The following is a 57671-nucleotide window of genomic DNA, read 5'->3' on the forward strand; positions in this document are numbered from 1 at the left end:
ACCACATTCATAGCGAAAGGAGAGAATGGATAACTTAAATATTATCAATTTGTGTCTTGACAAAGGGGTGCATTACATTTCACTTGTGATTTAGACAGAAATTTAAAACGATACTGAACTTTTTTCTTGTTTGATCCGTATTAAAAGATGAGAGGAGGAAAATACATGACGTTGAAGCTAGAGCAAGTGACGAAAAAATTTGGCGATTTCACCGCTGTGGATAAGCTGTCTTTATCCATTCCGGAAAAAGAAATGTTTGGTTTTTTAGGGGCAAACGGTGCCGGAAAAACGACAACATTTCGCATGATTTTAGGGCTGCTGGCACCAACTGAAGGAACCATTACATGGAATGGAGAAAAAATTGATTATAGCACGAGCCCGTATATCGGATATTTGCCCGAAGAGCGGGGATTGTACCCGAAATTAAAGGTAAAGGATCAGATTGTCTATTTAGCCAGATTAAGAGGGATGAACAAAAAAGATGCGCTGAAGGAGCTGGCAAATTGGCTCGAACGGTTTAAAGTGCCGGAGTACGCTGAAAAAAAAGTCGAAGAGCTGTCGAAAGGAAACCAGCAAAAAATTCAATTTATTGCTGCTGTCATACATAAACCGAAGCTGCTCATCTTGGATGAACCGTTTAGCGGATTGGATCCGGTCAATGTTGAGCAATTGAAAGAGGCTGTCATTGATTTGAAAAATGCCGGTACATCCATTGTGTTTTCCAGCCATCGGATGGAGCACGTTGAGGAATTATGTGAACATTTATGCATATTACATAGGGGAAGCCCTGTAGCTCATGGGTCGCTCAAAGAAATTAAACGTTCCTTTGGCAAAAAAAATCTCGTGATTCATGCGGATTTTGATCTCAATTTCTTGAAGGATTTCCCAGGTGTCGTAAAAGCCAAGACAACAGTTGAAGGGATTCAATTGCAAATTGAAAGAGAAGAGACCGCACAACAATTGTTACAGGAGATTGTCGATAAAGGATTTATTCGCAAATTCCAAATAGAAGAGCCTTCATTACATGATATTTTTATAGAGAAAGTGGGTGCGGCCTATGCATAACTTTTGGACTGTTTTGTTCCACACTTATTTTACCAAACTAAGATCGAAGCAATTTATCATTTCCACGGTTATTACATTGCTTATTATTCTAGTTTTGGGAAACATATCAAAAATTATTGATTTTTTTAATTCTGGTGAAAATCAAGAACGCCTTGCAGTCATTGATCAATCAAATTCTTTATTTGAACCGTTTAAAAAGCAATTAAAAGAAGTTAATCCGGACATTCAATTGCAAAAAACTAATGCTTCCGAAGAAGAGCTGAAAAAGAATGTATTAAATGATGAGATCAAAGGGTATCTCGTTTTATCTTTAAATGATGAAAACCGGCCGATGGCGGTATATAAAGCAGCGTCTCTTGCAGACTCAACCGTTCCAAACGATTTGCAATATGCCCTCCAACAAGTGAGCATGGTATGGACAGCAGGTCAATTGAAATTGACGCAAGAGGAACTGATGAAGCTGAATGCGCCAGTATCTTTTGAAATGGAAGCGTTGAATGCCAACGCAAAAACGGTGGAAGAATTGAATCAAGCGAGAGGTCTCGTATATGTACTTTTATTTGTAATATATTTTGCAGTGATCATGTATGCAAATATGATTGCGATGGAGGTAGCAGTAGAAAAATCTTCTAGAGTGATGGAAATTTTAATTTCCAGTGTTCCTCCTATTACACAAATGTTTGCGAAAATTTTAGGTGTTGCTCTATTGAGTTTAACGCAGCTTGCCTTATGGCTTATTGTCGGCTACGTTTCCATTAAACAGAATTTAGAATCGATGGATGGAGGATTTTTCTCTTTCTTTGGATTCCAAAACACGTCGTTGTCGACCATTCTATATGCAGTCATTTTCTTTATTTTAGGCTATTTATTATATGCGACGATGGCTGCCTTTCTAGGCTCGCTGGTCAGTCGTATAGAAGATGTTCAGCAGTTGATCACTCCGATGATTTTAACGGTTGTGGCGGGCTTTATGCTAGCGATATTTGGTTTGAGCAATCCGGAAGCTTCCTATGTTACGATCACATCATACATTCCGCCGTTTACCCCGATGCTGATGTTTTTGCGGGTTGGAATGCTGGATCTTCCAATTTGGGAGCCGCTTTTAGGAATCGGTTTATTAATAGCATCCATTGCTATATTAGCTGTCTTCGGGGCAAGAGTTTACAAAGGCGGCGTATTGATGTACGGAAAATCCAATGCGCTTAAAGATATTAAAAAAGCTTTGCAGCTATCGAAAAATAAATAAAGAAGACATTACGCAAAATGGTTTTCTTTTGATTTTGAGCAGATAATAATAAACGTAGCAAGCAGCCCGATTCCTATATACTAGGAGTTTGGCTGCTTAATTTTTTGGAAGCTTTGATAATGATGAAAATGAGTCAATTTCTGCGCAGTATTTTTTCTCAACTACCGAAGTTGGGGGATCTCCCTTTTGCATTTTCGATTATTCCTGCAAATATTCGCTTCTTGACGATGTGATTTTTAATAGTAAAGAGAAAATCCCCAGTCAATCAAGACATTTATTGTAATTGAAAGCGGTTTAAAATTTTTTGCAGATGGATGACGGCATCGGAAAGAATAACTGATTCTTTTGCAAGTTCATGAATCCCTTCAATATGTTCCTCCAATGCTGCCGTTGTTTCGTTGACTGTGTTGGTGAAATCATGTGCGATTAAGTTTACATTTTCGATTAAACCTTTTAAATTGTTGCCGTTTTCACGAATGTTTATGACGTTTTCTCGATTATGCTTTAACAGAGAATGAATGTCTGAAAACATTCGCTTAAATGTCTGCATGCTTTCTTTTGTTCCAGATATAGACAAGGAAGCTTGATCAACACTTTCTTCATTTTTTTTGACGGCAGTAACGGCATGAGCTAAATCATTTCTCGTTTCTTCCAACGAAGATAAAATTTTAGCCGCAAAAGAATTTGTATCATCTGCCAGTTTGCTCACTTCTGCAGCTACAATCGCAAAGCCTTTTCCAGATTCACCTGCTCTCGCTGCTTCAATGGAAGCATTTAATGCTAAAAGGTTCGTTTGCTTGGCAATGGCTGTGATCGCAGATGCCATATCCATCGCATGATCCGCTTTTTCGGATACCAATTGGATGAGAGATGTTGCCTGTTTTGTGTCATTTTCAATGTTCCGCATAAGCTGTTCTGTTTTTTCAATCATTTGTTGTCCTTCATCAGCTGAGCGCATCGTTGATTGGGCGTATTGAACAACACGGGCAATTTCCGATTCCATATTGGATACTTCTTCAATCATGGAATTTGCCAGCTCGCGAACTTTTTCAAACGAATCGGTTTGCTGTTTAGAACCTTCGCGGAAAACTTCCATTGTGGCTGCCACTTCATCAAAAATTTCAGATAAACGATGTGCTTCTTTTTTTTGATCTTGACTAACCTTTTTGACCGTTTTTACGGCATTGGAAAACTCCCCTAAAATCGAGCGGATTCCAAAAATGATTTTGTTTATTTCATAACCTATTTGATGAAATTCATTTCGTTTGCCGACAATATCTACCTCAACATGAAGATTGCCTGATGATACCGTCCGTGTTACATTATACCATTGTCTGAGATTGGCAATGAACGATCTATAAACGAAGAAACTGGTGAATGAACTGGCGCCGATGGAAATCAAAAATAATAGAAAGGCTTGGTGGATTGACAGCTGCATCAACAAAGCAGTGATGAGACAAAGGAAACTTGGCAAAAAAGAAAGCAGCGCAAAATTGATTTGCAAGTATGGCTGATGGATTAATCTTCCTAAACGGATATTATAACGTTTCCCTGTGCAGTCTGTAACGAGCGGGCAGCTGGCATCAACTAGGATTTCTCCAGTATCGCGGATATACAGTTGCAAAAGCGGCTCATTTGTTGTTGCAGCTTTTTGACCCACTTCGTCCGAAAACACTCTTCCTTCCCGAAGGCGGTTCGTATGCAGCGGAGAAAAACCTGTCTCATCAACGATTAGAAAATATTCGTCTTGTTTCAGCCTTTCATCGAACAATACTCGAATTTTGTCGAGTTGATCGGTTAGCGGAAGTTGAGAATCTAGTTCTTTTTTCACTAGCTCACTTACATGTATGACTTTTTTTAGCGCCTGTTGGGCAATTTTTCTCTTCATTAAGCGGCTCATTTTACTCCCCTTACTCCCCCCTTACTACAAATGTATACTCAATTGACAGAATTTTCAATAATAATTTTTTAGAGAGAGATCATTTAATTTTCTAGTAAAAAAGGAACAAATGTTCTTATTTTTATAGATTAAATATTTTGTATTTGATATAATGAACATGCAATAGAACGGTAAACTCAAGGGTGGTTGGCATTGACCCCGTTCGGAAAGGGGGTGATGCCGATGACAGTGTTTGAAGCATTAATGTTTGCCATTAGTTTTACAACACTGATTCTTTCGATGCTGTCAAATCCACAAAAAAAATAATCCACCCTTGAGTAGCTAGCAATGGTGGATTATTTCTGCCTGCTGCCGATCCCCTTGAAGGGAACCGTCTGTTGCAAGACCAAAGGTGTTGCCGCACCTTTGGTCTGCTTATTGATCGTTGCTTTTTGCTTTCATTATACATCATCATCCTCCTTCTTGCAAAAGTGAATCACATCGTCGTATTCTTCATATTTTGCTTTCTTTTTTTCTTTTGATTCCCTTTTACATTATTCTGATTGTAAAGTTCTTAAAAAATAAAAATGAAGACAGCATACCATTGTTCAATTTGTATTATGGATAAAAAACAAAAATAAAAAAACATCATTTGATTTACTTAAAGTAAACAAAAACAAAAATGGAGGTTTTTACATGGCAAAAAATTTGTGGGATGCAAAAAAAGCAGAACAATTATCAGAAGGTTTGCCGCAATTGGTTTATCGCTCCAATTTAATAGGATCAGATCGTTCCGTTTGCAACTGGGGCGGTGGAAATACTTCAATGAAAACTATTGAAACCGATTTCCGAGGCCGTGAAATTGAAGTGATGTGGGTAAAAGGAAGCGGCTCTGACTTGGCGACAATGAAAGCCCACCATTTTACAGGATTGCGATTGGATGATATTCGTCCTTTAATCGAACGTGAGGAAATGTCTGATGAAGAAATGGTTGCATATCTTTCCCATTGCATGATTGATCATAAGCATCCTCGTCCATCAATTGAAACATTGCTACATGCATTTCTTCCATTTAAACATGTCGATCACACGCATCCAGATGCCATTATCAGCATTTGCTGTGCAGATAACGGCAAAAAAATTGCAGAGGAAATTTACGGCAATCGGTTTGTATGGGTGCCTTACGTGCGACCGGGATTTACGCTTTCCAAGATGATAGCTGAAGGTGTGAAAAACAACCCCAATGCGGAATTAGTGTTGATGGAAAAACATGGTTTGGTTACTTGGGGTGATACGGCAGAAGCATGTTATGCCAAAACGATCGCTATTATTAATGAAGCTGAAAACTATATTAAAGAATGTATTGATGAAGAAAAAGCGTTTGGAGGGCAACAATATACTTCACTCCCTAAAGAAGAAAGAAAAAACATATTAGGAGAAGTTCTTCCGATCATCCGCGGTGCTGTAAGCGATAAACGAAATATGATTTTGACATGGGACGATGGAGAGGATGTCCTTCAATTTGTCAACAGTCGCCATGCGAAAGAACTTTCGCAAGTCGGAGCTGCTTGTCCAGACCACCTTGTGCATACGAAAAGGGTTCCGTTATATATTGATTGGGATCCGCAAAAAGAAAATCAAGCATCATTAATTGAAAAATTAAAAGCTGGCATTGCTGGATATAAAGAAGAATATAAATCGTATTTTGAACGGAACAAAAATGAAGGGGACAAAATGTTTGAAGCTGCTCCTAGAGTGATCTTAATCCCCGGAATTGGTATGGTGAATACTGGAAAAAACGAAAAAATGTCTAGAATCAGCGGAGCTCTTTATCATCGCGCGATCGCCGTAATGAAAGGAACAGATGCGCTCGGGAAGTTCGTCTCATTAAATGAAAATGAGTCCTATAATGTAGAATATTGGCCGCTTGAGCTTTACAAATTGACGCTTGCTCCGCCAGAAGCGGAATTTTCGCGCAAAGTGGCTTTTGTAACAGGCGGCGCTGGCGGAATCGGAAGTGCGGCATGCAAACGTTTAGCAAGAGAAGGCGCACATGTTGTGATTGCAGATTTGAACTTCGAAGGAGCGCAGCAAAAAGCTGATGAAATTAATGAAACATATGGCGAAAAACGTGCCATTGCCGTCAAAATGGATGTTACCAAAGAAGATGAAGTCCAAGCTGCATTTAAAGAAGCGGCTCTTGCCTTTGGCGGCGTGGATATCATTGTCAACAATGCCGGTTTGGCTACATCAAGCCCGCTTGATGAAACTACATTACAGGAATGGAATCTCAATATGAGCGTACTCGGCACAGGTTACTTCTTAGTAGCGCGCGAAGCATTTAAACAAATGAAAGCACAAGGAATTGGCGGAAATATGGTATTCGTCGGTTCGAAAAACTCTGTTTATGTCAAGGAAGGTGATCAATCATTGAAAACTGTAGACGGTATTCATTCCATCATTGAAAATAACGATCATTTGCAATTGCTGATCGGTTCGGGAATCTATCAATTTGTTTTTCCGAAAAAATAAATCCGGCCAATAAACTTTTTTCAATTTAACAAGGCGTCTATATAGTTTATAGTGTTGCATTCGGGCATTTGCATTTATCAATGATTAGAAAAAAGTGGATCAATTGATGGCAGATCAAAACATTGGAAAACCATAATTTTCACCTATTTTGTAATAACCCCTTGAGTTTTGACTTTCAATAACAAGGTTGGGTAATGAGTTTAACAAGTTCATTCCACTGCTCCCAAGTGCTGAGTACCCGCACTTTTAACATGGTTATGGGAACATCCACCTGTCATATGTTGTTAATCACAAAAGAAGAGTTTGTCGAAGGAATGAGCGGTGTAGTAGAAGATGGAATTATCCCTAGCTATTTACGGATATGAGGCAGACCAGGCTGCTGTTGGAGATATTTTTGCATGGTTTGTAAAAGAGCTTGTGTCGGGTTATGTTGAAAGAGAAGCGAAGGCCAATAATCTATCAATTCATCGATATTTGGAACAAAAAGCAATGTTTAATAGACGGGGATGAAAACTGACATTTAATGACTATTATGTTCTCATTGTTTCCATCGAAAAATGGGATTCAATGCGTGAATATTTTGTGAACAGTATTACTTGGAATCATGCTTATACGTCAATTTCACCCCTAATAATGTTTTTTGGCGAAATTTTCTTTATTCTACAGATTCTAGTATCGTAACTATTTTCGTTTTTTATTTTACTTCAATCATGACGGCATCCCCCTGTCCGCCCCCAGAACAGATTGCGGCAATCCCAATACCTCCTCCACGGCGGCGCAATTCATATGCTAGTGTTAAAAGAATACGTGCACCGCTTGCTCCGATCGGGTGGCCGAGAGCAACAGCTCCGCCATTTACATTCACTTTTTCTGGATCGATGCCGGCAATTTTCATACTAACGAGTGCCACTACTGCGAATGCTTCATTAATTTCAAACAAGTCGATATCATCGACTGATTTTCCCGTTTTCTTCAATAGCTCATGAATGACAAGACCTGGTGTTATTGGAAATTTTTCTGCTTCGACTGCAACTTCCGCATGACCAATAATGGTTGCAAGAACGCTTTTTCCTTCTCTTTTTGCACGTTTATCACTCATCAGTACAAGCGCTGCAGCTCCATCGTTAACTCCAGGTGCGTTACCGGCTGTAATCGTTCCATCTTTATCAAATACAGGAGGCAATTTTGCAAGAGCCTCTTTCGTTGTGTCTTTGCGCGGTGCCTCATCGATATCGACAACTTTCGGGCTGCCTTTACGCTGTGGGACTTCAACTGCAACAATCTCTTCTGCCATCTTTCCTTCTTCGATTGCTGCGATTGCTCTTCTATGACTTCTTACTGTCCAATTGTCCTGTTCTTCCCGCGATATTTCATACTCTTTCGCAATTTTGTTTCCGTACGTTCCCATATGAACACCGGCAAAACTGCAAGACAGACCGTCATGAATCATTAAATCAACCATTTGTGTATTCCCCATTCGCAGCCCCCATCTTGCTTTAGACAATGCATATGGTACGTTTGACATTGACTCCATACCGCCTGCCAAAATGATTTCTTCATCGCCTGCTCGAATCATTTGATCAGCCATTGTTACACTGCGAAGGCCGGATGCACATACTTTATTCACTGTTTCTGTTTTAATGTTCCATGGAATGCCGGCTTCACGAGCTGCTTGACGCGACGGAATCTGCCCCTGGCCAGCCTGCAGAACATTTCCGAAAATGACTTCATTTACTTCTTCAGGTTTTACATCTGCTCGTTTTAATGCCTCTTTCATCGAAATGCCGCCAAGCTGTGAAGCTGTTAATGCAGCAAGCGCCCCGCCAAATTTTCCTATGGGCGTACGTGCACCCTCTAAAATAACTGTTTTTGCCACTCAATTCACCTCCGAGAGTTTAGGGGAAACAGCGAATTTTGCTTCTGTTTTCTCTATCACTTCATCTACTGAAACACCATCCATTGTTTCAACAAGCACCATCCCTTGATCAGTAAAGTCAAACACTGCTAAATCGGTAATCAGTCGATGGACAACCCCTTTACCGGTAAGAGGAAGTGTGCATTTCTTCTTCACTTTCGATTCTCCGCGTTTGTTCAAATGTTCCATAATCACGATAACACGTTTCGCACCGTTTACAAGATCCATTGCTCCGCCCATCCCTTTGACCATTTTCCCTGGAATCATCCAATTGGCCAAATCGCCATTTTCTGATACTTCCATCCCTCCTAAAATAGCAAGATCAATATGACCGCCACGAACCATTGCAAATGATTCGGCACTGTCAAAAAACGAAGCGCCGAGCACTGTCGTAATCGTTTCTTTACCAGCATTGATCAAATCGGGATCTTCTTCCCCTTCAACCGGATAAGGTCCGATGCCTAGCAAGCCATTTTCTGAATGTAATAAGACGTTAAATTCGGACGGAATCTCATTGGCTATAAGTGTTGGCATTCCGATCCCAAGATTGACAATCATTCCTTTATCAATTTCTTTTACTGCACGTTTGACAATCTTTAATCGTCTATTGGTCATCCAGATCACTCCTCTTATTTTGTAACCACTGTTCTGCGCTCAATGCGTTTTTCATAACCCGTTCCGACAAGTAACCGATGAACATATATACATGGTGTATGAATTTCGTCCGGATCGAGTTCACCGGGTTCAACGATTTGTTCTACTTCCGCAATGGTGATTTTACCCGCCATGGCGGCAAGCGGATTAAAATTTCGGGCTGTTTTCCGATACACAAGATTTCCTAAAGTGTCAGCTTTCCACGCTTTTACAAAAGCAAAATCTGCAACGATGGCTTTCTCCAGCAGATAAGTTTTTCCGTTGAACTCTCTTGTTTCTTTTCCTTCTGCGATCGGCGTTCCGACCCCTGTTGCGGTATAAAAAGCCGGAATTCCAGCCCCTCCTGCTCTCATCCGTTCTGCAAGAGTGCCTTGCGGTGTGAGTTCTACTTCTAAATCACCGTTTAAATATTGCTGTTCAAAAGTTTTGTTTTCTCCGACATAGGAAGCAATTATTTTTTTGATTTGTTTGTTTTTCAGAAGTAGACCAAGTCCCCAATCATCAACACCGCAATTGTTGCTGTAAATAGTCAAATTCTTTGTCCCTTTTTCACGTAGAGCTTGAATTGTTTTTTCTGGAATACCACACAACCCAAATCCACCTACAACTATTGATGCTCCATCTTGTATGTCTGAAACCGCTTCCGAAAAGGAATACATGATCTTGTTCATGAAACATCTCCTCCTTTCTGTATCTTATGTAAGAGTTTACATTCCGGATATCTATTAGTAAAATAGATAAAAAGAATACAATTTATTCCAATAAAGAATAAACATAGGAGGGATACTGTGGAATTTCGTGATATTCAATCTTTCATCGATGTTGCAAATCATAACTGCTTTACAAAAGCTGCAGAATATTCCTATTTATCACAGCCTTCATTGAGTAAAGCCGTCAAAAAACTGGAAGACGAGTTACACGTTGAACTCATCGAACGGTCAACTCGTCATCTCCGTTTGACAGATGCAGGGCGAATTGTATATGCCCAAGGAAAAAAATTGATTGCAACGTTGGAAGAAATGAAAATGTTGTTGGATGAACTTTCTAATCTCGCGACAGGGGAGATAAAAATGGGGGTTCCACCTCTCATTGGAACTTTGTTTTTTCCTTCTATTGCTAGGATGTTTCATCAAGACTATCCGAATGTTAAACTTGAACTTGTAGAGCTTGGTGCAAAGGTCATCGAACAATTAGTGGAAGAAGGAGAAATTGACGTTGGTATAGTTGTACTCCCTGTAGATGAATCCGTATTTCATATCCATCCGTTCATTACAGAAGAATTTGTCTTGTTTATTCACAGCGATCACCCATTGGCACAAAAATCAACTGTTTCAGTACATGAATTAAAAGATGAACCTTTCATATTGTTTACAAAAAATTTCAAACTCCACGATTATATTATCAACACATGTAAAAATGCTGGATTTACCCCGATCGTTTCATATGAAAGCTCACAGTGGGATTTAATTCTTGAACTTGTTTCATCAAAACTTGGAATTGCTTTATTGCCTAAAATGATATTTAATAAACAGAACAGTCGACATATTACTATTGTTCCGCTTCAAGATCCGCCTCTTCTTTGGAGACTTGGCATTATAACGAAAAAAGGCAGATACCACTCCTTTGCTTTGAGAAAATTGCTGCAAATGCTCAAAGAAAATCCGTTATGACTTTTCAAAAGAAAATTCGTCCGATGAACAACTTAAAAGTTGTTAACTGTCTTCTATTAAAAATCAACTGTTTTTTTTAACAAATAATTTTTCTGAATATTCAGACCTTAATATATTTTTTCTATTAATACCGATTCCCATCTAAACTAGGAGATAATGAAGAATAAATTTGCTTAGTATTTATAGTTCTTTAAATTGGAGTATGTTTCAGCACATTACCCGTCATACCATTGGAGGATGCATTTCTAAACATTTAAATTTTTTGGGCTGTATTGTTGAAAGGGGTATAGCGAAACAGTTGTAGCGTTTCGCTACAATTCACTTTTTGTCTCTAAAGAAATCATCTTGATTTTTCAATTGTTTGATAATTTTTAATATTGGCACATATTTTGCTAAATAAAAAAGTGAAAACGAAATATATTTTGGATGAAAGAAAGGAGAGAAAAGGATGGAAACAGTTGCAACTCGGAACGCGCAAATACTTGCAATCGATGCAGGGGGAACGATGACAGACACCTTCATTATTGACGACAATGGTGAATTTGTCGTCGGAAAGGCGCAATCCACACCAGAAGATGAATCAATTGGCCTTCTCAATTCTGCAAGAGATGCACTGACTTACTGGAACACGACAGTTGAAGAAGAATTTCCTAAATTACTTGCAGGTGTCTACTCCGGAACCGCGATGCTAAATCGTCTCGTGTCAAGGAAAGGACGGCGGGTCGGTCTGATCGTTAATAAAGGGATGGAGGATTTTCATCGAAGGGCCGGGCGATTCAGGCTTACCTAGGCTATTCCTATTCAGACCGTTTACACTTGAATACTCATCGTTACGATCCTCCACTTGTACCGAGAGAGTTGACAAGAGGCGTAACCGAAAGAGTTGATTTATTTGGAAACGTTGTCATTCCGCTTTATGAACATGAAGTGGAACCTGCAATAATGGATCTTCTAGAACAAGATGTCGAAGCAATTGTCATCAGTTTGCTTCATTCCTACAAGTATCCTCAACATGAGCGGAAAATTAGGGATATTGCAAAAGAAGTGATGAAGAAAGCTGGAAAAGAAGTGCCTGTGTTTGCCTCGGTTGATTATTATCCCGTTCGAAAAGAGTCTCATCGAACAAATACAACCATTATTGAAGCATATGCAGCAGACCCGTCTCGGGAGACATTGTCCAAAATCGATAACATGCTAAGAAATCACGGGGCTAAATTTGATCTTCGGGTCATGGCCAGCCACGGTGGAACGATTAGTACACGCGCAAATGAACTGGCAAGAACGCTCGTTTCAGGTCCAATCGGTGGAGTAGTTGGCGCAAAATATCTTGGTGAACAACTCGGTATTCGAAATATTGCATGCTCGGATATCGGCGGGACAAGTTTTGATATGGCGCTTATTACTCAAGGAGATTTGAGTATTAATACAAGCCCGGATATGGCAAGGCTAGTTCTATCGTTGCCGCTTGTTTCTATGGATACTGTTGGAGCAGGAGCCGGCAGCTTTGTAAGAGTCGACCCGAACTTCAAATCATTGACACTTGGACCGGACAGCGCAGGTTCAAGAGTCGGGGTCTGTTATCCAGAAGGCGGCATCGAAACGGTAACAGTAACAGACTGCCATGTTGTCCTTGGATTAATCAATCCGAATAATTTCCTTGGCGGTGAGGTCAAGCTTTATCCGGAGAGAGCTTATAAGGCGCTTAAGAAACAGATTGCCGATCCGCTTGGATTATCCGTTGAAGACGCAGCATATGGTGTTATCGACCTGCTAGAGTCACAACTGCGCAACTACCTTGAATCCATGATTCTTGGAAAAGGGTATTCACCATCCCAATATGTATGCTTCTCTTATGGGGGCGGCGGCCCGCTTCATACTGCCGGCTACACTAAAGGTCTTGGATTTGAAGATGTTCTGGTACCGGCATGGGCAGCTGGATTTTCAGCTTTTGGCTGCGGTGCGGCAGATTTTGAATACCGCTATGATAAAACACTCGATATCAATGTAAACAACGATGATCAAGACGACAGTAAATTGAAGGCCGGTAAAGAATTGCAAGATGCTTGGGATGAGCTAATAGAAAAAGTGGCCGCTGAATTTGAGAAAAATAACTTTATAAGAGAAGATGTAAATTTCCGTCTTTATTTCCGCATGCAGTACCAAGGTCAGCTAAACGACCTTGAAATTGAATCGCCGATTAAAAGGTTTCATAATGTTAGCGACTGGGAGGCGCTTGTAAAAGCATTTGAAGACACCTACACGAGAATTTACGCAAAAGCGGCCAAATCGCCTGAACTCGGTTACAGCATAACAGGAGCAATCGTACGCGGTATTGTTGAAGTGGCAAAGCCGAAAATTCCTGAGGAGCCCTTATCTGGAGAAACTCCGCCGTCAGAAGCGTTTCTTGGACAGCGTGATGTGTACTGGAAAGGAGAATGGATCAAAGCAAACATTTGGGAAATGGAAAAATTGAAGCCAGGCAACAAAATCGGAGCATTTTCAATTTTAGAATCTCCAGCCACAACGTTTGTGATTCCGCCTGGTTTTGAAACATATCTCGATGAGCATCGCATTTTCCACTTAAAAGAACTTTAAGGAAAAAGGAGGGTATATTTTCATGACGATTACTGAAAAAACGATACAAAATCGGAAAAATATTGGTTGGCACGGAAAAACACTTAAACAAATGCGCAAAGAAATTGATGAAATCAGCCGTGAGACAGGACATTACGCAGGTTTAAAAACATTGCCATTAAAAGAGGCATATCCAATCCGCTATGAAAAGATCTTTTCAAAATTGCGGGGAGGGGTTGTGCATGCGAGGGAAACGGCCAAAAGAGTGGCGGCCTCGCCGATTGTAGAGCAAGAAGGAGAATTATGCTTCACTTTATACACTCCTGAAGGAGATTCGATTGTAACTTCTACGGGAATTATCATTCACGTCGGGACGATGGGCGCGGCAATTAAATACATGATTAAAAACGATTATGAATTGAATCCGGGAATTGAAGACGGAGATATTTTCTGTAACAATGATTGCCAGATCGGAAATGTCCATCCATGTGACGTTCATACCATTGTCCCAATCTTTTACGAGGGTGAACTGATTGGTTGGGTTGGCGGAGTTACCCACGTAATCGATGTAGGAGCAACAGCGCCCGGAAGTATGACCGTTGGACCGGTTAGTCGTTATGATGACGGATATCAAGTGGCCTGCCGTAAAATTGGTAAAAACGATACGCTCTTAAAAGATTGGCTCATTGAAAGCCAGCGTTCTGTCCGAACAACAAAGTACTGGCTTCTTGACGAAAGGACTCGCGTTGCCGGCTGTCATATGATTAGAGATCTTGTCCTTGATATTATCAAGGAGGAAGGTGTCGATACTTATAAACAATTTATCCGCGAAGTCATTGAGGATGGACGGCGCGGTTTTGTCAATCAAGTAAAAACGTTGCTGATTCCGGGCAAATACCGCCAAGTTTCATTTGTGGACGTACCCTATAAAAACCTAGATGTTCCTCCTTACGCTCGTGTGAACACGATAATGCATGCACCGACAGAACTGACTGTTCACAAAGATGGCAAATTCCAAATCGACTTTGAAGGCGTTAACAGATGGGGTTGGCATAGCTACAATGCTACACCTGTTTCGATTACGAGCGGAATATGGGTCATGATGTCGCAAACGCTCATCCCGAACGATCGGGTTAATGACGGAGCTTATTATGCGAGCCGGTTCGACTTGCCATACGGTTCATGGCTAAATCCGGACGATATTCGGACTGCTCACAGCTATGCATGGCACTTCCTTGTGTCTGCGTGGAGTCCGTTATGGCGTGCACTTAGCCGCAACTACTTTGCCCGAGGGTATTTAGAAGAAGTTAATGCCGGAAATGCCAACACTTCTAACTGGCTGCAAGGTGGCGGGTATAACCAATTTAACGAAAATCATGCCGTTAACAGCTTCGAGTCAGCAGCCGAAGGTGTCGGAGCGAGTGCGGTAAGAGACGGTATTAACCATGCGGCAGCCATCTGGAACCCTGAAGGCGATATGGGGGATATGGAAATTTGGGAGCTCGCAGAACCGCTTCTTTATTTGGGGAAGCATAAAACCAAATACAGCAGGGTATGGAAAATACCGGGGAGGCAGCGGCTACGAGACTTTACGGATGGTATATGGTGCAAAAGACTGGACAATGTTCTTTATGGGAAATGGCTATATGTCAAGTGACTGCGGTTTAATGGGAGGCTATCCAGCAGCTTCAGGCTATCGTTTTGAAGCACATGGAACTAACTTGAAAGAACGGATCGAAAAAAGGCTGCCAATCCCAACTGGGGGAGATAGCGATCCGGATAATCCGGTCTATGAAAGTTTAATGCAAGCAAACGAAATTATCCGTGACAAGCAATCCATTACAACTGAAACCATTTTTGAGAATTACGATCTTTATTTAAATTACCTTCGTGGGGGTCCTGGTTTTGGGGATCCGCTTGAGCGCAAGCCGAAAATGATTGAGGATGATTTAAATGAAGGACTGCTGCTACCGCGTTATGCTGAAAGCGTATACGGTGCAATTGTGAGCAAAAATGAAAAAGGCAAGTATATCGTTGATGAAAAAGCGACAGAAAAACGGCGCAAAAAAATGAGAAAAGAGCGGCTTAAGCGCGGGGTTCCGGTCAAGGAATGGATGAAACAAGAGAGAAAAAAAATTCTCAACAAAGAAGCGGCTGTGCAGGTCCGCCATATGTATGCCAGCAGTTTTGCTTTAAGTGAAAAATTTTTGAATGAGTTTAAACAATTTTGGAATCTACCGAAAGAATGGTATTTATCAGAAGAAGAATTAGGGGTGCCGACATTCGGTGCCAAAATAAATCTTCAGAAAAAATCGGGGTGAGAACATGGCACAATATGATCGCAAGACGATTCAAGAGTTGATTGACGGAACGATTGATTTTTACAAATTAAAAGAAATGCTTTCAAATTTCAAGGATTCTGACCGATTTGACAAGTATATCAGCATACTGCAGGAAAGAGTTCCATGGGATGATCCTATTTTGTTGCCGGCCGGACTTCACCTTTACATCGTTCAGAAACCAAATGGCAAACGAATCGTAAAGTGTGATTGCGGACATGAATTTTGTGAGGCAAGTGACAACTGGAAACTTCATGCGCTTGTACACGTTCGTGATACAGAGGAAAAAATGGTGGAGCTATATCCGAAACTGCTTGCCCCAGATCCGGAGTGGCAGGTTATACGTGAATACTATTGCCCAAATTGTGCAAGTCAACTGGAGGTAGAAGCTGTAACACCTTGGTATCCAATCTTAAAAGATTTTGAACCAGATATTGATGCATTTTACAATGAATGGCTAAAGCGCCCAATATCTCAAGTGAAATAAAACATTCAAACGGGAGGCCGTTTCTAATTAAGGATTGACACCATTTTACTACATGTGGATAACCTGGTGTTCATAAGCACAAAGGTTATCCACTTTTTATTCATAACATCTTGCAGTGTTATTGATAAAAACGATAGTAAATTGTCGCATTATTTCAGAGATAATGTTCCATAAAATAAGAAGATTATTTTTCTTCATGTTTTTAAGGATAAGCCGTTCGGATCCCATTGCCGGACTTTCCAAATCATCGACCGCCTTGTTCTCATGCATCCTTACTCGAAAAAGAGCGTTAAACGGACATCATTTATGTGGAATTGATTCAGAAGCTCTAACAAACTTGATCTTGGTACTTGATATATTCAAGTAAATGGGTTAATAATTGAGGTAACACTTGTCACTTCCTTGCTTAGGTATTTGGTATGTGATCCCTCACTATTAGCCTAAATCAACGGGGGTGGGAAGTTTTTTGCATATAAAACCCCCTATCAAGGTATTTTATAGCCTTTTTTTGATTTTTCAAAAAAGTCTTAATAAGACGTTCAAGAGGAGGGGGGAGTACATGGGGAAAGACATGAGTAATCCTTATATATCGATCTTCTCTACGCATAATTTACCAGATAAAAAAAGAGATTTGGAAGTTTTATGGGAAATGTTTGTGGCAAGTTCGTGGGAAGATAAAATAGCGGGTAAAATACGAAAAAATGTTTTAGATTCTTGGAGTCGCTGTCAAGAAACCGGCGTTGATCCGAGGCAATTGCAAACGAAGGCAGCTTTAACAGAATACGATTTAAATCATCTATTAAAAGAATCTGAGCTATATCAAGTTGCAAGACCGATTATTGAAAATTTATTTTATAAGATGAAAGGAACCGGTTATCTTGTAACATTGGCCGATGAAAACGGTCGTATTATTTATTTGAGAGGCGAACCACATGTTTTGCGGGCAGCGGAAAAAATGAATTTCGCAGTTGGTATGGACTGGAGCGAAAATGCCGCAGGCACAAATGCGATTGGAACGTGTATCGTCACCCAAAATCCCATTCAAATTTTTTCTGCAGAACACTTTTGTCAAGGATGCCATCCATGGACATGTTCTTCAGCTCCTATCACTCATCCCTTCACACATGAGATAATCGGTGCCATCGATTTTACAGGATTTTGGGAAAATGCCCAACCTCATACACTAGGTTTAGCAGTATCCATTGCACAAGTTATTGAAAAACAGCTGGCACACGTCTATATGAAAGTGAATAGCTATTTAACAGATTATTTTTTTCAAAATGCAAATAAATGGAGAAACGATCACGTTCTTGTACTTAACCATGCCTTTTTTGTTGTGAAAAGCAGTGAAAAATTAATGGAATTTTTTAATCTGAAACATGCAGAAGACTTGAGGCTGAATTCTGATTTTCTCCCTCTAATCAATGAAATTAAAAAAATGACCGATTTTATTGACCAGAACTACTGTTCTAGCGATTTGATGGTCCGAGATTTTAAAGTTCTCGCAATAGAGAGGATTCATTTTAAGGGGAAAGTTGCTGGATATATGGTAGTGTTGAAGGATAACAAAAAGGCGTTCCGTACCACTGCTCGACACATTCTCAATGATAAACCATGGAATGATGTTATCGGAATATCAGATTTATTCTTAACAGCACTAAACAAATGTTATAAAGCTGCTCCTTCAAATGTTCCGATTCTTCTGTTGGGAGAAAGCGGCACAGGAAAAGAGAAAATCGCAAAATCAATACATAAATCCAGTCATAGATGTGATAAACCTTTTTTGGCAATAAACTGTGGCGCAATTCCAAAAGAATTGATTGGAAGTGAACTGTTCGGGTATGAAAGTGGAACTTTTACCGGAGGTTCGAAAGAAGGAAAGAAAGGAAAATTTGAGGAAGCAAACGGGGGTACCTTGTTTTTAGATGAAATCGGTGAGATGCCGCTCGATCTGCAAGTCCATTTGCTTAGGGTACTGCAAGAAAAAGAGATTATGAGGTTGGGTTCATCCCAAACTATTCCAATAAATGTTAGAATTATTGCCGCAACGAATAAGAACTTATATGCTTTATGTAAGGAAGGGCTTTTTCGCGAGGATTTATTTTTTAGGCTTAATGTTGTTACAGTTAATATTCCTCCTCTTCGTGAGCGAAAGGAAGATATCCCTCTGATTGCCGATTACTTTTTAAAACAATTTGCTAAAAAATATGCAAGAGAATCTCTTTCGCTTGCGGAAGAAACTCGTAATTACTTTTTAGAATATACATGGCCAGGCAACATAAGAGAAATGCAAAACGTGATTGAGTATGCCGTCATATTTAGTGATTCTCCAGTTATTAAGTTAGAAGACTTGCCGGCATACTTAATTGAAAACAGGATGTGTCACTCCATCAACAATCAACAAAAGGATCTATCACTAATAGAAGTTGAAGAACAAAAAGTGCTTGTCAGGCTTTTAGAGGAAACAGGCTGGAATTTATCAGCTGTCGCCAAAAAAATGAATATTGCAAGATCCACTCTTTATCGGAAGCTAAAGAAATATCAGCTAAAACAAAAATAAGTCATATCTCGCAGCTGTTTTTTTAATCCTTGTATAAAATACTTAAACGAAAATCAAATCAAATTCATATAAATTAATCGCATGAAATATTTTTGAACAAAGGAACGCTAGGGCTGGCGCTCTTTTTTTACCCAGTCGCAATCAGAAATTGGATTTAGATGATGATTGGCTGATGAATGAAACTTAGCAGATCATCAAACAACCTTAAGCGATCATATCTCCCTCATTTCTTCCATACATTGAAATAAAAAGAAATTATGGGAGGTAGGTTATGCAATTTTATTACGGCCAACAAATGCCGCTTCGGATATTGGATGAAGCGGAGTTTTGGAAACATCAAGAGGAAGAGCATACTGTTGTCATTCGAGAGCTTGTGGCAAATTTAGAACAAAACTATGTAGACGCCTTGTTAAATTGGGAAGAAGAGTTGTCGAAGACGCATCAAAAAGTGGTGCGCTATATTGAGTCCGTCATACGCTCCCCTTACTATATTCCTTCCGAGCTTTATCAGCGGGTATTGAATTTGGTGTCTTTTTGTTTAAAGCAAAGTCTTGATTTTATTAAATTATGCCGGCAAATTAAAACGGAAAGTGCAGCGGTTCGGAAAAATCCGACGGCAAAAGTTGTATTGAATCATATCATCCGCGAATCAGAATATTTTGTTGGCATAGCGCAAGTGCTGTTATATGGAAACCGTTAAAAAATGATTGTTTCCGTCAGAAGCAAATGCTGCTGTGCCGATACCGTTCAAGTCTTTACAGATACAAAATAAATCTTTTTGCCAAGAGTCTTTTCTTTTTCGAAAAGGCTTTTTCTTTTTGAAAGCCATTGACATTCTTTCACGGTTTCAGTAGGTTGATAGTAGATTGCAAAGGGTGGGATGGGTGTGAAAGCTTTTTTATTGCGAATATTCGTTTTTGCTGTTTTATGGTCGTACTTTTTATACTCATCTTTTTTTCACCATTCAGCACATCTCGCCTTATTGGTATTTTTAAGCGCTTGTGCCATTGGCTGCTATTTCTTTCTGCCTGTTGTCCAACATCCGCTTCCGTTGTATATCATCGTCGATCTCTTCATTTTGTTCTCGGGGTGGCTTCAGTCTGATGCAGACCAACATGCTTCTCTTTTATTAATTTTATACCTTTATACCGAAGCGATTTTTCAGTTGAAAAAGCAGCTCTTTCGTTGGTTTACCGTCTTTCATGTTGTGGTTTCGATATTGATCGCTTTCTTTCTGCCCAATGCTTTTGAGTGGCTGATGGCGTTTGCCATGTTTTCTTTCATTTCTGCTGTTTTAAATGAATATATTTTTGAAAGGAAAGAACAAAGGGAACTGTATGAACAATTATTGGGAGAATATAGAAGATTAAAGCGTATCAGCTATGAAAACGAGCGGTCGGCCAGACTGGAAGAACGAACGAAAATTGCCCGTGACATCCATGATTCGGTTGGACATAAATTAACGGCATTGCTGATGCAGCTGGAGATGCTTTCGATAAAAGAAAGAAAGAAGGAATACGAAGAATTAAAAGCTTTGGTCCGCGAAAGTTTAGAAGAAACGAGACATGCTGTAAGGGCATTGAAAATGGATGAAAGTGAAGGGATTTCGTCAGTGCTCCAGCTTATTCGCAAATTAGAATCGGAAAGTCATATTATGGTGCATTTTACGACAAAACAAGGGGTATTGTCGGCTCGTCTTACCAATCTCCAAAATATCGTTTTGTACCGGGTCATCCAAGAGGCGCTCACGAATGCGATGAGGCATGCACAATCAAGGGAAGTGTATATCATATTGGGGAAAAACGCGATCGGCGACCTGGAATTTTCGATAAAAAACCGAATCTTTAATGCGAAACCGTTTCAAATCGGTTTCGGGTTAACGAATATGAAAGAGCGTGTTGAAGAAGCTGGAGGGAATTTGAATATATTTCAAACAAATGATGAGTTTGTTGTTCATGGGACTTTGCCAATAAAGGAGTATGAATGATGACCATCCGGATTTTACTTGTAGAAGACCAAGCAATTGTCCGCCAAGGCTTGAAAATGATGATCGAACAGGACGAGCAATTAAAGGTCGTTGCCGAAGCTGAGCATGGGTTAAAAGCAATCGAACTAATGGAAAAGACGATTGTAGACCTGATATTAATGGATATTCGCATGCCAGTTATGAACGGGGTGGAAGCGACCAAAAAAATAAAAGAGCGCTGGCCTGATGCAAAAATTCTTATTTTAACAACGTTTAATGATGAGGAATACGCCGTACAGACGTTAAAAGACGGGGCGAGCGGTTTTTTGCTGAAGACATCTGAACCGGCTAAGCTGATCGATGCGATACACAGCTGCATGAAAGGCGGAATGTCTATTCATGAGGAAGTTGCTGCGAAAATGGTTCCGAAGCTGCTGGAAAAACCAAAAAAAGAGAGGGTGACTGTGCCTTTAACACCCCGGGAGTTAGCGATTGTGAAACTTGTCGGCGAAGGAAAAACGAACAAAGAAATTGCGGCTGAACTCCACTTGTCAATCGGAACTGTCAAAAACCATATGACGCAAATTTTAAATAAACTTGGGCTGCGGGATAGAACACAGCTCGCCATCTATGCCATAAAACATGAAATCTGTCCATAAGTTGATAGAGGCTGACGTTTCGTCAGTCTTTTTTTATGCAAAGATTCTGATTCACTTTGTTGTTAGGTGAGATCATGAAAAAACTTCAACTCGAATTTTATATTGATTTCTGCAGCTTCAACTACTTTTGGCCTCTGAAAGCATTGGACAACATTTTTCTTAATGTATGACCTAAGTCATGGTTTTTCCTAAAAAGAGTGACTGTAGATAGTATTTGAGAAAGAGCTCTCACTGTAATATACAAATAGAAGGTTGAGAGGGAGGATGAAAAAATGCTGGAAGCTGTTGAAATCACCAAAAGGTTTAAACAGACGCAAGCTGTAAACGGTGTGAATTTATATTTAGAAAAAGGGGAAATTATTGGTCTTTTAGGACCAAACGGCGCCGGCAAATCGACCACTATATCAATTATTTCCACTTTGATTCCGCCGACAAGCGGCGACGTCCGTTTGTATAACGAAAGTGTCATCAAACGTCCGGAAAAGCTCAGAAAAATTTTAGGGGTTGTACCGCAAGAAATTGCATTATATCCCGATTTATCAGCGCGGGAAAATTTGCTGTTTTTCGGCAAAATTTATCGGCTGTCAGGTTCGCAATTAAAACAGAAGGTAGAGGAAGTTTTGGAAATGATCGGTTTAACGGATCGCCAGCATGATCTTGTCAAAAATTTTTCAGGTGGAATGAAGAGAAGATTGAATATCGGTGCGGCCTTGCTGCACGAGCCTGAATTGATCATAATGGATGAGCCGACGGTCGGCATTGATCCGCAATCAAGAAATTATATTTTGGAAACGGTCAAAAGATTAAATAAAGAGAAAAAGATGACCGTCTTGTACACGAGCCATTATATGGAGGAAGTCGAATTTTTATGCAATCGCATTTACATTATGGATAAAGGCCATATTTTGGCAGCGGGTACGAAAGAGGAGATTAAAAATATTTTATCGGCAGAAAACACAATCCAAATTAGTGTCGAGCGCGTGAACGATTCATTCATTCAAGCGCTGCGTGATCATCCGGTTGTCAATCACGTGACTGTGCAAGATCGGGTAATTACCGTATTAACGCCGAAGGATGCCAATGCGTTTTCCATATTATTTAAAATTGCTGAGGAAACAAACACCATGTTAACTTCAATCGAAATGAAAACACCGACTTTGGAAGATGTGTTTCTTCATTTGACTGGAAGAGCATTACGCAATTAAAAGGGTGATGACTATGATTGGACAATTTATGAAAAAACAATTTTTAATAATGATCCGCAATAAACAGGAATTGCTTCTTCTGTTGGGCATGCCATTCATTCTTATATCTATTTTAGGTTTTGCGCTCAATAGTGTGATGGACAACAAAAATATGGACATTCAAGCGAAAGTAGCCATTGTGGAACACGGCGATGAACAAGCGGATTTTGAAAAATTGGCAAACGACGTAAAAAACATGCAAATGCCGGATGCGGAAAAGAAAAGAATGTTGCAACAAGTGGAAAAAATGATGCCTATTTCCATTTTAAAACAAGAAATTTTAGGATCTAAAGAGCTTGCACCTTATATACAAATGGCAGAGTTTCAGCCTTCTGAATTAGAGGAGATCCGTAAAAATGACCAATTTACCGTCATTATTGAAGTACCGGAACATTTTTCTTACACATTGTTGAACCATTTAATATTTGGCAGGAAAACGAAGCCGAAGCTTAGTATATATGTCAACGAAGGCAAAGAAATTACGGCCCAATTTGTTGAAGAGCTCATCACTGAATTTCAAGAGCAATATTCCTTGTTTTCAAAACTGGATCAAGCCGGCTTAAACGGATCATTTGAACTGCCTGTCGCCCAAGTGAAAGGAAAAATGGAAACCGTGACGAAACGGGAGCCGATCAATTCTTTTACTTATTATACAGTCGGCATGAGCGTTATGTTTGTTTTGTATCTGGCCTCGTACATTTCGTCGCATGCTTTGCGGGAAAAACAGTCGCACGCATTCAATCGTTTGCTGCTTGCCAATGTGCCTAAAAATTTATACATGGCTGCCATTTTCATAACTTCCTTGATTATTGCCTTTTTACAGCTCTCTTTGCTATATGCTTTAGCAGCTGTTTTTTATAGTGTCAAATGGCCGGATCTCGTCTCGTTTACAATTGTTACGCTTAGTCTTTGCGTGGCAGTCGGAGGAATCGGAACCTTTTTGACTTCGCTAAGCTACCGAATGAATTCAGATAATGTTTCCATTTTTTTCTCAAGCGGCGTTGTTTCCATTTTTGCTTTTCTTGGCGGAAGCTATTTCCCGGTTTCGCAAATGTCGGAATTTATTCGTAAATTGGGGGATATCACGCCAAATGGAGCCGGTATGACAGCTTATTTAAAAATTTTGCAAGGATATGATCTGCCGCAATTTATTTGGCCTGTCATATACTTATGTCTTTTTGGTTTTGTGATGTTCCTGTTGAGTTTGCTAGTTTTCCCAAAAAGGGGTGAAATGGCGTGATCGGAGTTTTGACAGCAAAGCTTCGTCTTTTTATCCGGAAACCTTGGCTATTTTTCATGATGTCGATCATTTCTGTTGTTTTTGCTTCGCTTATCAGCGGAGCAAACGAACGGGCAATCGTTGTTCCAGTATACAGCGAACTGCCAGAAAGTGAAGTCAAAGAGTTCATTCACGCTCTTGAACAGTATGATTTATTTTCGTTTAAAAAAATGAAAAAAGAGGAGGTTGAAAAGCTTGTTAGCGAAGGCAAGGCGGAAGCAGGAGTGGAGCTGAAAAAGAACGATTTCCGCATAATCATTGCTTCCAATACGGCCAATAGTTATTTAATTCAGCAAACAGTTCAAAAAGTATACGCAAAAGCACTGCAATCAAAGATGATCATTAATCAGGCGGAAAAACATGGAGAATCGAGCTTGGGACAAGTGGAAAAGGCGCTGGAGGATGCGAAAAACGACCCGGTTTTTAACATAGAAACAAAACATTTCCGAGCGGATGAAACAGTAATCATCAACAGCCAAATGCAAGCGATTTTCGGCAGCGTCTTGTTTTTTGTCATTTATACGATTGCGTACAACGTTTTCAATATATTAATGGAGAAGCGAACCGGCATTTGGGACCGCATGATTTTGTCACCGGTCAAAAAATGGGAGGTGTATGCCGGAAATTTAATTTACAGTTTTGCAGCCGGCTATGTTCAGGTGGCGGTCATTTTTGCAGTTTTTCGCTTTATGTTTGATGTAGATTTCAGCGATAAATTTTGGCTTGTGCTTGTATTGCTCATCCCTTATGTGTTGGCAATTGTCGCATTATCTATTTTTATTGTCGGAATTGTCAATAATGAACAACAGTTTCATGCGGTGCTTCCGCTTGTTTCTGTCAGCATGGCGATGCTGGGAGGCGCATATTGGCCGTTGGAAATTGTTTCCTCGGATGCGCTGCTCTTGCTTTCAAAATTTGTCCCCGTTACGTATGGGATGGATCTATTAAAAGGAGCGGTTGTCTACGGCTACTCATTCAGCGATTTACTTTATCCGATGAGCGTTCTATTTTTGATGGGCGTTGTGTTCATGGGGCTTGGCATCAATATTATGGAGCGGAAACAGGCTTAAGCAGCCGCACCAGCTTTCATTTGTCTATGTGCGCAAGCTCCCCAAAACGTGTGAATGAATCTTTTATAGAATATCTTGGCTTTCATTTGACTATGTGGGCAAGCTCCCGCTTTAATCGTTGGCGGGAGCAAGATTTTGCATTTGTTGGCTGACAAGCTTTTGATACAATGGATGAGACTGCAACAGCTCATCATGCGTTCCCTGCCCCGTAATGCGGCCGTTTTCAATGACAATGATGAAATCGGCATTGATGACGGTTGAGAGTCGATGGGCGATGACAAATGTTGTACGATTTTCCATTAGTCGGTGAAGGGCGTTTTGCACTTTCAACTCGGAGTCGCTGTCCAAGTTGGATGTTGCTTCATCCAGCAAAAGAATTTTTGGATTTCTCAACAGTGCCCTCGCAATGGCAATGCGCTGCCGCTGACCGCCGGATAGTTTGATCCCTCTTTCGCCGACTTCTGTCTCATATCCTGCCGGAAGTTTTTCAATAAATTCGGCTGCATTCGCTAATTGGGCTGCTTTCCGAATATCTTCTTCACTTACCGGGTGATCCAGTCCATAGCAAATATTTTCGCGTATTGTTCCTGACATAATCGGGCTGTCTTGGGAGACGTAGCCGATGTTATCGCGCCATGCGAAAAGGGAAAATTCGCGTATATCTGTATTTCCCAGTTTTATGGATCCTTTAGTCGGTGGATAAAACCGTTCAATCAAGGAAAAAATGGTGGTTTTCCCAGCCCCGCTAGGTCCGACAAATGCGATCGTTTGGCCGGGTTTCACTTCAAAATGAATGTCTTTTAGAATCATTTTTTCATTTTTATAGGCAAATGACAAATCTTGAAAAACAATCGGCTGATCAAAATCAATGTTTTCCTGTCCTGTGCTAGGTTCTGTCTCTGAATTTAACAGTTTTTGAATACGATCTGTAGCACCCATCGCTTTTTGAAAAGCTGTGAAGAATCCTGCCATTTGGCTAAAAGGAACCACAATTTGCACCATATAAATAATAATGGCGACAAGTGAACCTGCCGATAACTCTCCTGAGGCGACGCGGATGCCTCCATAACCGATAATAACGACCAACACCGCCATAATAATGGTTGCCATTAATGGTGAAACAACCGCTTGGATACGCGCTTCCTTCAAGCCGAAACGAAACAGCTGATCGATTTTTTTGTTTCCCTTCTTTTTCTCAACCGTTTCAGCGAGGTTCGATTTGACCAAACGGATATCGCTAAGTACACGTCCGAGATTAGCACTGAAAGATGCCATTTCGTCCTGTGTTTGCAGCGAAATTTTATAAATTTTCTGCCCGAGCGGCATGATAAGCAGGATGGAAAGCGGTACAAAAATAAAAAGAATGAGAGTCATTTTCCAATCGATGATGATCAGAATCAAGACGGCGCCTATGATGGTGACAAGACCGGAAACGAAATTGGCAAAATGCTCGGTGACAAGCGCTTTTAATGCATAAGTGTCCTGTGTAACCCTGCTCATCAACTCTCCTGATTCATGGCGGTCAAAATAAGGAATGGGCAAATAAAGGACATGATTCCAAAGAGCTGTGCGGATGTTGGCGACAATTTTTTCTCCAATATATGCCATAAGATAATAAGAAAAACCGCCCATAATGGATTGAAGAATAAAAACCGCAAGCAATAAGGCAATTAAATGGCCTTGCAGATTGGAAGAAGAAAACTGGTCAATCAAATCGCGCGTAAAAATGGGTACGATCAAACCTGTTATTGCTTCCAGCAAACTTAAAAGGATGGCTAAAAGAAATAGCCAATACGGCGGTGATGCTTTTTTCAACAGTTTTTGAAAATAAAACCACGGCATCTGTTTTTTGGTCTTTAAATCTTCCATGATATCATCTCTCCCCGTTTTTGGCACGATAGCTTTTTTTGTTTTTCATGTCCATCTTACATCTTCACGCAACGTGGGATGCAACATATTTTGAATGTATATCGTCATCCTGTTTGAACAGGCATATGAAAACGGCCAAAGTGGTTTTACCATTCAATATTTCTTATACGAAATGGGCGCATGCTTTTCAAACTTTTGGACATTCGGTTTGGAATAAAAGCCATTTGATCCCATTGTCCAAAATGTTGATGAAACCGGAATGGATGGAGGCTTCCATATAATGGACAGGTTTTCGCAAATTGGGGGTGTCAGCCGGCAAAACGATTTTCCATTAGCAGATTCTGAGGCAAGAAAAACATTTGCTTGTTTTAAATCGCAGTGAACAAAGGAATGCTCGTCTTTTCATTGGATTGGGGCTTGTCGCAATCGGGTTTCCTGAAAAAAAATGATAGGCAACGGTTTGAATGGGTGGATGAAATGGAAAATAGCCGTTAAGCATTTTATTAGATTGGAAGCTAAACCGGAGTGCCGCACAATCTATCTGCCTTTTGACATATTCCATTTTGGCTTCTCCGATTTCATCCGGCATCCAATGCCGAATTTGTGGATCTGCCGGATTTATACGGTTCTCTTTAAATCGAACACCCACATCAGTCTGCGATTCAAGGTCTTGGATGTTCGGTTTGTGTTGGAAGAGACAATTTCAGCTTCTTCGTTTATATTCGCCTTATTTCCGGCAATGGCAAATGCTTTTTGAACCGGTTCAGCAGGATGTTAATATCGACGAAAACGGTAATGGTTTTTTTCAAAGTCATTCCTTCTGCCGGATGATTCCTCGTTAAGATCAACGGAGTTTTTTGGAAAAAAACGGTGTTTTTCAGCTTTCATTTAGTCTACATGAGACAAAAACAGATGATTAGATGATGGGCTAAAACCTTCCCGACTTGATGATGGAATATAATAGCCATAAAAACATAAGGGTTGCAACAACAAACCCAATTTCAATGGCCGGAATTTTCCACAGCAATGTTGATTGTCTGCCCATCGAAGATCCGATAATGATTCCTACCATAATGATGCTAAAGGCGAGCAGCACGATGCTGAATGAAAGGCGATTGCTGATTCGGTCAAGTTTTTTCAAAACCAGATCCAATTCCGGGATGGTGATATCATGATGGAGCCGCCCTTTTTTCGCTAACGATAATAACTCTTTTATGTATATTGGCAAATCGATCAGCATTTCCCCGTAATCCGTTGCCTGTTTTTTAAAATTTTCAGCAATTTGTTTTGGATGCAGCCTTTCTTTTAATAATTGGCGGCCAAAGGGTTCCGCTAGGTCAACGATGCTGGCTTCAGGATCCAATGCTTCGACAATGCCTTCAACCGTCAGCAATGTTTTCCCTAACATTGTTAAATCAGCAGGGATTCTGATCGAGTGTTTGAAGGCTGTTTGCAGCAAGTCATTGACAGCCTCGCCAAGACTGACTTGGCTTAATGGGGCATTGGAATATTTTTCTCTTAAAACCTCTACATCATTTCGCAAATCCATTAAATCAACTTCATCGGGGACGATGCCCATGCGAAAAATTGTTTTAATGATGCTGTCCGTATTTTTTCTCATCAAGGCGATGACCAATGAGGAAAAATGATATTTCATTTCGGGTGTCAGCCGCCCGACCATTCCAAAATCGATAAAAGCAATCATTTCTTCCGACATGACAAGCACATTCCCTGGGTGAGGATCACCATGAAAAAAACCGTGGGTAAATATTTGATCAAATATTCCTTTTGATAAACATTCCGCAATTTTTTTACAGTTATATCCTTTTTCTTTTAATTTTGCAATGTCTTTCAGCTTTACACCTTCGACAAATTCAATGGTCAAAACGCGTTTCGTCGAATATTCCAAAAAGATTTGCGGTATATGGATGGCGCAGTCATTCTTATGGAGCTGCCGCATTTTTTCCGCATTGCGGGCTTCAATTGTGTAATCAAGCTCTGCGCGAAGAGATTTGGAAAGTTCATCAACGATTTCCCTGATCTGGTACTTTGCTGCCCATTCCAAACGGTGTTCGGCCAAAAAGGCCAAGTCTTGAAGTATTTCCAAATCCGTTTCAATCGTTTTGGCAATGCGGGGACGCTGAACTTTTACAGCAACTTTTTTACCTGACCGCAAAACAGCTTGATGAACTTGTCCGATGGAAGCAGCGGCTAATGGTGTTTGATCGAAATAATCGAATAATGCTTCTATTTCTCCCCCTAATTCTTGTTCGATAATCTCTCGAACTTCTGCAAAAGAAAAAGGGGGAACCTGATCTTGCAATTTTTCAAGCTCGCGGATAATTTCTTCGGGAAACAAATCGGGGCGTGTACTGGCAATTTGTCCCAGCTTTACAAAAGTTGGACCTAACTCCTCCAAGACGAGTCGAACCCGTTCACCGATTGTAAACGAATGCTTCACTTTTTTCATAGGAAAAAATTTCTGCGGCAATGACAAAAATTGCGAAAATCCGACTTCATCCACGATCATGCCGAAGCCGTTGCGGATGAGAGCAACAGCGATTTCGCGATAGCGATGGATATGACGGATTCTTTTCCCAACCATTTGATCAGCCCCTTTATTTTTACAGCCGGCTTTTTAAGAAGTTCTATTCCTTTTGCTCATTTTTATTTTCTAAATTTTGGATACGTTGTTCAAGTTTTTTCAAATCATCCTTTGTCACCAGATCAAGTTTATGGATCCATTGTGTCAGTTGCTCACGGATAAGGCGCTGCCATTCATTTTTTTCTTCCTGGCCGCGCTCCATCAATTGGTTCATCACTTCTTTTGAATCTTCTAATGAAAGCTCCCCTTTTTTTACGAGTTCATTCACAATTTTTTCAGCATGTTCTTTGCTTGTTAACGCAAGCCCGATTCCAAGTGCCAGTCCTTTTTTAAAAAAATCCATATTCGTTCCCTCCTGCATGTGGAATTTTGTGAAAGGTCTTTTATTATTTATTCTTCTATTTTCAACTTGTTGAATCCTTTCATTCATAAAAAACATTAATCTGTTTTTTGGAAAGCTGCTAATAATAATAAGTCATTTTCGTTCCATATATAAATTTTCCATCGGCTGCCAAACAGGAGAAGGACTAAAGTTTCCTGCCTTGAAACGATTGAGAAACGATCCTTCAAAAGTGTTCAAGAACGGCGAAAGGGTTAAAATGCCGAATGGCAAGCTCCACGAAAAAGAACACCTGTTGCATAACTTCCTTTTATTTAAAAATAATGAAAAAAATCGAATTGATGGAAACAACCGTGAAATATAACAAAAACGTCTTAATATCCCTAAAGTTAAGACGTTTACCATAAAAGCTGTCCGAAAGCTTGAAAACTAACTGTTTGCCGCCATCTTTTCGTATTGTTTATAAAAAGCCCCCAGCTCGCCTTTATAATTTTTCATCCATGGCTTATCTTTTCCGCAGTAATGAATAAAAACGGTATTTTGTTTAATCCATTCCAAACTATACTTGGGATTGGGGAGCCGTTTTGTGATTTCATAATAGCGGGCATCAAAATTGTATCGATAGCAGTCAGCAGGTTTTATTTTATCCCAATACAGTGCATTCAAAACATCTTGATCAGGAAGAACGAGCTTCAGCCGGTTTTCTTCAATGAATTGATATATATCTTTTACATTCACTGCTTTTCGCATGCCTTCCAGGTTCATTAAAAGCACGCCTGTATTAAAATAGCCCTTTGCATTAGGAGTTTTCAGCCTCAATTTGTTAAAGAGGGATGCCACTTTTGTCGAATGTTTATGTTCCGCAGCGATAAAAAGGCAATTTTCGAAATCGCTCTCATAAAAACTTTTCACTGTATTGATGACGACAATGTCAGGGTCGAGGTAAAGAACCCGATCCAAATCATTTGGCAAAAACTGATGAGCTGCCAGGCGGTAATACATCTCTGATGTGTAGTGGCGAAAAATGGGAGCGTCAGCAAAAAGCATTGGCTCGACAAAAATAGGAAATAAACATTGACCGTTTTTTTCAAAAAACATATGTAACTCTTGAAGTTTTTCCTCGGAAATATCCGAATACATCATATATACGGAAAATTTTTCCTCTGGATTATTGAAAAACAATGAACTTAACATCACTTTTAAAGGAGGAATATAATTGGCGTTCAACGTGACAAGAATATTGATCATCCGTTACCATCCTTACTTAAAACGTAATGAATGAAAACTCAGCATAAATAAAAAATAGCACCATTCTTATCATCGTTCAACAAAATGTTCTTTCATTTGGCGTCTTTACATTAGTGGTAATATATGTAATAGTTTTTATGTAAAATTATACTAAAATGTATGGTTCTTTGTACCGATATAAATAATAACAATCGTGTCCATAAGCGCAAGGGGGAAACGGTTATGAAAGTTCAAGGGGTAGCCGGTGCCGGAAGCTCTGTTTTGCAGAAAAAGCAGCAGGGGAATGAAGAGTACCTGTTAAAATCATTTGATGCGAAGCAGGCTTTACAGGAGGATGCCGGCAAAATAAAAGATCAATTGAAGGAAGCTGTTGAAGAAGTTAATAATTTTTTAAAGCCGATGAAAACATCCATCCAGTTTGTGCTTCATGAAGAACTGGGCGAATATTATGTAAAGGTTGTCAATGAAGACACAAAAGAAGTGATTCGGGAAATTCCCCCGAAAAAAATGCTTGATATGTATGCAGCGATGGCAGAACTGATAGGATTACTGGTAGATCGAAAAATTTAAACAGGGGTGGAAAGTGATGAGGATCGTAGGTTTAGCAAGCGGCATGGATATTGATGCTCTCGTGAAAGATTTAATGAAAGCCGAGCGCATTCCGCTTGATAAAATGTATCAACAAAAACAAATTTTTGAATGGCAGCGGGACAGCTATCGGGAAATTAATACAATGCTGGATGAACTGGACAGGCTGATTTTTGACGGAATTTATCGGCAGTCAAGCTACAGAAAAAAAACGGTGACCAGTTCAGATGAATCAAGTGTTACGGCAAGGGCAATCAATGCCACTTCCAATATTTCAGCAACCATTGAAGTGTCGCAATTAGCAGAAGCTGCATCTTGGAGCGCAAGCAGTTTAAGCGGTTATTCACCTGCAAACCAAACGCTGGAATTCGAGGTTATGGATCCAGGCGGAACTGAGGCAAGAACGGTAAAAATTGAATTGAGCAATACGGATACGCTTGACGATGTGATCAGCAAAATCAACAGTTCCGACTTAGGCGTTACTGCCATGAAAATAAAAGATTCAAACGGCACGGAAAAGCTGGTCTTGACAAACAATCAAACAGGCGAGGGCGGTTATATCAAAGCGGCTGACGATGCGACGAAAAATTTTGTTACAAGTCTTGGATTCACAGTTGATGCAAACTCTCTACTTACGCCTGATGCCGGAAAAGAAGGCAAAAATGCCATCGTAAAAATCAACGGATATGAAACGGTGCAAACATCCAATACCTTTACGATTAGCGGAATGGAGTATACGATAAAAAAAGTAACCGCTAACCCGGTTATGATTTCAACTGCGACAGATGTTGATGGAATCCTCGACACTATTGTAAAATTTGTTGACAAATATAATGAGGTAATCGGCAAAATTAATGGCAAATTAACGGAAGAACGCTTCAGAGACTATCCGCCGCTAACGGATGAACAGAAAGAGGAAATGACGGAAAAACAAATCGAACTGTGGGAAGAAAAAGCGAAAAGCGGACTGCTCCGCAGCGATTCCATTTTATCGAGCGGCCTTGATCAAATGCGGCTTGACCTATACACACCTGTTGCCGGAGCTTCCGAAGAATTTGATCTGCTTGCCGATATTGGAATCACGACAACATCGAATTATTTGGAAAGAGGCAAGCTAACTATTGATGAAGACAAACTCAGGGAGAAAATAAAGGAAAATCCTGAAGCAATTTATAACTTGTTTATGGCTGACGGAGACACTTATGAAGAAAAAGGGATTGCCCGCCGTCTTCGCGATTCGTTGAAAGGCATGATGACAAATATAAAAGATAAAGCCGGAACATCCCTTTCCACCAATGATCAGTTTACGATCGGCAAAAATTTGGACGACTTGAATGACCGGATTGATGCGTTTAATGATAGATTAGTAGAAATCGAATCGAGATATTATCGCCAATTTACGGCCATGGAACAGGCGATTCAACGGGCGAACCAACAATCAGCCTATTTAATGCAATTTTTCGGCGGAGGCGCTTAAACGGCTTCGCCTGTTTGAAACTTTAACAGATTAGGAGTGTCTAAGATGGCGGTAAATAATCCTTATCAGTCTTATTTGGAAAACAGCATACAAACTGCAACGCCGGGTGAACTTACCTTAATGTTGTATAACGGATGTTTAAAGTTTTTAAAGCTTGCAAAAAAAGCAATCGAAGAAAACGACATTGAACAAAAAAATGTCAATTTGCAAAAAGCGCAAAAAATCTTATATGAATTAATGTCCACTTTAAAAATGGACATTGACCTTTCCAAAAATATGTATGCTATGTATGAATATATGAATCGCCGGTTAATTGAAGCCAATATTAAAAATGACATTTCTATTTTAAATGAGGTTGAAGAGTATGTTACAGAGTTTAGGGATACATGGAAGGAAGTCATTCAAATCAACCGGAAACAACAGCATAAAGAAGGCGGACAAGCATAATGGATGAAGTGAAAAAGCTGTTGGAAACAACTGAAATGCTAGTGGAGCTGACAAAAAATCCGAAACAATCCAACCGTGATGAAACGATCCGTCAAATTGAAACGATGCTGTCGAAACGGGAAGAATTAATGAATAAACTTCAGCCTCCGTTTTCCACGCTGCAAATGGAGTTTGGGAAAAAAATCGTCAGCCTGAATCAAACATTGGCAAAACAATTGGAGCAATTCAAACAACAAATCAAGAAAGATATCATTTTCGCAAAAAATAATAAAGCGACACTCCAAAAATATATGAATCCTTATGGAAATGCTACCATTGACGGAATTTTTTATGATAAACGAAAATAGGAGAGCAACGGTTTTATGTTAACAGCAGATCATTTCCAACTGCTTTCCCGTTTTTATCAGCTCCTTGACTCGATTGAAGAGGGTTTTTATTACATCGTATCAAGCTTTGAAAACATCAATTTCACGGAACGGGATCAAGTATTAGCAGATGTATTGCTGGCCATTTATGAAATTGATTCGACCCGGCCATTTTTGCTAGCTGTTTTATCCGACGATTCCGAAGCGGTGCTGGAACTAAAAAGAATGGATTTTGTGATCGACCAATTGGAAAAAATAGATTTAGAGAGCGTTATGCCTCTTCAGTTTCAATCTTTTATGAAATATGAGCTTCTCCCTTCTTTTTTAAAATGGAAAAAAAGGATTCAAGAAAAATTGAAAACTTACGTCACACATTGATTTATGCCATTTCCCAATGTCGACAAAATCACAATTTGTTTAACAATTTGCCACAGTTATTTTTTTTTTAAGAAGGGAAACAAGAAGGGATATAGAATTATATAAATAATCCCTTAAAAAAGGAGGAGCTGAAGATGAACTACAACGTCAGAGGGGAAAACATTGGGGTTACTCCAGCTTTAAGAGAATATGTGGAGAAAAAATTATCCAAACTTACCCGCTATTTCGACAACGGGGTCAGCGCATCTGCAAATGTGAATTTGAAATATTATAACGACAAACAATCGAAAATTGAAGTTACCATACCGATGCCGCATTTAGTTTTGCGGGCGGAGGAATATCATGAAGATATGTATGCAGCCATTGATCTCGTAGTAGATAAACTTGAGCGGCAAATACGCAAGCATAAAACAAAAGTCAATCGAAAGCTTCGCGAACAGCATGTAGACGTAAAATATTTTATCAATCCGGCTGTTGGAGAAGCAGATGAAAAAGAGGAAGAAGAAGATCTTGAACTTGTTCGCACCAAACGGTTCAATTTGAAACCAATGGATGCAGAAGAAGCGATTTTGCAAATGAACATGCTGGGTCATAACTTTTTCGTCTTTACAAATGCGGACACAAACAAAACAAATGTTGTGTATCGCAGAAAAGACGGCCGCTATGGACTAATAGAGCCAAATGAATAAAATCCGTTTTGAATGATTGCAGCCCTTTATGGGCTGTAATTTTTTTGCAAATTTATTATAATAGAAATGTTAGCTATCGCGAACCTTCGCAATAAGTACCGGACATATGACCAATCATGGGTGTATGGATGATTCGCGATCGAAAGTTGTATGCTTGAAAAAGCAGTGATAAAATTTAATGAGAACCTATCGTACATGTTTTACAAACTGATTTAAGGAGCGTTCAAAATGCTTGGAATTTTAAATAAAGTGTTTGATCCGAACAAGCGGACGTTGGCGCGATATGAAAAAATGGCCGAAAAAATCAATGCGCTCGGCCCTGAGATGAGAAAACTGTCAGATCTGGAACTGCGTGCGAAAACGGGAGAATTTGCCGAACGGTTGGAAAAAGGCGAGACGCTCGATGACCTTTTAATTGAAGCTTACGCAGTCGTTAGAGAAGCAGCGCACCGAGTTCTCGGTTTATACCCATTTAAAGTGCAGTTAATGGGAGCCATTGCTCTGCATGAAGGAAATATAGCCGAAATGAAAACCGGTGAAGGAAAAACATTGACATCAACCATGCCAGTGTATTTGAATGCACTCACGAGAAAAGGCGTCCACGTTGTCACTGTCAATGAATATTTGGCGCAGCGGGATGCCAATGAAATGGGGAAAATATTCGAGTTTCTCGGCATGACAGTCGGTTTAAATTTAAACGGCATGTCAAGGGAAGAAAAAAAGGCGGCTTATGAAGCCGATATAACTTATTCAACAAATAATGAATTAGGATTCGATTATTTGCGGGACAATATGGTTCTTTATAAAGAACAGAAGGTGCAGCGACCGCTTCATTATGCCGTTATTGATGAAGTGGACTCGATTTTAATTGATGAGGCCAGAACACCGCTTATCATTTCCGGACAGGCGCAAAAATCGACGAAGCTGTACATGCAGGCAAATGCTTTTGTCCGCACGCTGCAAAAAGATAAAGATTACACATATGATGAAAAAACAAAATCAGTCCAACTGACGGAAGAGGGAATTGAAAAGGCGGAAAGAGCGTTTCAAATCAATAACTTGTTCGATTTAAAAAATGTTACATTAAACCATCATATCAACAACGCGCTGAAAGCCCATGTCGTCATGCATAAAGATATCGATTATGTCGTGCAAGATGGACAAGTCATCATTGTCGATCCGTTCACCGGCCGCTTAATGAAAGGGCGCCGTTATAGCGACGGCCTTCATCAAGCAATTGAAGCGAAAGAGGGGCTTGAAATTCAAAATGAAAGCATGACGCTCGCAACCATTACGTTCCAAAATTATTTCCGCATGTATGAAAAACTTGCCGGTATGACGGGTACAGCGAAAACAGAAGAAGAAGAATTCCGCAACATTTACAACATGCAGGTGGTTTCCATTCCGACAAATAAGCCGGTTATTCGCGAGGATCGTCCGGATCTCGTTTATCGGACTATGGAAGGGAAATTTAAGGCTGTCGTGGAAGATATTGCCCAGCGACATATGATCGGCCAGCCGGTTTTAGTCGGTACAGTTGCTGTTGAAACATCTGAATTGATTTCGAATATGTTGAAAAAGAAAGGGATTCCGCATAATGTATTGAATGCCAAAAACCATGCGAAGGAAGCGGAAATTATTGAACAAGCCGGGCAAAAAGGAGCGGTAACCATTGCTACCAACATGGCTGGCCGTGGAACAGATATTAAGCTCGGCGAAGGAGTAAAAGAGTTGGGAGGTCTGGCCGTCATCGGCACGGAGCGCCATGAATCCCGCAGAATTGACAATCAGCTGCGGGGGCGTTCTGGACGCCAGGGAGACCCGGGAGTGAGCCAGTTTTACTTATCGATGGAAGATGAGTTAATGCGGCGCTTTGGCTCAGAAAGCATGATGAGCATGATGGATCGTCTTGGAATGGACGATTCCCAGCCCATTCAAAGCAAAATGATTACGCGTGCAGTGGAATCAGCTCAAAAACGTGTCGAAGGAAACAACTTCGACGCTCGGAAACAGCTTCTTCAATATGATGATGTATTACGGCAGCAGCGGGAAATTATCTACAAACAAAGAGATGAAGTGCTGGAATCGGAAAATTTACGGGAAAATGTTGAAGAAATGATCAAACAAACGATCGAGCGCGTTGTACGCTCTTTCACTCCTGAGGAAGAGCTCCCTGAAGATTGGAATCTTGAAGGCTTGGTTGACTGGGTGAAAGCCAACATTCTTGATGAAACAAGCAAATTCAATGTAAATGAACTTCGCGGCAAAGAAGCGGATGAAATCATCGATATTATTTGGGAAAGAGCAAAACAACGCTACGATGAAAAAGAAGCTGCATTTGGTGAAGAAAACATGCGGGAATTTGAACGTGTCATCGTCCTTCGATCGGTTGATTCAAAATGGATGGATCATATCGATATGATGGATCATCTGCGTCAAGGCATCCACTTGCGCGCTTACGGACAAACGGATCCTTTGCGCGAATATCAAATGGAAGGATATGCGATGTTTGAAAATATGGTTGCATCCATCCAGGAAGATGTTACAAAATATATAATGAAAGCAGAGATACAAAACAATCTGGAGCGGCAGGAAGTGGCAGTTGGCGAGGCTGTGCAGCCAAAAGAAGGCGTGGAGCCGAAGAAAAAGAAACCGATTCGGAAAACGCATGAAGTCGGCCGCAACGATCCGTGTCCTTGCGGAAGCGGCAAGAAATACAAACATTGCTGCGGACGTTAACCGCTATTATTAGGTAGAGGTCTCTCTGCCTTTTTCTTTGACAAAAGTAAAGCATATTTTTGAGGTGATGATGCATTGGAATTAGTAGACATTCGACATGAACTCGGAAAAATGGCTAAGCGATTAGCGGATTTTAGGGGGTCTCTTTGACTTAGAAGAGAAGGAAAAACGCATTCAAGAATTGGAAGAACAAATGGCTGCGCCAAATTTTTGGGATGACCAGCAAGCAGCGCAAAAGGTCATTAATGAAGCGAATGGGTTAAAAGAGCTAGTAGGAGAGTTTAATCATTTGCACGAATCATTTGAAAATCTTCAAGTAACCTACGAACTCATTAAAGAAGAACCTGATGATGAACTGCAAAAAGAACTGGAATCGGAATTAAAATCCTTAACAAAGGAACTGAACAACTTTGAACTGCAGCTTTTATTAAATGAGCCTTATGACAAAAATAATGCGATATTGGAACTTCATCCGGGCGCAGGAGGAACAGAGTCGCAAGACTGGGGTTCGATGCTTTTGCGAATGTATACGAGATGGGCAGAGAAAAAAGGGTTTAAAGTAGAAACGCTTGACTATCTCCCGGGCGATGAAGCCGGAATTAAAAGCGTCACATTGCTGATTAAAGGTCATAATGCATATGGCTATTTAAAAGCGGAAAAAGGGGTTCACCGGTTAGTGCGAATTTCTCCTTTTGATGCATCAGGCCGCCGGCATACATCATTCGTTTCGTGCGAAGTTATGCCGGAATTCAATGATGAAATCGATGTTGAAATTAAGAGCGAAGATTTAAAAATTGATACGTACCGTTCAAGCGGTGCGGGAGGCCAGCATGTAAATACGACCGACTCAGCGGTGCGGATTACTCACTTGCCAACAGGTATTGTCGTTACATGCCAATCGGAGCGGTCGCAAATTAAAAACAGGGAACGCGCGATGAAAATGTTAAAAACAAAGTTGTACCAGAAAAAAATGGAGGAACAGGAAAAAGAACTGGCCGAAATTCGCGGGGAACAAAAAGAAATCGGCTGGGGCAGCCAAATTCGCTCTTACGTCTTTCACCCTTATTCGCTAGTGAAGGACCACCGGACAAATGTCGAGATCGGGAACGTTCAATCCGTAATGGACGGAGAAATCGACCCTTTTATCGATGCGTATTTACGTTTAAAATTGCAATAAAATTTTTTGGAGAGGATCGCATCTCATCAGATGTTGTTCTCACAGGTTATTTGTTTTGCGGGAAAGCTGGGCGGAAGCAGTGAGTTTGCGCCCGGTTTTTCGTTTTCAAAATGAACCCGATGGAGGATGTTCACTCAGCGGTATTACATCAATTTTATGGAAGATAATATAGTCAAGTCCGATTCCTTCAAAAAAATCACTAAAATTGTCAATTTCAGTTCTAACATTCATTTCACAAGATTGTAAAATGTTGTTCAAATCCTTAAAGGGTGAAATTGCTGATAGTGGGTTATAATATCCCTGAATCCAATTGAAGGGAGGCTTCATTGTGAAAAAGGCATTGGCACTATTTTTAGGATTGTCGTTTTTATTAGCAGCATGCGGAGGCGGCAACAATACAGAAGAGAACGGAGATGCCGGAGGTGCCAAAAATAATAGCACTGCAGAAGCAGAACAACTTGTTAAACAAAATTGTACAGGCTGCCATGGACAGAACCTTGAAGGTGCGTCCGGTCCTAATTTGCAGAAGGTTGGCAGCAAATACAATAAGGATGAAATTAAAAACATTATTGTGAACGGCAAAGGAGCTATGCCGAAAGGCATATTGAACGAAGAGGAAGCGGATGTTGTTGCGGATTGGCTTTCAGCAAAAAAATAGTTGAAAACACGAAAAATGGCGATAACATTTCGCCATTTTTTATTCAGTTTATAGAAAAAATGGGATTTATTTCATTTTTTTGTTACGAAAATATTAAAAATTTTCTTGCAAATTACGAGATTGAAATAAAAATGTAATATGAAAAGGTCTATTTTTGACGAAAAATGATGTTATAATAAATTTTGTGGAATAAGTGCTGTTTCTTTTTTATTACTACAATATATAGACGATCGAAAACATGAAAATGTTTCAAGAAACGCAAAAAATTATTCTTTTGACAGAATACTTCAGGTGATAGCATGATAGAAATGAAAGATGTTTATAAGACATACCCAAACGGTGTTTTAGCCATCAATGGAATATCAATAAAAATAAATGCTGGGGAATTTGTATATATTGTTGGTCCCAGCGGCGCAGGGAAATCAACATTCATTAAATTGATGTACAGGGAAGAAAAGCCGACAAAAGGCAGTATTGTCATAAACGGTGTTCAACTTGAAAATTTGAAAGAAAGAGAAGTTCCTTATCTTCGCAGAAAAATCGGCGTGGTGTTTCAAGATTTTAAGCTGCTGCCGAAACTGACTGTTTATGAGAATGTTGCCTTTGCCTTAGAGGTCATTGGCGACCATCCGAAAAATATTAAAAAGAAAGTACTCGATGTTTTGGATCTTGTCCAATTAAAGCATAAAGCTCGTTCTTTTCCTGATGAATTATCTGGAGGAGAACAGCAGCGCGTTTCCATTGCCCGTTCGATCGTCAATAATCCGCCTGTTATTATCGCTGATGAGCCGACGGGGAACCTGGATCCCGATACTTCTTGGGAAATTATGCGATTGTTGGAGGAAATCAATAATCGCGGCACAACGGTGTTGATGGCAACGCATAATAAAATCATTGTGAATACGATGAGGAAACGAGTCATTGCGATTGAAGACGGGAAAATTGTCCGCGATGAAGCACGAGGGGAGTATGGTCTTTATGATTAAAACTCTCGTACGACATTTGCGCGAGACAATGAAAAGTCTCGGCCGAAACACATGGATGACGATTGCATCCATCTCGGCTGTAACCGTAACGCTGTTATTAGTTGGAACTTTTCTCGTAGTCATGATGAATCTCAATAATATTGCCAACAACATTGAAGATAGTGTTGAGATGACAGTGCTAATTGACAGAACGGCTGACAAAAACGCCCAATCTCAGTTGGAAGAAAATCTGAAACAATTGGACAAAGTGCAAAGCATCCAGTTTTCTTCAAAACACCAAGAACTGCAAAAACTGATAAAAAGTTTTGGCGAAGAAGGGGAATCATTCAAGCTGTTTGAACAGGACAACCCTTTAAACGATGTTTTCATCGTAAAAGCCAAAAATCCTGAAGACACACCGGCTCTGGCGAAAGAAATAAGAAAATTTGAAAACGTTCAAGATGTCAAATACGCAGAGGATACAGTTAAAAGATTATTCAAAGTCGTCAATATATCGAGAAACATCGGTTTAGTTTTAGTCATTGGTCTAGTATTTACAGCCATGTTCTTAATATCAAACACGATTAAAATTACAATTTTTGCCAGAAGACGGGAAATTGAAATTATGAAATTAGTCGGTGCGACAAATTGGTTTATACGGTGGCCGTTTTTCCTTGAAGGCTTGTTGCTCGGTGCCTTGGGAGCTGTTATCCCGATCGCGATCTTAATCGTTTGCTATAACAGTCTTGTCGATTTCGCCGTACCGTACATTCAAGGAACATTCGTGGAACTCTTGCCGTTTTCGCCTTTTGTGTTCCAAATTTCCGCCGTTTTATTGCTGCTCGGGTCGTTAATTGGAGTCTGGGGAAGCGTCATGTCCATACGCAAATTTTTAAAAGTGTAGTTTGACAGACTAATAGTCTGTCAGACTGCTTATACATAATTGGTCGAGAATATCAGTGAAACCATGCGAAGAGGGGGAACCGAATCGTGAAAAAACAATTCATTACTTTAAGTCTTGCAGCGATCATTGGGACAAGCGGTGCATTCATACCTTTGAGCAATAAAGCGCTTGCAGAGACATTTGAACAAAAGAAAGCAAAAATCCAAAATGACCGTTCCAATATTCAATCAAATATTGAAGCAAAGAAAAACGAATTAAAAGATTTGGAAGCTAAGAAAAATCAATTAAATGCAGAAGTAGAAAAATTGAATGAACAGTTGCTGGATACTGGCGAAAAAATTGAAGCGAAAGAAAAAGAGATTAATAAAACGAAAGCGGATATTGAAGAACTGAAAAAACAAATTGAAGAAGTGAAGCAGCGGATCGAAAAACGCAATGATCTTTTGAAGGAGCGGGCGAAATCGCTTCAGGAAAGCGGCGGTGTCATCAACTATCTTGATGTATTGTTAGGTGCAAAAAGCTTTAACGATTTTGTCAACCGCATCAGCGCCGTTACGACGCTTGTTGAAGCCGACAGAAAAATTATTGAAGAGCATCAGCGGGATATGAAGCTGAAAGAGGAAGCAGAGGCCAAACTGAATCAAGACCTTTCCAATTTAGAAAAAGCTTTGTCTGAACTGGCAGCATTGAAACAGGAACTGGACAAGAAAGTGGATGAAAAAGACAGGCTTCTCGGGGTTCTAGAAGTTGAATACGGCCAAGCCATGGATGAACTGGATGAATTGGCGGATCAAGAAGCATTTCTAAAAGAGCAGGAGAGGATTATTGAACAGCAGCAGCAAGAGTACATAAGAAAGCAGAAAGCCCAAGCTACATCTACAAGTCATTCCAATTCGTCTTCAGCACCTTCTGTTTCATCAGCAGCCGGAAGCGGAGCGTTTATTTGGCCAGCTTCAGGTGTTTTAACATCAAAAATGGGATCAAGATGGGGCAGATTCCATGCCGGTATTGATATTGCCAAACGGGGCACAGTTCCTGTATATGCATCAGCAGGAGGCACGGTTAGTTTTGCTGGACAAAAGAGCGGATACGGAAATGTCATTTTAATTACTCATAACATAAATGGCAAAGTCTATACAACACTCTACGGACATTTGCGGAGCATAAATGTTTCCAATGGGCAAAGAGTAAGCCAAGGGCAGTTTATCGGCTACATGGGGAATACAGGAAGATCTACAGGGCAGCATTTGCACTTTGAAGTTCACAACGGACCTTGGCAAGGCAAGTCAAACGTTATCAATCCGTTAAGCGTCCTTCCGTAATCTTTTCATTGAAATCACAAACGTGATTCATCGGCCTTGATAATGACCGTCATCGATTGAGATGACGGTCATTTGATTTTATAGATATATTCTTTCCTTCAATCCATACATGAATAATACATGCTTTGTACACTCTATAAATAATTCGGACTGTTGGAAAGGAAGTATCGATATGAAGACATGGATGATCAGATTGATGACGGCATTGATCATCGGGATATGGGTATTTATGAACGGTGATTATCGATTTGCCTTGCAAAATGAAGTGATATCAGCTTCTGCAACAGAAAGCATTGATACCGTTCCCGATTTTGAAAAGCTGAAACAAGCGTACGAAATCATTACAGAAAAATATGTCGATTCTGTTGACGACAAACGGCTTCTGGAAGGAGCCATTCAAGGAATGTTGTCTACATTGGAAGACCCTTATTCTGTTTACATGGATAAAGAAACCGTTCAGCAGTTTACCCAATCCCTTGATTCATCTTTTGAAGGAATTGGTGCTGAGGTCGGCATGCAAAACGAAAAATTTGTGATTATTTCTCCATTTAAACATTCACCGGCGGAAAGAGCAGGCATTAAACCGAATGATGAAATAATAAAAATTGACGGCAGACCAGTATCGAATTTGGATTTGCAGGAAGTAGTGCTGAAAATCCGCGGGAAAAAAGGAACGTTTGTCCGTTTGACGATCAAAAGGCCCGGCCATAATGAATTGCTTTCTGTTAAAGTTAAGCGGGATACAATACCGATCGAAACTGTTTTTAGTTCCTTGGCAAACAAAAACGGAAAACGAATCGGCGTGTTAAATATTACATCTTTTTCGGAAAAAACAGGAGACGATTTTAAAGAAAAGCTGGAAAACTTAGAAAAAACACAGATCGATGGACTTGTGATCGATGTGCGCGGCAATCCTGGAGGATATTTGCAAACAGTCGAACAAATTTTGCAGCAGCTTATCCCCCAAAACGTGCCATATGTCCAGATTGAGGATCGAAATGGGAAAAGACAGCCCTTTTATTCAAAACTAAAAGAAAAGAAGCCTTATCCGATTGCCGTGTTAATAGATAAAGGGAGCGCTTCTGCTTCTGAAATATTGGCGGCTGCCCTTAAAGAAGCGGGGGGATATGCGGCCGTTGGTGAGACATCGTTCGGAAAAGGAACTGTTCAGCAAACAATCCCTTTGGACGACGGAAGCAACATTAAGCTGACATTATATAAATGGCTGACGCCGAACGGAAATTGGATTCATGATAAAGGCATTGAACCGACAGTGAAAGTTTCACAGCCAAAATATTTTCACGTTGGGCCTTTGTTCGTGGATCAACCGTTAAAGAGAGATATGAACAATGAACAAGTGAAAAGCTTGCAAATTTTATTATCTGGATTAGGGTTTGAAACTGGCAGAACAGACGGATACTTTGATAAAGGAACGGAAATCGCCGTGAAAGCTTTTCAACAAATCAACGGGCTCCCTGTGACAGGAATCATAGACAAACAAGCAGCGCTCAAAATAAATGAGCAGATTCAAAAACAAGTTCGCTCTCCTAAAAACGATTTGCAATTGCAGACGGCCATCTCTTTATTGGCAATATAGCCCGAAAAAAGGGCGCTGTCCCAAAAAACGGTTTTTCAGACGAATTTATAAAAAAAACAAGACCCAGGAATGCTGTTATATCAACATTCTTGGGTCTTTTACATGGAAACATTGAAACGAAAAATGGACTTTTTAGACAGTCTTTTTTATTGCTGAAATTTCTGCCGCATCAGATAGCTTGATTTGGGACAACATAAATTTGGAGACGTGACCTCCTAGCTCGGCGCTAAGTAATAAAACACATTTCCTTTTTAATCTGCATATTTTTCGGGGATGGTCTTCCCGAATTGAATGAACAGCAGCTAAATGAATTCTTTGACAAAATAAAATTCCCCTGCCCGCATTTGAACGAGATTTGATAAAATAAAGGAAAGCTTGAAGTTTTAAAGGGGTGAGCCTTTTGGCTGGGCAGTGGCTATTGGAATTGCTTATGGGCATAGGCCGTTTTTTTCTCCATCCTTTTGTTTATTTCTTTCTCATCTTTGCTTATTTAAATGGCGTTTGGCGAGTAAAGAGGGAACGCCGCTCTTTTCATGTGCGAGTATACGATGTCTTTGATGATATTCGTTTTACTTATACAAAAGGAATTTTGGCTGGATTGATTTTGTCGGTCATTTTCTTTTTAGTTGGATTGTGGCTTCCTTTCGGCACTATAGTTTTGTGGACGGTATGGACATTGATTGTGAGTTTGACATTCAATCCTCGGTTTTTGTCGGCCGCTGTGACGTTGGGCGGAACGATGATCTTAACGGCTTTTCTTAGTCAAATAGCCGATCAGAATCAATCGATTCAACAATTTTTTGCAGAGATCGATCGGACAAGCTACAGCGCCCTTGCAATCATGATGAGCCTTCTTTTAATTTGCGAAGGAATACTCATTTACCGAACAGCTCATGTCCGTACCTCACCGTTTATTATTAAAAGCAAAAGAGGACTTCCGATCGGCAACCACTTGGCGAATAGGATGTGGCTGTTGCCTGTATTGCTCATCGTTCCCGGCGGCCAGCTTGAATCGCCTTTTTCGTGGTGGCCGGTAATTTCGATCAACGGAGAACCATTTTCATTATTCATGATTCCGTTTTTTCTTGGCTTTAAGCAAAGAATTCAAGGATCCCTGCCCAAAGAAAGCGTTCAAACAACAGGAAGGCGCATCGCATACCTCGGATTGGTTTCCTTTATCATTGCAGTTGCCTCTTTGTGGGTATCCTTTTTAGCCTTTGCGGCCGCCGTCTTGGCTCTGGCAGGGAAAATGGCTATTTCGATAAAACAGAGAATGAATGATGACTCGGCCGCCTTTTACTTTTCGAAAAGAGACGATGGATTAGTTGTTTTAGGCACGCTTCCCCAATCTCCGGGGGAAAAAATGGGCATTAAAACGGGAGAAGTGATCATCAAAGCAAATGGCATAAACGTAAAGAACGTATCAGAGTTTTATGCGGCGCTGCAAACGAACAGGGCGTATTGCAAGCTTGAAATTTTAGGACATAATAAAGAAGTTCGTTTTGTTCAACGAGCTTTATACGAAGGAGAACACCACGAGCTAGGGATCTTATTTGTTCAAGATGAGAAAAAATGGGAAGTAGAGGGAGCCGGATAAGCGGTTAAAGGGCAGTTTTTTAGGGAAAGCTGCCCTTTTGTTTTATAAAATGGAAAGGAATGTTCCTCCAAGGGCGCCCGTTAAGACAATGACCCATGGAGCTATTTTCCAATATGCCAGCATGCTGAATAAGATGGCGGCGAATGCAAAGTCAATCGGTTGAAGGATGGAACTGGTCCAAATAGGCTGATAAAAGGCTGAAATCAACATTCCGACGACAGCCGCATTGACTCCCATGAGTGCTCCATTGATGTTCGGATTGCTGCGAAGTTTTCCCCAAAACGGCAAGGTGCCGAAAATAAGGAGAAATGCGGGAAGAAAGATAGCAGTCGTTGCCACGATTCCTCCTGTCCATCCGCTCATGGCTGCACCGATATATGCGGCAAATGTAAACAATGGACCGGGGACTGCTTGGGCGGCGCCATAACCTGCTAAAAACTTTTCCTCTGACAGAAGTCCGGCCGGCACAAATTCCCTCTCAAGCAGCGGAAGCACGACATGTCCGCCGCCGAAGACGAGGGCACCTGCACGGTAAAAACTGTCAATCATTCCGATCCAATGGGAGGAAGTCAAACTTTTTAATAAAGGGAGTGTGAAAAGCAAACTAAAAAACAACAGTAAACAACTGATGGCGAAACGATTGGAAATGGGCACATGTATGGACATTTGTTGAAAGTTTTCTTTATTTTTGTAAAACAAAAAACCGATCACAGCAGCCATCAAAATGACAACAACTTGTGAAAAAGCGCTTTGCCACAACAATGTGATGACAAGAGACCCGAGTGCAATCAGCTTCCGCCTTCGGTCTGGCGTCAATTTATGCGCCATGTCTATGATCGCACTGGCCACAACAGCAACAGCGACAATTTTCAATCCGTGAATCCAGCCGCCATCCTCAAGATTTGCATTTTTCAGAATGAGGGCAAAAATCATTAAGGCAACAGCTGATGGGAAAGTAAAGCCGAGGAAAGCAACAATTCCTCCCCAAATCCCTCCGCGCATGACACCGATTCCGATGCCGACTTGGCTGCTTGCCGGCCCGGGGAGAAACTGGCATAAGGCAACTAGATCCGCATAACTTTTTTCATCTAACCATTTTCTTCTTCGAACATATTCTTCGTGAAAATATCCTAAATGAGCGGCGGGGCCTCCGAACGAAGTAAAACCAAGCCTTGTGGCAACAGCGAAGATTTCGGCGAATGTTCTCCATTTTGACAATTTCATGTCAATCTCCTCTTTCATCTTTTATTTCTTTAAAAAGTTCATATGCTTTCGCGCGGGCTTCTTTTAAAACAGCTGCTCCTTTTTGAGTGATTGTATAATATTTTCTTATTTTTCCATCAACATTTCGCTCATCTTTTTGCAATAGCTCATCCTTTTCCATTGAATGGAGAATCGGATAAAGAGTTCCGGCGCTTATGTTATATCCATGCCGCCTCAGTTCTTCCAGCATCCATAAACCGAATATTGGATGTTCGTTCGCATGATGCAAAATATGGATATGAATAAAACCGAGAAACAATTTTCGTAAAACTTTTTCTTCCATTGCGATCGTCCTTTATATTATCGAAAATCGATATCGGATTTCGAAACCAATTATAACATAATATTTTCCATATTGGGGGGGAAAATAAGTTTGTTGAAAAAAAAGATTGACAGTTTAGCTCATTTTTTTTAAAATAGACTCATAAAATATGAACATCTATTCATATAAACACATAAAATGAATTTATCACGTGATTTCATTTGGAGGGATCGGCAATGATCCAGTATCGGGTAAAAGGGTTATCTTGTGCAAATTGTGCAAAGGATATGGAACAGCAAATACAAAAACTTGATCATGGGACAAATGCTAAACTCCATTTTCAGTCCGGCAAACTTTATGTAAATGAAGAAATTGATCTTGCCAAAGTGAAAAAAATTTTAGCGAAAGATGGAGCCTATATTGAGGAAGCTTCTCAGCAAGGAGAACCCCGCCCTAATATGTTATGGTTTTTGGGAATTTCGGTGTCGGCTTTTGTTTTCGCCATTCTTTTTGAATTGAATGGACAGGAATCTGTAGCTGTTCTGCTATATATTGCCGCCACTGCCATCAGCGGTTATCAAACGTTTATGAAAGGCGCCAAAAATCTTATTCGTTTGAAATTTAATATCGACACCCTTATGACAATTGCATTAATTGGCGCCTTTGGAATCGGGGAGTGGAAAGAAGGAGCAGTGGTCGCTATTTTATTTGGGCTGAACGAATATTTGGAGGGCTTGGGAATGGAAAAAGCCCGGCGTTCCCTTGAGTCGCTTCTTGACGTTGCCCCCAACGAAGCAACGGTTCTTGCAAATGGCGTAAAGAAAAAGGTGTCCATTCATGAACTCAAATCAGGGGATGTCGTTTTCGTTCGGCCGGGCGAAAAAATTCCTTCGGACGGTGTAGTGCTGGAAGGGAAAAGCTCTGTCAACGAAGCGGCGATTACCGGGGAATCGCTCCCTGTTCAAAAGGATAAAGGCGACAAAGTGTTTGGCGGAAGCATCAACAATGAAGGAGTTTTGCAGATTCACATTACCAAGGCATACGAAGACTCATCTTTAGCCAAAATTTTGCATTTAGTGGAAGAAGCGCAAGAAACGAAAACACCAACGGAACAATTTATTAACAAGTTTGCGGGCTATTATACGCCGTTGATCATGATCATTTCAGCTATCGTCATATTCGTTCCGCCGCTCCTTTTTGGAACTGGCTGGATCGATTCGCTCTATCAAGGTTTGGCCGTCTTAATTGTTGGCTGCCCGTGCGCACTCGTTTTATCTTCGCCAATTGCCATTGTTTCCGGCATTACGAAAAATGCGCGGAAAGGCATTCTCGTAAAAGGCGGTGTTTATTTAGAACAGCTGGGCAAGATGGGAACAATTGCTTTTGATAAAACAGGAACCTTGACGAAAGGGGAACCGCACGTAGAGAAATATATTGAATATGATCAATCTTTTTGGACGATTATCGGATCGATCGAAAAATCATCTACACATCCGATCGCCGCAGCAATCAAGAAAAAAATAAAAGAAATGAATGTCCCCCTCATCGATCCTGAGTTCGTTCAAACCATTTCAGGAGAAGGCATTAAGGCCAAAATCAATGGAAAAGAATATTTTGCCGGCAACGAAAAAACCGTCAATCATCTTTTGATTCGCGAAGAGGTGAAAGAACAGATCGATTCATTTAAACGAGACGGATTAACAATCGTTTTAGTCTCAGATCAAGAAAAAGTGCTGGGAATTGCCGGCATCGCCGATGAAATTCGTCCGGAAAGCAGAACAGTCATCCGCAATCTTCATCAAGCAGGTGTGAAACGCATCGTTATGCTGACTGGCGACCACGAAAAAACGGCTGAAAAAGTGGCGAAAGCAGTCGGTGTAAGCGAATATTTCGCCGGTCTATTGCCGGAAGAAAAAGTGGAAAAGGTGAAACAATTATCATTATCTGGAAAAACAGCAATGATCGGAGATGGAATTAACGATGCCCCCGCACTCGCGGCAGCTGATTTAGGGATTGCAATGGGAAAAGGAACGGACAGCGCCATCGAAACCGCCGATATCGTCTTAATGCAGGATCACCTTGGAAAGCTTCCCGAAGCAATTTCAACATCGAAAAAAGTGAACAGAATCATTAAGCTCAATATCGCCCTTGCCCTAGGGTTAAAAGCAATGGCTCTTTTGCTCACCATACCGGGATGGCTTACCCTTTGGATCGCAATTCTTTCGGATATGGGGGCGACCGTTTTGGTAACTCTTATCAGTTTAACGATTTTACTAGACAGAAGCGGGAAACAGGACTTGAAACCGGAACAATGGGTACTGCAATAATTCTAATTGTCAGAAATTGAATATCTATTGAAATCAAAAAACAAGAAGTATGACCGTCAGCTTTAAGTCTGACGGTTTTTTATTGCGAAAAGTCTTGGAACGTAAAGAAATCATTGAACACATCATCCGCATCATCTTTAAAATTTCATTTCCCTCTTCCATTCATAAAAGAGATTGATTATAATTTGGAAGATAGCAGAAAACGCATTCAAGATGTTTCATCAATGCAATGGGGTAATTGACATGGAGGGAACCGAAAATGTTGTTAGGTGCAATTGAAGCTGGAGGAACGAAATTTGTTTGCGGGGTCGGGGATGAAAACGGAAATGTGAAGGAGAGAATCACCCTGCCAACGACAACGTCTGATGAAGTATTCAAAGAGGTCATTGATTATTTTCGCGATAAAGGTATTCAAGCGCTCGGAATCGGTACATTTGGCCCGGTTGATTTGGATCGCTCAAGCAAAACGTACGGATATATTACATCAACACCAAAACTGCAATGGGTGCAAACGAACTTTGTCGGTGTGCTGCAAAAAGAATTTAAAATCCCAATCGGTTTTGATACAGATGTCAATGCGGCTGCGCTTGGCGAAACGAAATGGGGGGCAGCCAAAGGGCTCGATAGCTGTGTTTATATGACAATCGGGACAGGCATTGGCGTCGGAGCGTTTGTCGAAGGTCGGCTTGTTCACGGGCTGATTCATCCGGAAATGGGGCATATGCTTGTGCGCCGGCATCCCGAAGATGCGTTTAAAGGTATTTGTCCGTATCACCATGATTGTTTGGAAGGAATGGCGTCAGGGCCTGCCATTGAAAGACGCTGGGGAAAAAAGGGGCAGGATTTGGCTGGGGATGAAAAAGTGTGGGAATTGGAAGCCTTTTATATTGCCCAAGCCATCAGCAATCTTATTTTAGTGTTGTCGCCAAAAAAAGTAGTGATAGGCGGAGGGGTCAGCAAACAAAAACAAATTTTCCCTCTAATCAGAAAAAATGTGCAAAAACTTTTAAACGGATATATTCAACATGAATTGCTTTCCGAAAAAATAGCTGACTACATTGTTCCGCCGGGGTTAGGAGACAACGCTGGGCTTTGCGGTGCGCTCGGTTTGGCATACAATGCTTTTTTAGAGCATAAAGAGATTTATCAAAAAAGTTGATGCTATTGCCCTCGCAAAAAACGTGAGGGTTTTTTGTTTTGTAAACGATAAGCTTGCTCCTTTTGAAGACTTCACTATAATAGAAGTAAAACGGATGACAGAAAGAGGTTTTATGATGATTAAGCTCGTTCTCGCCACCTTCGTTCCTTTTTTGCTTGTTTTGTTATTTACAAGAGTGACCTACAGTTATCTAGTAGCAACATTGCTTACTGCGGGATTGTTATTTGCCTCTTATTTAGCCGGACATATGGACACCATTTATATTGCCATTTTGGATGTTGCCAGTTTGGCCGCCGGTTTTATTGTTGCGAGAAGCATGGTGAAGGAAAAAAAGAAATCTTCCTAAGACCTGTTCTATTTTCAACAGGTTTTTATTATGGTAAAAAAACAAACGTCAGTTCGTATTTTTGGTGATTCATCTTGTATATGTGTTAAAATAAATTATATGCTTTTTTGAAACGGAGGAAATTCCATGGATCGGTTTGAATTGGTTTCAAAATATCAGCCTCAGGGCGATCAGCCGAAAGCCATTAAAGAATTGGTGGATGGAATAAAAAAAGGGAAAAAACACCAAACGCTGTTGGGAGCAACGGGAACGGGCAAAACATTTACAATATCCAACGTTATTAAAGAAGTCAACAAGCCGACGCTTGTGATTGCACATAATAAAACGCTGGCGGGGCAGCTATACAGCGAATTTAAAGAATTTTTTCCAAACAATGCTGTTGAGTATTTTGTCAGCTATTATGATTATTATCAACCGGAGGCGTATGTTCCGCAGACAGATACGTATATAGAAAAAGATGCAAGCATTAACGACGAAATCGATAAGCTCAGACACTCTGCCACATCCGCTTTGTTTGAACGGAAGGATGTCATCATCATTGCCAGTGTATCTTGTATCTATGGTTTAGGTTCCCCTGAGGAATACCGCGAGCTTGTTGTCAGTTTAAGAACCGGAATGGAGATGGATCGGAACGAATTGCTGCACCGTTTAGTCGATATCCAGTATGAACGAAACGATGTTGATTTTCGCAGGGGAACGTTTCGCGTCCGTGGGGATGTTGTGGAAATTTTCCCTGCTTCACGGGACGAGCATTGCATTAGGGTGGAATTTTTCGGAGATGAAATCGACCGGATTCGCGAGGTTGATGCACTAACTGGGGAAATTATCGGAGACCGTGAGCATGCGGCAATTTTCCCGGCCTCTCACTTCGTCACAAGAGAGGAGAAAATGAAAATTGCCATTGCCAATATTGAGAAGGAGCTAGATGAGCGGCTTAAAGAACTTCGGGAGCAAGGGAAGCTTTTGGAGGCGCAGCGATTGGAACAGCGGACGAAATATGATTTAGAAATGATGCGGGAAATGGGCTTTTGCTCCGGAATTGAAAATTACTCCCGCCATCTTACATTAAGGCCGCCGGGATCCACTCCTTACACGCTTTTAGATTATTTTGGCGATGATTTCCTGATTGTGATTGATGAATCCCATGTGACGATTCCGCAAATCCGCGGCATGTACAACGGCGACCAAGCAAGAAAGCAAGTGCTTGTCGATCACGGCTTCCGTTTGCCTTCAGCCCTCGATAACCGCCCTTTAAGGTTTGAAGAATTTGAAAAACATATGAAAAACGTCATCTATGTTTCGGCAACCCCCGGTCCATATGAGCTGGAACATTGTTCTGATGTGGTCGAACAGATTATCCGGCCAACAGGCCTTTTGGACCCAACCATTGATGTACGGCCAATCGAAGGGCAAATCGACGATTTAATCGGAGAAATTCAAAAGCGGGTAAAACGAAATGAACGGGTGCTTGTGACAACGTTGACGAAGAAAATGGCGGAGGATCTGACGGATTATTTGCGTGAAATCGGCATTAAAGTGACATACCTTCATTCAGAGATCAAGACTCTTGAGCGGATTGAAATCATTCGCGATTTGCGGCTTGGAAAACATGAAGTGCTTGTCGGCATCAACTTGTTGAGAGAAGGCCTCGACATACCGGAAGTTTCCTTAGTCGCAATTTTGGATGCAGATAAAGAAGGATTCCTCCGTTCAGAGCGCTCGCTGATTCAAACGATTGGGCGAGCAGCTCGGAATGCAAACGGGCATGTGATTATGTACGCCGATACAATGACAAAATCAATGGAAATCGCTATTAATGAAACAAAACGGCGGCGTGCGATTCAAGAAGAATATAACCGCAAGCACGGGATTACTCCAAAAACGATTCAAAAAGATATTCGCGATGTCATTAGGGCAACGTATGCTGCAGAGGATGCTGAAGAGTATAAAGCAGAAAAAGAAGTGAAATTAAGCAAAATGACGAAAAAAGAAAGGGAGAAAGTGATCGCCGAAATGGAAAAAGAAATGAAAGAAGCAGCCAAAGCACTGGATTTTGAAAGAGCTGCTGAATTGCGCGATCTTATTTTAGAGCTAAAAGCGGAAGGATGACAAATATGGCTACGGATAAAATTATCGTAAAGGGAGCGCGCTCCCATAATTTGAAAAACATAGATGTCACAATACCAAGGGACAAACTTGTCGTTGTCACAGGATTATCCGGTTCGGGAAAGTCTTCTTTAGCTTTTGATACCATTTATGCAGAAGGACAGCGCAGATATGTAGAGTCTTTATCCGCGTATGCCCGCCAATTTTTGGGGCAGATGGATAAGCCTGATGTTGATGCGATTGAAGGGCTGTCACCGGCCATATCCATCGATCAGAAAACGACGAGCAGAAATCCGCGTTCGACGGTCGGAACGGTGACAGAAATTTATGACTATCTGCGCCTTCTTTTTGCCCGCGTCGGCCGGCCGACGTGTCCTGTTCATGGGATTGAAATTTCTTCGCAAACAATAGAACAGATGGTTGACCGGATTTTGGAATATCCGGAGCGGACGAGACTGCAAGTGTTGGCGCCGGTTGTGTCTGGGAAAAAAGGTATGCACGTCAAAACATTGGAAGAAATTAAAAAACAAGGCTTTGTCCGCGTCCGAATTGACGGCGACATGATGGAACTGACCGATGACATTTCACTTGAAAAAAATAAAAAACATTCCATCGATGTGGTGGTTGACAGGATTATTGTCAAAGAAGGCATTGAAAGCCGCTTGACAGATTCCATTGAGACGGCGTTGAAGCTGGGGGGAGGAAGAGTCATCATTGATATAATCGATGGCGAAGAACTGCTCTTCAGTGAACATCACGCTTGCCCGATTTGTGGTTTTTCCATCGGGGAGCTTGAACCGCGAATGTTTTCCTTTAACAGTCCGTATGGAGCATGTTCTGAGTGCGATGGCTTAGGTTCAAAACTTGAAGTAGACATCGATCTTGTTATACCGAACCGAAATTTATCATTAAAACAACATGCGATTGCACCGTGGGAACCGACAAGCTCCCAATATTACCCGCAGCTTCTTCAAGCGGTTTGCGATCACTACGGCATAGATATGGACATACCGGTTAAAGACATACCGAAACATCTGCTGGAAAAACTTTTATTCGGCAGCAGCGGAGAAAAAATTTATTTCCGTTACGAAAACGACTTTGGCCAAATTCGGGAAAACTATATCGAATTTGAAGGTGTTGTCCGCAATGTTGAGCGCCGCTATAAAGAAACGACCTCCGATTTTATAAGGGAACAAATGGAAAAATACATGACCAATCAGCCATGTCCTACATGCGGAGGGCACCGTCTGAAAAAGGAAAGCCTTGCTGTTTTGATCGACGGGCGCCATATCGGTGAAGTGGCCGATTTATCCATTCGCGAAGCGTACCAATTTTTCGATCAATTATCGTTATCGGAAAAAGAAATGGCGATTGCCAAATTAATTTTACGGGAAATAAAGGAACGGTTGAATTTTTTAATTGACGTTGGCTTGGATTATTTAACGTTAAGCAGATCCGCAGGAACGCTCTCAGGCGGAGAGGCGCAAAGAATCCGCTTGGCAACGCAAATAGGCTCCAGATTAACTGGCGTCCTCTATATTTTGGATGAACCATCGATCGGTTTGCATCAAAGGGATAACGATAAGTTGATCAAGGCATTGAAAAATATGCGCGACATCGGCAATACGCTGATTGTTGTCGAACATGATGAAGATACAATGCTGGCAGCTGATTATTTGATCGATATCGGTCCGGGTGCGGGTGTGCATGGCGGACAAGTTGTAGCGGCAGGGACGCCTGAAGAAGTGATGAACAATGAACGTTCGCTTACTGGACAATATTTGTCAGGGAAAAAATTCATTCCGCTGCCAATCGAAAGAAGGAAACCGGACGGCCGTTTCATTGAAGTAAAGGGAGCTTGCGAAAATAATTTGAAAAAAGTGAACGTAACATTCCCTTTAGGCCTGTTTATTGCTGTCACCGGTGTATCGGGATCGGGAAAAAGCACATTGGTAAATGAAATATTGCAAAAAGCATTGGCGCAAAAGCTGAACAATGCGAAAACAAAGCCCGGAGCATTTAAAGAAATAAAAGGGGTCGAGCATTTAGATAAAGTCATTAACATCGACCAATCGCCAATTGGACGAACGCCTCGATCGAATCCGGCAACCTACACAGGGGTATTCGACGATATCCGGGACGTATTTGCAGCTACAAATGAAGCAAAAGTAAGAGGCTATAAAAAAGGGCGCTTCAGCTTTAACGTGAAAGGAGGACGGTGTGAAGCGTGCCGCGGCGACGGAATCATCAAAATTGAAATGCATTTTCTGCCTGATGTTTATGTGCCATGTGAAGTATGCCACGGCAAAAGATATAACAGGGAAACACTTGAAGTAACGTATAAAGGCAAAAATATTGCGGACATATTGGATATGACGGTGGAAGATGCACTGCAGTTTTTTGAAAATATTCCTAGAATCAAACGGAAACTGCAAACGATCTATGATGTCGGGCTCGGTTATATGAAGCTGGGACAGCCGGCAACAACGATGTCGGGAGGAGAAGCGCAGCGGGTAAAGCTTGCTTCAGAATTACACCGCCGCTCAACGGGAAGGTCAATGTATATACTTGACGAACCGACAACAGGACTCCATGTGGATGATATCGCACGGCTTTTAAAAGTTTTGCACCGTTTGGTTGAGAACGGAGATACGGTGCTTGTCATTGAACATAATCTTGATGTGATCAAGTCTGCCGATTATATTATCGATCTGGGCCCGGAAGGAGGAGACGGCGGAGGAAAGGTGATTGCCGTCGGAACTCCCGAAGAAGTGGCCGAAGCCGAACATTCTTATACTGGCAAATATTTAAAACCTGTTTTAGAACGCGACCGCAAGCGAATGAAACTTCTGATCAAAGAAAAAGAAGCCGCAATAAAGAATTGAACAGGACAAGCCGCCAATAGCTTGTCCTGTTTTATTCGCCAACATTTCATATACGCATTCAAATATAAATTTTTTGTTTTTTTGTGAAAATTTCGATTTGTAAAACAAACTAAATGTTGTATAATGATGATTGTGAGTTTCTTTTTATTACATTTTAGAGTTAGAGGAGGATGGTGCGATTCCTCTTCTAACAATTTCTTCTTCCAATAAGAGAATAAATTCTTCACTGACGCCAATTTCGATCGCTTCATAGTAAGCTTCCAGCAACAAATGGTCTGATAAAAGCATTAATGAACTCACTTTCAGCCGCTGCCCCCCTTCTAAAAAGAATGTAAACGGAGTTGTCGTTTTGAAAAATAGACGACAATATTTAGGGCAACTAAGAGAGAATAAAAAACTGAAAATTCTGAAAAAATAACGGATGTTATATAATGTACAATGATATTACCAAACGGAAACAATATTGTCAATGAGATCAATTTTTGGATTTGCTTCGTTTTGTCGTTGTTTTTTCCAAATGTTATAATAAAATAAAAACGGATAAAAGGAAGTTTTTTGAATGATTGTCAACTGGTTTTTAAGCATTTTGGTAAATGCTTTGATATTGATTGTAGTAGCTGGGTATTTTGATTCATTCTATTTAAGCGGGGTTGGTGCTGCAATCGTTGCCAGCATCATTTTGTCGTTTTTAAATGTTTTCGTAAAACCGTTTCTTATTTTTTTGACATTGCCTGTAACGATATTGACGCTCGGTGCGTTTTTATTTGTCATTAACGCTATAACATTAATGATGACCCAAAGTATCATGGGAGATTCATTCAACATCGATGATTTTGGTACGGCGCTGCTTGCTTCGATCGTTATCTCGGTCTTACATTTGCTTATCCATAAGCTGATCATTGAACCGATTCAAGAAAGGAAGAAATGATCAAAAATTCATTTATATCTCCTTCTTTTTCGGGAATGATACGATTAGGTGATATAAATGAATTTATTGTTGAGAACGAAATGGCTTCCGCTTGCATTTTTAATGTTTTTTTCTTGGGCCTTTATACATCCGAACTTGATCTATTCCGCTTCATTTCATGGCTCCTCTTCCTATCCGTCATTTTATACGGTTGTTTGGCTTTCAGACACCCAATATTATTCGGAAAAATATCCCCATATTTTTCATAAACAAATCGATTGGATGATCAATGAACGTGAAAAATGGAATATT

At 40.6% G+C, this 57671-nt stretch carries 43 protein-coding genes and 4 pseudogenes (1 of these 47 running past the window's edge); 36 read left to right on the forward strand and 11 right to left on the reverse strand.

All coding sequences use genetic code 11. From position 1 onward, the window contains the following. Positions 1 to 165 precede the first annotated feature (165 nt). Positions 166 to 1065 (forward strand): ABC transporter ATP-binding protein, encoded by a 900-nt coding sequence (locus AC0KTX_RS09475; protein ID WP_474251965.1) that lies wholly within the window; start codon positions 166 to 168, stop codon positions 1063 to 1065. Next, on the forward strand, positions 1058 to 2311 hold the full coding sequence (locus AC0KTX_RS09480; RefSeq protein WP_063389255.1) for an ABC transporter permease: 1254 nt from the start codon (positions 1058 to 1060) through the stop codon (positions 2309 to 2311). Before AC0KTX_RS09475 ends, AC0KTX_RS09480 begins: the two co-directional genes overlap by 8 nt. 274 nt (positions 2312 to 2585) lie before the next feature. Here the strand turns inward: AC0KTX_RS09480 and AC0KTX_RS09485 are convergent, their stop codons facing one another. Then, the gene (locus tag AC0KTX_RS09485) at positions 2586 to 4211 is read right to left on the reverse strand and encodes a methyl-accepting chemotaxis protein (protein ID WP_474251966.1); all 1626 of its coding nucleotides are present in this window, start codon (positions 4209 to 4211) and stop codon (positions 2586 to 2588) included. Positions 4212 to 4886: 675 nt separating this feature from the next. Here AC0KTX_RS09485 and AC0KTX_RS09490 point away from each other — a divergent pair. Both AC0KTX_RS09490 and AC0KTX_RS09495 read left to right on the forward strand, forming a co-directional pair. Continuing rightward, a pseudogene (locus tag AC0KTX_RS09490) lies at positions 4887 to 6647 on the forward strand (bifunctional aldolase/short-chain dehydrogenase); the annotation flags it as partial. A 326-nt stretch (positions 6648 to 6973) separates the two neighbouring features. Beyond that, positions 6974 to 7229: pseudogene (locus tag AC0KTX_RS09495) on the forward strand (FGGY-family carbohydrate kinase); the annotation flags it as partial. Between the two features lie 187 nt (positions 7230 to 7416). On the opposite strand, the gene AC0KTX_RS09500 reads toward AC0KTX_RS09495, so the two are convergent. Genes AC0KTX_RS09500 through AC0KTX_RS09510 form a run of 3 tightly spaced genes read right to left on the reverse strand, consistent with a single transcriptional unit; the run spans position 7417 to position 9962 of the window. Beyond that, on the reverse strand, positions 7417 to 8598 hold the full coding sequence (locus AC0KTX_RS09500) for an acetyl-CoA C-acetyltransferase (protein ID WP_474251967.1): 1182 nt from the start codon (positions 8596 to 8598) through the stop codon (positions 7417 to 7419). After that, positions 8599 to 9252: a 3-oxoacid CoA-transferase subunit B gene (locus AC0KTX_RS09505; protein WP_474251968.1), complete on the reverse strand. Its 654-nt coding sequence runs from the start codon at positions 9250 to 9252 to the stop codon at positions 8599 to 8601. A gap of 14 nt (positions 9253 to 9266) precedes the next feature. Further along, positions 9267 to 9962, reverse strand: a complete 696-nt coding sequence (locus AC0KTX_RS09510; protein WP_474251969.1) for a CoA transferase subunit A — start codon at positions 9960 to 9962, stop codon at positions 9267 to 9269. Positions 9963 to 10079: 117 nt separating this feature from the next. On the opposite strand from AC0KTX_RS09510, the gene AC0KTX_RS09515 reads away from it, so the two are divergent. The 11 genes and pseudogenes from AC0KTX_RS09515 to AC0KTX_RS09565 all read left to right on the forward strand — a co-directional run bounded on the left by AC0KTX_RS09515 (position 10080) and on the right by AC0KTX_RS09565 (position 25139). Beyond that, positions 10080 to 10961, forward strand: a complete 882-nt coding sequence (locus AC0KTX_RS09515; protein WP_474251970.1) for a LysR family transcriptional regulator — start codon at positions 10080 to 10082, stop codon at positions 10959 to 10961. A gap of 448 nt (positions 10962 to 11409) precedes the next feature. After that, positions 11410 to 13556, forward strand: a pseudogene (locus tag AC0KTX_RS09520) (hydantoinase/oxoprolinase family protein). A gap of 22 nt (positions 13557 to 13578) precedes the next feature. Beyond that, positions 13579 to 15856 (forward strand): annotated as a pseudogene (locus AC0KTX_RS09525) (hydantoinase B/oxoprolinase family protein). A 4-nt stretch (positions 15857 to 15860) separates the two neighbouring features. Continuing rightward, complete coding sequence (locus tag AC0KTX_RS09530; RefSeq protein ID WP_474251971.1) at positions 15861 to 16361, forward strand: acetone carboxylase subunit gamma; 501 nt, start codon at positions 15861 to 15863, stop codon at positions 16359 to 16361. Positions 16362 to 16920: 559 nt separating this feature from the next. Next, positions 16921 to 18921, forward strand: coding sequence for a sigma-54-dependent Fis family transcriptional regulator (locus AC0KTX_RS09535; RefSeq protein ID WP_474251972.1), 2001 nt, complete (start codon positions 16921 to 16923; stop codon positions 18919 to 18921). A 271-nt stretch (positions 18922 to 19192) separates the two neighbouring features. Beyond that, positions 19193 to 19621: a DUF2935 domain-containing protein gene (locus tag AC0KTX_RS09540; protein WP_474251973.1), complete on the forward strand. Its 429-nt coding sequence runs from the start codon at positions 19193 to 19195 to the stop codon at positions 19619 to 19621. A 186-nt stretch (positions 19622 to 19807) separates the two neighbouring features. Then, entirely contained in the window at positions 19808 to 20908 is a 1101-nt protein-coding gene (locus AC0KTX_RS09545; protein ID WP_474251974.1) for a sensor histidine kinase, read from the forward strand. Next, positions 20908 to 21546 (forward strand): response regulator, encoded by a 639-nt coding sequence (locus tag AC0KTX_RS09550; protein ID WP_474251975.1) that lies wholly within the window; start codon positions 20908 to 20910, stop codon positions 21544 to 21546. Before AC0KTX_RS09545 ends, AC0KTX_RS09550 begins: the two co-directional genes overlap by 1 nt. 272 nt (positions 21547 to 21818) lie before the next feature. Beyond that, positions 21819 to 22751, forward strand: a complete 933-nt coding sequence (locus AC0KTX_RS09555) for an ABC transporter ATP-binding protein (RefSeq protein WP_474251976.1) — start codon at positions 21819 to 21821, stop codon at positions 22749 to 22751. 13 nt (positions 22752 to 22764) lie between these two features. Beyond that, positions 22765 to 24030, forward strand: a complete 1266-nt coding sequence (locus AC0KTX_RS09560; RefSeq protein ID WP_474251977.1) for an ABC transporter permease — start codon at positions 22765 to 22767, stop codon at positions 24028 to 24030. Beyond that, positions 24027 to 25139, forward strand: coding sequence for an ABC transporter permease (locus tag AC0KTX_RS09565; RefSeq protein ID WP_474251978.1), 1113 nt, complete (start codon positions 24027 to 24029; stop codon positions 25137 to 25139). The genes AC0KTX_RS09560 and AC0KTX_RS09565 overlap by 4 nt, the downstream gene beginning before the upstream one ends. Positions 25140 to 25250: 111 nt before the next feature. Here AC0KTX_RS09565 and AC0KTX_RS09570 read toward each other — a convergent pair whose 3' ends face one another. From AC0KTX_RS09570 to AC0KTX_RS09585, 4 genes are all read right to left on the reverse strand, one after another. Further along, a complete protein-coding gene (locus AC0KTX_RS09570) occupies positions 25251 to 27008 on the reverse strand; it encodes an ABC transporter ATP-binding protein (protein ID WP_474251979.1) in 1758 nt (585 codons plus the stop codon). Positions 27009 to 27936: 928 nt separating this feature from the next. After that, positions 27937 to 29613 carry an ABC1 kinase family protein gene (locus AC0KTX_RS09575; protein ID WP_474251980.1) on the reverse strand — a complete coding sequence of 559 codons (1677 nt, stop codon included), beginning with the start codon at positions 29611 to 29613 and terminating at the stop codon, positions 27937 to 27939. Between the two features lie 43 nt (positions 29614 to 29656). Next, positions 29657 to 29956, reverse strand: coding sequence for a phasin family protein (locus AC0KTX_RS09580; RefSeq protein WP_474251981.1), 300 nt, complete (start codon positions 29954 to 29956; stop codon positions 29657 to 29659). A gap of 426 nt (positions 29957 to 30382) precedes the next feature. Continuing rightward, positions 30383 to 31201 (reverse strand): glycosyltransferase family 8 protein, encoded by an 819-nt coding sequence (locus AC0KTX_RS09585; RefSeq protein ID WP_474251982.1) that lies wholly within the window; start codon positions 31199 to 31201, stop codon positions 30383 to 30385. A 222-nt stretch (positions 31202 to 31423) separates the two neighbouring features. On the opposite strand from AC0KTX_RS09585, the gene flaG reads away from it, so the two are divergent. The 14 genes from flaG to AC0KTX_RS09655 all read left to right on the forward strand — a co-directional run bounded on the left by flaG (position 31424) and on the right by AC0KTX_RS09655 (position 46104). Beyond that, entirely contained in the window at positions 31424 to 31771 is a 348-nt protein-coding gene (flaG, locus tag AC0KTX_RS09590; RefSeq protein WP_474251983.1) for a flagellar protein FlaG, read from the forward strand. A gap of 16 nt (positions 31772 to 31787) precedes the next feature. Next, complete coding sequence (locus AC0KTX_RS09595) at positions 31788 to 33266, forward strand: flagellar hook-associated protein 2 (RefSeq protein ID WP_474251984.1); 1479 nt, start codon at positions 31788 to 31790, stop codon at positions 33264 to 33266. A 45-nt stretch (positions 33267 to 33311) separates the two neighbouring features. Beyond that, entirely contained in the window at positions 33312 to 33713 is a 402-nt protein-coding gene (gene fliS / locus AC0KTX_RS09600; RefSeq protein WP_474251985.1) for a flagellar export chaperone FliS, read from the forward strand. After that, positions 33713 to 34060 carry a flagellar protein FliT gene (gene fliT, locus AC0KTX_RS09605; RefSeq protein ID WP_474251986.1) on the forward strand — a complete coding sequence of 116 codons (348 nt, stop codon included), beginning with the start codon at positions 33713 to 33715 and terminating at the stop codon, positions 34058 to 34060. The genes fliS and fliT overlap by 1 nt, the downstream gene beginning before the upstream one ends. A 15-nt stretch (positions 34061 to 34075) precedes the next feature. Then, a complete protein-coding gene (locus AC0KTX_RS09610) occupies positions 34076 to 34456 on the forward strand; it encodes a DUF8042 domain-containing protein (protein ID WP_474251987.1) in 381 nt (126 codons plus the stop codon). A 134-nt stretch (positions 34457 to 34590) separates the two neighbouring features. Next, positions 34591 to 35145, forward strand: a complete 555-nt coding sequence (gene hpf / locus AC0KTX_RS09615) for a ribosome hibernation-promoting factor, HPF/YfiA family (protein WP_474251988.1) — start codon at positions 34591 to 34593, stop codon at positions 35143 to 35145. Positions 35146 to 35373: 228 nt separating this feature from the next. Beyond that, entirely contained in the window at positions 35374 to 37884 is a 2511-nt protein-coding gene (gene secA / locus AC0KTX_RS09620) for a preprotein translocase subunit SecA (RefSeq protein WP_474251989.1), read from the forward strand. A gap of 75 nt (positions 37885 to 37959) precedes the next feature. After that, positions 37960 to 39061 (forward strand): peptide chain release factor 2 gene (gene prfB, locus AC0KTX_RS09625; protein WP_474251990.1). Its coding sequence is split into 2 segments (ribosomal slippage): positions 37960 to 38031 and positions 38033 to 39061, totalling 1101 coding nucleotides; the frame shifts between segments, so codons are not numbered across the junction. A 328-nt stretch (positions 39062 to 39389) separates the two neighbouring features. Next, a complete protein-coding gene (gene cccB / locus AC0KTX_RS09630; protein ID WP_474251991.1) occupies positions 39390 to 39719 on the forward strand; it encodes a cytochrome c551 in 330 nt (109 codons plus the stop codon). A gap of 299 nt (positions 39720 to 40018) precedes the next feature. Further along, complete coding sequence (gene ftsE, locus AC0KTX_RS09635) at positions 40019 to 40705, forward strand: cell division ATP-binding protein FtsE (protein WP_474251992.1); 687 nt, start codon at positions 40019 to 40021, stop codon at positions 40703 to 40705. Continuing rightward, the gene (gene ftsX / locus AC0KTX_RS09640) at positions 40698 to 41588 is read left to right on the forward strand and encodes a permease-like cell division protein FtsX (RefSeq protein ID WP_474251993.1); all 891 of its coding nucleotides are present in this window, start codon (positions 40698 to 40700) and stop codon (positions 41586 to 41588) included. The genes ftsE and ftsX overlap by 8 nt, the downstream gene beginning before the upstream one ends. An 86-nt stretch (positions 41589 to 41674) precedes the next feature. Beyond that, complete coding sequence (locus AC0KTX_RS09645; RefSeq protein WP_474251994.1) at positions 41675 to 42910, forward strand: murein hydrolase activator EnvC family protein; 1236 nt, start codon at positions 41675 to 41677, stop codon at positions 42908 to 42910. 172 nt (positions 42911 to 43082) lie between these two features. Further along, positions 43083 to 44507 carry a S41 family peptidase gene (locus AC0KTX_RS09650; RefSeq protein ID WP_474251995.1) on the forward strand — a complete coding sequence of 475 codons (1425 nt, stop codon included), beginning with the start codon at positions 43083 to 43085 and terminating at the stop codon, positions 44505 to 44507. Between the two features lie 400 nt (positions 44508 to 44907). Next, positions 44908 to 46104, forward strand: coding sequence for a PDZ domain-containing protein (locus AC0KTX_RS09655; protein WP_474251996.1), 1197 nt, complete (start codon positions 44908 to 44910; stop codon positions 46102 to 46104). Between the two features lie 42 nt (positions 46105 to 46146). On the opposite strand, the gene AC0KTX_RS09660 is transcribed toward AC0KTX_RS09655, so the two are convergent. Both AC0KTX_RS09660 and AC0KTX_RS09665 read right to left on the reverse strand, forming a co-directional pair. After that, the gene (locus AC0KTX_RS09660; RefSeq protein WP_474251997.1) at positions 46147 to 47328 is read right to left on the reverse strand and encodes a chromate transporter; all 1182 of its coding nucleotides are present in this window, start codon (positions 47326 to 47328) and stop codon (positions 46147 to 46149) included. A gap of 1 nt (position 47329) precedes the next feature. After that, entirely contained in the window at positions 47330 to 47650 is a 321-nt protein-coding gene (locus AC0KTX_RS09665; RefSeq protein WP_474251998.1) for a PadR family transcriptional regulator, read from the reverse strand. 215 nt (positions 47651 to 47865) lie between these two features. Here AC0KTX_RS09665 and AC0KTX_RS09670 point away from each other — a divergent pair, with 215 nt between their 5' ends. The 5 genes from AC0KTX_RS09670 (at position 47866) to uvrA (ending at position 56452) form a co-directional block, all read left to right on the forward strand. Further along, the gene (locus AC0KTX_RS09670; protein WP_474251999.1) at positions 47866 to 49956 is read left to right on the forward strand and encodes a heavy metal translocating P-type ATPase; all 2091 of its coding nucleotides are present in this window, start codon (positions 47866 to 47868) and stop codon (positions 49954 to 49956) included. A gap of 259 nt (positions 49957 to 50215) precedes the next feature. Further along, positions 50216 to 51115 (forward strand): ROK family protein, encoded by a 900-nt coding sequence (locus AC0KTX_RS09675; protein WP_474252000.1) that lies wholly within the window; start codon positions 50216 to 50218, stop codon positions 51113 to 51115. A gap of 112 nt (positions 51116 to 51227) precedes the next feature. Continuing rightward, a complete protein-coding gene (locus tag AC0KTX_RS09680) occupies positions 51228 to 51461 on the forward strand; it encodes a DUF2198 family protein (protein WP_474252011.1) in 234 nt (77 codons plus the stop codon). 126 nt (positions 51462 to 51587) lie between these two features. Then, positions 51588 to 53570 (forward strand): excinuclease ABC subunit UvrB, encoded by a 1983-nt coding sequence (gene uvrB / locus AC0KTX_RS09685; protein ID WP_474252001.1) that lies wholly within the window; start codon positions 51588 to 51590, stop codon positions 53568 to 53570. Between the two features lie 5 nt (positions 53571 to 53575). Next, on the forward strand, positions 53576 to 56452 hold the full coding sequence (gene uvrA, locus AC0KTX_RS09690) for an excinuclease ABC subunit UvrA (protein WP_474252002.1): 2877 nt from the start codon (positions 53576 to 53578) through the stop codon (positions 56450 to 56452). A gap of 147 nt (positions 56453 to 56599) precedes the next feature. Here uvrA and sda read toward each other — a convergent pair whose 3' ends face one another. Continuing rightward, positions 56600 to 56752 (reverse strand): sporulation histidine kinase inhibitor Sda, encoded by a 153-nt coding sequence (gene sda, locus AC0KTX_RS09695; protein WP_474252003.1) that lies wholly within the window; start codon positions 56750 to 56752, stop codon positions 56600 to 56602. Positions 56753 to 57014: 262 nt separating this feature from the next. On the opposite strand from sda, the gene AC0KTX_RS09700 reads away from it, so the two are divergent. Further along, positions 57015 to 57380 carry a phage holin family protein gene (locus AC0KTX_RS09700; protein ID WP_474252012.1) on the forward strand — a complete coding sequence of 122 codons (366 nt, stop codon included), beginning with the start codon at positions 57015 to 57017 and terminating at the stop codon, positions 57378 to 57380. A 57-nt stretch (positions 57381 to 57437) separates the two neighbouring features. After that, positions 57438 to 57671, forward strand: partial view of a metallophosphoesterase gene (locus tag AC0KTX_RS09705; RefSeq protein WP_474252004.1) — the 5' end (the start) only. The gene runs 717 nt beyond the window's last position; the window shows 234 of its 951 coding nt (coding positions 1–234); its start codon is at positions 57438 to 57440; its stop codon lies beyond the right edge, outside the window.

The organism is Aeribacillus sp. JST-2 (assembly GCF_056032925.1).

Excerpts from the sequence above, each read along its gene's own strand:
- AC0KTX_RS09550 (WP_474251975.1), top strand. The coding sequence starts at position 20,908 with ATGACCATCCGGATTTTACTTGTAGAAGACCAAGCAATTGTCCGCCAA.
- AC0KTX_RS09540 (WP_474251973.1), top strand. The coding sequence starts at position 19,193 with ATGCAATTTTATTACGGCCAACAAATGCCGCTTCGGATATTGGATGAA.
- AC0KTX_RS09555 (WP_474251976.1), top strand. The coding sequence starts at position 21,819 with ATGCTGGAAGCTGTTGAAATCACCAAAAGGTTTAAACAGACGCAAGCT.
- AC0KTX_RS09505 (WP_474251968.1), bottom strand. The coding sequence starts at position 9,252 with ATGACCAATAGACGATTAAAGATTGTCAAACGTGCAGTAAAAGAAATT.
- AC0KTX_RS09585 (WP_474251982.1), bottom strand. The coding sequence starts at position 31,201 with ATGATCAATATTCTTGTCACGTTGAACGCCAATTATATTCCTCCTTTA.
- AC0KTX_RS09660 (WP_474251997.1), bottom strand. The coding sequence starts at position 47,328 with ATGAAATTGTCAAAATGGAGAACATTCGCCGAAATCTTCGCTGTTGCC.
- AC0KTX_RS09670 (WP_474251999.1), top strand. The coding sequence starts at position 47,866 with ATGATCCAGTATCGGGTAAAAGGGTTATCTTGTGCAAATTGTGCAAAG.
- AC0KTX_RS09560 (WP_474251977.1), top strand. The coding sequence starts at position 22,765 with ATGATTGGACAATTTATGAAAAAACAATTTTTAATAATGATCCGCAAT.
- AC0KTX_RS09475 (WP_474251965.1), top strand. The coding sequence starts at position 166 with ATGACGTTGAAGCTAGAGCAAGTGACGAAAAAATTTGGCGATTTCACC.
- AC0KTX_RS09595 (WP_474251984.1), top strand. The coding sequence starts at position 31,788 with ATGAGGATCGTAGGTTTAGCAAGCGGCATGGATATTGATGCTCTCGTG.
- AC0KTX_RS09675 (WP_474252000.1), top strand. The coding sequence starts at position 50,216 with ATGTTGTTAGGTGCAATTGAAGCTGGAGGAACGAAATTTGTTTGCGGG.
- AC0KTX_RS09535 (WP_474251972.1), top strand. The coding sequence starts at position 16,921 with ATGGGGAAAGACATGAGTAATCCTTATATATCGATCTTCTCTACGCAT.
- AC0KTX_RS09510 (WP_474251969.1), bottom strand. The coding sequence starts at position 9,962 with ATGAACAAGATCATGTATTCCTTTTCGGAAGCGGTTTCAGACATACAA.
- uvrA (WP_474252002.1), top strand. The coding sequence starts at position 53,576 with ATGGCTACGGATAAAATTATCGTAAAGGGAGCGCGCTCCCATAATTTG.
- AC0KTX_RS09580 (WP_474251981.1), bottom strand. The coding sequence starts at position 29,956 with ATGGATTTTTTTAAAAAAGGACTGGCACTTGGAATCGGGCTTGCGTTA.
- fliT (WP_474251986.1), top strand. The coding sequence starts at position 33,713 with ATGGATGAAGTGAAAAAGCTGTTGGAAACAACTGAAATGCTAGTGGAG.
- ftsX (WP_474251993.1), top strand. The coding sequence starts at position 40,698 with ATGATTAAAACTCTCGTACGACATTTGCGCGAGACAATGAAAAGTCTC.
- uvrB (WP_474252001.1), top strand. The coding sequence starts at position 51,588 with ATGGATCGGTTTGAATTGGTTTCAAAATATCAGCCTCAGGGCGATCAG.
- AC0KTX_RS09610 (WP_474251987.1), top strand. The coding sequence starts at position 34,076 with ATGTTAACAGCAGATCATTTCCAACTGCTTTCCCGTTTTTATCAGCTC.
- AC0KTX_RS09485 (WP_474251966.1), bottom strand. The coding sequence starts at position 4,211 with ATGAGCCGCTTAATGAAGAGAAAAATTGCCCAACAGGCGCTAAAAAAA.
- flaG (WP_474251983.1), top strand. The coding sequence starts at position 31,424 with ATGAAAGTTCAAGGGGTAGCCGGTGCCGGAAGCTCTGTTTTGCAGAAA.
- fliS (WP_474251985.1), top strand. The coding sequence starts at position 33,312 with ATGGCGGTAAATAATCCTTATCAGTCTTATTTGGAAAACAGCATACAA.
- AC0KTX_RS09575 (WP_474251980.1), bottom strand. The coding sequence starts at position 29,613 with ATGGTTGGGAAAAGAATCCGTCATATCCATCGCTATCGCGAAATCGCT.
- AC0KTX_RS09530 (WP_474251971.1), top strand. The coding sequence starts at position 15,861 with ATGGCACAATATGATCGCAAGACGATTCAAGAGTTGATTGACGGAACG.
- AC0KTX_RS09650 (WP_474251995.1), top strand. The coding sequence starts at position 43,083 with ATGAAGACATGGATGATCAGATTGATGACGGCATTGATCATCGGGATA.
- AC0KTX_RS09570 (WP_474251979.1), bottom strand. The coding sequence starts at position 27,008 with ATGGAAGATTTAAAGACCAAAAAACAGATGCCGTGGTTTTATTTTCAA.
- AC0KTX_RS09480 (WP_063389255.1), top strand. The coding sequence starts at position 1,058 with ATGCATAACTTTTGGACTGTTTTGTTCCACACTTATTTTACCAAACTA.
- secA (WP_474251989.1), top strand. The coding sequence starts at position 35,374 with ATGCTTGGAATTTTAAATAAAGTGTTTGATCCGAACAAGCGGACGTTG.
- ftsE (WP_474251992.1), top strand. The coding sequence starts at position 40,019 with ATGATAGAAATGAAAGATGTTTATAAGACATACCCAAACGGTGTTTTA.
- AC0KTX_RS09680 (WP_474252011.1), top strand. The coding sequence starts at position 51,228 with ATGATGATTAAGCTCGTTCTCGCCACCTTCGTTCCTTTTTTGCTTGTT.
- AC0KTX_RS09665 (WP_474251998.1), bottom strand. The coding sequence starts at position 47,650 with ATGGAAGAAAAAGTTTTACGAAAATTGTTTCTCGGTTTTATTCATATC.
- hpf (WP_474251988.1), top strand. The coding sequence starts at position 34,591 with ATGAACTACAACGTCAGAGGGGAAAACATTGGGGTTACTCCAGCTTTA.